Source organism: Candidatus Phycosocius spiralis, assembly GCF_030158815.1.
GTDB lineage: Bacteria > Pseudomonadota > Alphaproteobacteria > Caulobacterales > Aquidulcibacteraceae > Aquidulcibacter > Aquidulcibacter spiralis.
This window is the reverse complement of the sequence record NZ_BPFZ01000008.1, coordinates 1-57,671: the sequence shown is the minus strand read 5'-3', so window position 1 is coordinate 57,671 and position 57,671 is coordinate 1. Positions and strand designations below refer to the sequence as shown.

55 protein-coding genes, 1 pseudogene and 1 riboswitch (1 of these 57 running past the window's edge) are annotated in these 57,671 nt (G+C 50.0%); of the genes and pseudogenes, 24 read left to right on the top strand and 32 right to left on the bottom strand.

What is annotated here, in order from left to right; translation table 11 throughout:
- A protein-coding gene (locus PsB1_RS07380; protein ID WP_284360217.1) for an AEC family transporter crosses the window boundary here: on the top strand, nucleotides 1-312 show its 3' portion. Its footprint begins 147 nt before the window's first position; 312 of the gene's 459 nt are visible here — the last part of the coding sequence; its start codon lies beyond the left edge, outside the window; the stop codon is at nucleotides 310-312.
- A gap of 9 nt (nucleotides 313-321) precedes the next feature.
- On the opposite strand, the gene nuoF is transcribed toward PsB1_RS07380, so the two are convergent.
- The 12 genes from nuoF to PsB1_RS07320 all read right to left on the bottom strand — a co-directional run bounded on the left by nuoF (nucleotide 322) and on the right by PsB1_RS07320 (nucleotide 10,830).
- The gene (gene nuoF, locus PsB1_RS07375; protein WP_284360133.1) at nucleotides 322-1,626 is read right to left on the bottom strand and encodes an NADH-quinone oxidoreductase subunit NuoF; all 1,305 of its coding nucleotides are present in this window, start codon (nucleotides 1,624-1,626) and stop codon (nucleotides 322-324) included.
- A gap of 133 nt (nucleotides 1,627-1,759) precedes the next feature.
- Nucleotides 1,760-2,419 carry an NADH-quinone oxidoreductase subunit NuoE gene (gene nuoE, locus PsB1_RS07370; RefSeq protein ID WP_284360132.1) on the bottom strand — a complete coding sequence of 220 codons (660 nt, stop codon included), beginning with the start codon at nucleotides 2,417-2,419 and terminating at the stop codon, nucleotides 1,760-1,762.
- Between the two features lie 2 nt (nucleotides 2,420-2,421).
- Entirely contained in the window at nucleotides 2,422-2,811 is a 390-nt protein-coding gene (locus PsB1_RS07365; protein WP_284360131.1) for a hypothetical protein, read from the bottom strand.
- Complete coding sequence (locus tag PsB1_RS07360) at nucleotides 2,808-3,485, bottom strand: nuclear transport factor 2 family protein (RefSeq protein ID WP_284360129.1); 678 nt, start codon at nucleotides 3,483-3,485, stop codon at nucleotides 2,808-2,810. The genes PsB1_RS07365 and PsB1_RS07360 overlap by 4 nt, the downstream gene beginning before the upstream one ends.
- The gene (locus PsB1_RS07355; RefSeq protein ID WP_284360126.1) at nucleotides 3,482-3,823 is read right to left on the bottom strand and encodes a hypothetical protein; all 342 of its coding nucleotides are present in this window, start codon (nucleotides 3,821-3,823) and stop codon (nucleotides 3,482-3,484) included. The genes PsB1_RS07360 and PsB1_RS07355 overlap by 4 nt, the downstream gene beginning before the upstream one ends.
- Nucleotides 3,823-5,052: an NADH-quinone oxidoreductase subunit D gene (locus PsB1_RS07350; RefSeq protein ID WP_284360125.1), complete on the bottom strand. Its 1,230-nt coding sequence runs from the start codon at nucleotides 5,050-5,052 to the stop codon at nucleotides 3,823-3,825. Before PsB1_RS07350 ends, PsB1_RS07355 begins: the two co-directional genes overlap by 1 nt.
- A gap of 114 nt (nucleotides 5,053-5,166) precedes the next feature.
- Entirely contained in the window at nucleotides 5,167-5,568 is a 402-nt protein-coding gene (gene vapC / locus PsB1_RS07345) for a type II toxin-antitoxin system VapC family toxin (protein ID WP_284360124.1), read from the bottom strand.
- Entirely contained in the window at nucleotides 5,559-5,774 is a 216-nt protein-coding gene (locus PsB1_RS07340; protein ID WP_284360122.1) for a type II toxin-antitoxin system VapB family antitoxin, read from the bottom strand. Before PsB1_RS07340 ends, vapC begins: the two co-directional genes overlap by 10 nt.
- 61 nt (nucleotides 5,775-5,835) lie before the next feature.
- Complete coding sequence (locus PsB1_RS07335; protein ID WP_284360121.1) at nucleotides 5,836-6,432, bottom strand: GNAT family N-acetyltransferase; 597 nt, start codon at nucleotides 6,430-6,432, stop codon at nucleotides 5,836-5,838.
- A 304-nt stretch (nucleotides 6,433-6,736) separates the two neighbouring features.
- The gene (gene rpmG / locus PsB1_RS07330; protein WP_085339690.1) at nucleotides 6,737-6,904 is read right to left on the bottom strand and encodes a 50S ribosomal protein L33; all 168 of its coding nucleotides are present in this window, start codon (nucleotides 6,902-6,904) and stop codon (nucleotides 6,737-6,739) included.
- A gap of 180 nt (nucleotides 6,905-7,084) precedes the next feature.
- The gene (locus tag PsB1_RS07325; protein ID WP_284360116.1) at nucleotides 7,085-9,643 is read right to left on the bottom strand and encodes a TonB-dependent receptor; all 2,559 of its coding nucleotides are present in this window, start codon (nucleotides 9,641-9,643) and stop codon (nucleotides 7,085-7,087) included.
- A 257-nt stretch (nucleotides 9,644-9,900) separates the two neighbouring features.
- A complete protein-coding gene (locus PsB1_RS07320; RefSeq protein ID WP_284360114.1) occupies nucleotides 9,901-10,830 on the bottom strand; it encodes an isopenicillin N synthase family dioxygenase in 930 nt (309 codons plus the stop codon).
- Between the two features lie 201 nt (nucleotides 10,831-11,031).
- Here PsB1_RS07320 and PsB1_RS07315 point away from each other — a divergent pair, with 201 nt between their 5' ends.
- From PsB1_RS07315 to PsB1_RS07295, 5 genes are all read left to right on the top strand, one after another.
- Nucleotides 11,032-11,487, top strand: coding sequence for a hypothetical protein (locus tag PsB1_RS07315; RefSeq protein ID WP_284360113.1), 456 nt, complete (start codon nucleotides 11,032-11,034; stop codon nucleotides 11,485-11,487).
- On the top strand, nucleotides 11,484-11,720 hold the full coding sequence (locus PsB1_RS07310) for a helix-turn-helix transcriptional regulator (RefSeq protein WP_284360108.1): 237 nt from the start codon (nucleotides 11,484-11,486) through the stop codon (nucleotides 11,718-11,720). The genes PsB1_RS07315 and PsB1_RS07310 overlap by 4 nt, the downstream gene beginning before the upstream one ends.
- Before the next feature lie 117 nt (nucleotides 11,721-11,837).
- Nucleotides 11,838-12,587 carry a glutathione S-transferase family protein gene (locus tag PsB1_RS07305; RefSeq protein WP_284360107.1) on the top strand — a complete coding sequence of 250 codons (750 nt, stop codon included), beginning with the start codon at nucleotides 11,838-11,840 and terminating at the stop codon, nucleotides 12,585-12,587.
- Nucleotides 12,588-12,861: 274 nt separating this feature from the next.
- Nucleotides 12,862-15,516: an aminopeptidase N gene (pepN, locus tag PsB1_RS07300; protein WP_284360100.1), complete on the top strand. Its 2,655-nt coding sequence runs from the start codon at nucleotides 12,862-12,864 to the stop codon at nucleotides 15,514-15,516.
- Nucleotides 15,517-16,158: 642 nt separating this feature from the next.
- Nucleotides 16,159-18,642, top strand: coding sequence for a PAS domain-containing sensor histidine kinase (locus PsB1_RS07295; protein WP_284360098.1), 2,484 nt, complete (start codon nucleotides 16,159-16,161; stop codon nucleotides 18,640-18,642).
- 5 nt (nucleotides 18,643-18,647) lie between these two features.
- On the opposite strand, the gene PsB1_RS07290 is transcribed toward PsB1_RS07295, so the two are convergent.
- The 6 genes from PsB1_RS07290 to thiS form a co-directional block, all read right to left on the bottom strand.
- Entirely contained in the window at nucleotides 18,648-19,148 is a 501-nt protein-coding gene (locus tag PsB1_RS07290) for a hypothetical protein (protein WP_284360095.1), read from the bottom strand.
- Between the two features lie 464 nt (nucleotides 19,149-19,612).
- Complete coding sequence (locus tag PsB1_RS07285; RefSeq protein WP_284360215.1) at nucleotides 19,613-21,415, bottom strand: long-chain-acyl-CoA synthetase; 1,803 nt, start codon at nucleotides 21,413-21,415, stop codon at nucleotides 19,613-19,615.
- 202 nt (nucleotides 21,416-21,617) lie between these two features.
- The gene (tenA, locus tag PsB1_RS07280; protein WP_284360091.1) at nucleotides 21,618-22,280 is read right to left on the bottom strand and encodes a thiaminase II; all 663 of its coding nucleotides are present in this window, start codon (nucleotides 22,278-22,280) and stop codon (nucleotides 21,618-21,620) included.
- 3 nt (nucleotides 22,281-22,283) lie between these two features.
- The gene (locus PsB1_RS07275; RefSeq protein ID WP_284360090.1) at nucleotides 22,284-24,392 is read right to left on the bottom strand and encodes a TonB-dependent receptor; all 2,109 of its coding nucleotides are present in this window, start codon (nucleotides 24,390-24,392) and stop codon (nucleotides 22,284-22,286) included.
- Nucleotides 24,383-24,509, bottom strand: a riboswitch (TPP riboswitch). Its footprint overlaps the gene before it by 10 nt.
- Before the next feature lie 48 nt (nucleotides 24,510-24,557).
- Nucleotides 24,558-25,355, bottom strand: a complete 798-nt coding sequence (locus PsB1_RS07270; protein WP_284360089.1) for a thiazole synthase — start codon at nucleotides 25,353-25,355, stop codon at nucleotides 24,558-24,560.
- 2 nt (nucleotides 25,356-25,357) lie between these two features.
- Entirely contained in the window at nucleotides 25,358-25,561 is a 204-nt protein-coding gene (gene thiS, locus PsB1_RS07265) for a sulfur carrier protein ThiS (protein WP_284360088.1), read from the bottom strand.
- 138 nt (nucleotides 25,562-25,699) lie between these two features.
- On the opposite strand from thiS, the gene PsB1_RS07260 reads away from it, so the two are divergent.
- The 4 genes and pseudogenes from PsB1_RS07260 to aat form a co-directional block, all read left to right on the top strand.
- Complete coding sequence (locus PsB1_RS07260) at nucleotides 25,700-26,146, top strand: type II 3-dehydroquinate dehydratase (protein ID WP_284360087.1); 447 nt, start codon at nucleotides 25,700-25,702, stop codon at nucleotides 26,144-26,146.
- A gap of 52 nt (nucleotides 26,147-26,198) precedes the next feature.
- Entirely contained in the window at nucleotides 26,199-26,696 is a 498-nt protein-coding gene (gene accB / locus PsB1_RS07255) for an acetyl-CoA carboxylase biotin carboxyl carrier protein (protein WP_284360086.1), read from the top strand.
- Between the two features lie 15 nt (nucleotides 26,697-26,711).
- On the top strand, nucleotides 26,712-28,070 hold the full coding sequence (gene accC, locus PsB1_RS07250) for an acetyl-CoA carboxylase biotin carboxylase subunit (protein ID WP_284360084.1): 1,359 nt from the start codon (nucleotides 26,712-26,714) through the stop codon (nucleotides 28,068-28,070).
- Nucleotides 28,067-28,657: pseudogene (gene aat, locus PsB1_RS07245) on the top strand (leucyl/phenylalanyl-tRNA--protein transferase); the annotation flags it as partial. The gene accC and the pseudogene aat, both read left to right, overlap by 4 nt.
- Here the strand turns inward: aat and PsB1_RS11950 are convergent.
- Both PsB1_RS11950 and PsB1_RS07235 read right to left on the bottom strand, forming a co-directional pair.
- Nucleotides 28,638-29,327, bottom strand: a complete 690-nt coding sequence (locus PsB1_RS11950; RefSeq protein ID WP_420887895.1) for a DUF2155 domain-containing protein — start codon at nucleotides 29,325-29,327, stop codon at nucleotides 28,638-28,640. The pseudogene aat and the gene PsB1_RS11950 overlap by 20 nt on opposite strands.
- A 374-nt stretch (nucleotides 29,328-29,701) precedes the next feature.
- Entirely contained in the window at nucleotides 29,702-30,091 is a 390-nt protein-coding gene (locus tag PsB1_RS07235) for an NADH:ubiquinone oxidoreductase subunit NDUFA12 (protein WP_284360080.1), read from the bottom strand.
- A 253-nt stretch (nucleotides 30,092-30,344) separates the two neighbouring features.
- Between PsB1_RS07235 and PsB1_RS07230 the strand changes: the two genes are divergently transcribed.
- From PsB1_RS07230 to PsB1_RS07220, 3 genes are all read left to right on the top strand, one after another.
- Complete coding sequence (locus PsB1_RS07230) at nucleotides 30,345-33,116, top strand: TSCPD domain-containing protein (protein WP_284360078.1); 2,772 nt, start codon at nucleotides 30,345-30,347, stop codon at nucleotides 33,114-33,116.
- Nucleotides 33,117-33,268: 152 nt separating this feature from the next.
- Complete coding sequence (locus tag PsB1_RS07225; protein ID WP_284360076.1) at nucleotides 33,269-34,072, top strand: pentapeptide repeat-containing protein; 804 nt, start codon at nucleotides 33,269-33,271, stop codon at nucleotides 34,070-34,072.
- A 30-nt stretch (nucleotides 34,073-34,102) separates the two neighbouring features.
- The gene (locus PsB1_RS07220; protein WP_284360075.1) at nucleotides 34,103-34,408 is read left to right on the top strand and encodes a TM2 domain-containing protein; all 306 of its coding nucleotides are present in this window, start codon (nucleotides 34,103-34,105) and stop codon (nucleotides 34,406-34,408) included.
- Nucleotides 34,409-34,630: 222 nt separating this feature from the next.
- On the opposite strand, the gene PsB1_RS07215 is transcribed toward PsB1_RS07220, so the two are convergent.
- The 10 genes from PsB1_RS07215 to PsB1_RS07170 form a co-directional block, all read right to left on the bottom strand.
- Nucleotides 34,631-35,230, bottom strand: coding sequence for a hypothetical protein (locus PsB1_RS07215; RefSeq protein WP_284360074.1), 600 nt, complete (start codon nucleotides 35,228-35,230; stop codon nucleotides 34,631-34,633).
- A 426-nt stretch (nucleotides 35,231-35,656) separates the two neighbouring features.
- Nucleotides 35,657-36,304, bottom strand: coding sequence for a guanylate kinase (gmk, locus tag PsB1_RS07210; protein WP_284360073.1), 648 nt, complete (start codon nucleotides 36,302-36,304; stop codon nucleotides 35,657-35,659).
- Complete coding sequence (locus PsB1_RS07205) at nucleotides 36,294-37,169, bottom strand: YicC/YloC family endoribonuclease (protein ID WP_284360213.1); 876 nt, start codon at nucleotides 37,167-37,169, stop codon at nucleotides 36,294-36,296. The genes gmk and PsB1_RS07205 overlap by 11 nt, the downstream gene beginning before the upstream one ends.
- 30 nt (nucleotides 37,170-37,199) lie before the next feature.
- The gene (mltG, locus tag PsB1_RS07200) at nucleotides 37,200-38,267 is read right to left on the bottom strand and encodes an endolytic transglycosylase MltG (protein ID WP_284360072.1); all 1,068 of its coding nucleotides are present in this window, start codon (nucleotides 38,265-38,267) and stop codon (nucleotides 37,200-37,202) included.
- On the bottom strand, nucleotides 38,267-39,547 hold the full coding sequence (gene fabF, locus PsB1_RS07195; protein ID WP_284360071.1) for a beta-ketoacyl-ACP synthase II: 1,281 nt from the start codon (nucleotides 39,545-39,547) through the stop codon (nucleotides 38,267-38,269). The genes mltG and fabF overlap by 1 nt, the downstream gene beginning before the upstream one ends.
- A gap of 7 nt (nucleotides 39,548-39,554) precedes the next feature.
- Nucleotides 39,555-39,791, bottom strand: a complete 237-nt coding sequence (locus PsB1_RS07190; protein ID WP_085339046.1) for an acyl carrier protein — start codon at nucleotides 39,789-39,791, stop codon at nucleotides 39,555-39,557.
- Nucleotides 39,792-39,917: 126 nt separating this feature from the next.
- The gene (gene fabG, locus PsB1_RS07185; protein ID WP_284360068.1) at nucleotides 39,918-40,652 is read right to left on the bottom strand and encodes a 3-oxoacyl-[acyl-carrier-protein] reductase; all 735 of its coding nucleotides are present in this window, start codon (nucleotides 40,650-40,652) and stop codon (nucleotides 39,918-39,920) included.
- Nucleotides 40,653-40,670: 18 nt separating this feature from the next.
- Nucleotides 40,671-41,612 carry an ACP S-malonyltransferase gene (gene fabD, locus PsB1_RS07180; protein ID WP_284360066.1) on the bottom strand — a complete coding sequence of 314 codons (942 nt, stop codon included), beginning with the start codon at nucleotides 41,610-41,612 and terminating at the stop codon, nucleotides 40,671-40,673.
- 52 nt (nucleotides 41,613-41,664) lie between these two features.
- Nucleotides 41,665-42,309 (bottom strand): LysE family translocator, encoded by a 645-nt coding sequence (locus PsB1_RS07175; protein WP_284360065.1) that lies wholly within the window; start codon nucleotides 42,307-42,309, stop codon nucleotides 41,665-41,667.
- Nucleotides 42,310-42,563: 254 nt separating this feature from the next.
- Complete coding sequence (locus PsB1_RS07170) at nucleotides 42,564-43,205, bottom strand: glutathione S-transferase family protein (protein WP_284360064.1); 642 nt, start codon at nucleotides 43,203-43,205, stop codon at nucleotides 42,564-42,566.
- Between the two features lie 246 nt (nucleotides 43,206-43,451).
- On the opposite strand from PsB1_RS07170, the gene rpsF reads away from it, so the two are divergent.
- The 10 genes from rpsF (at nucleotide 43,452) to PsB1_RS07120 (ending at nucleotide 53,794) form a co-directional block, all read left to right on the top strand.
- On the top strand, nucleotides 43,452-43,829 hold the full coding sequence (gene rpsF, locus PsB1_RS07165; protein WP_284360063.1) for a 30S ribosomal protein S6: 378 nt from the start codon (nucleotides 43,452-43,454) through the stop codon (nucleotides 43,827-43,829).
- Nucleotides 43,829-44,089 (top strand): 30S ribosomal protein S18, encoded by a 261-nt coding sequence (rpsR, locus tag PsB1_RS07160; RefSeq protein ID WP_284360062.1) that lies wholly within the window; start codon nucleotides 43,829-43,831, stop codon nucleotides 44,087-44,089. Before rpsF ends, rpsR begins: the two co-directional genes overlap by 1 nt.
- A 12-nt stretch (nucleotides 44,090-44,101) precedes the next feature.
- Nucleotides 44,102-44,677 carry a 50S ribosomal protein L9 gene (rplI, locus tag PsB1_RS07155; RefSeq protein WP_284360061.1) on the top strand — a complete coding sequence of 192 codons (576 nt, stop codon included), beginning with the start codon at nucleotides 44,102-44,104 and terminating at the stop codon, nucleotides 44,675-44,677.
- A 162-nt stretch (nucleotides 44,678-44,839) separates the two neighbouring features.
- Nucleotides 44,840-46,660 carry an ATP-binding protein gene (locus tag PsB1_RS07150; RefSeq protein ID WP_284360060.1) on the top strand — a complete coding sequence of 607 codons (1,821 nt, stop codon included), beginning with the start codon at nucleotides 44,840-44,842 and terminating at the stop codon, nucleotides 46,658-46,660.
- 121 nt (nucleotides 46,661-46,781) lie between these two features.
- A complete protein-coding gene (locus tag PsB1_RS07145; protein WP_284360059.1) occupies nucleotides 46,782-48,272 on the top strand; it encodes a replicative DNA helicase in 1,491 nt (496 codons plus the stop codon).
- Nucleotides 48,273-48,279: 7 nt separating this feature from the next.
- A complete protein-coding gene (alr, locus tag PsB1_RS07140; RefSeq protein WP_284360056.1) occupies nucleotides 48,280-49,356 on the top strand; it encodes an alanine racemase in 1,077 nt (358 codons plus the stop codon).
- A 35-nt stretch (nucleotides 49,357-49,391) separates the two neighbouring features.
- Complete coding sequence (gene radA, locus PsB1_RS07135) at nucleotides 49,392-50,831, top strand: DNA repair protein RadA (RefSeq protein ID WP_284360055.1); 1,440 nt, start codon at nucleotides 49,392-49,394, stop codon at nucleotides 50,829-50,831.
- Between the two features lie 18 nt (nucleotides 50,832-50,849).
- Nucleotides 50,850-51,524, top strand: a complete 675-nt coding sequence (locus tag PsB1_RS07130; RefSeq protein WP_284360054.1) for a CvpA family protein — start codon at nucleotides 50,850-50,852, stop codon at nucleotides 51,522-51,524.
- Nucleotides 51,521-53,023, top strand: coding sequence for an amidophosphoribosyltransferase (purF, locus tag PsB1_RS07125; protein WP_284360052.1), 1,503 nt, complete (start codon nucleotides 51,521-51,523; stop codon nucleotides 53,021-53,023). The genes PsB1_RS07130 and purF overlap by 4 nt, the downstream gene beginning before the upstream one ends.
- Before the next feature lie 21 nt (nucleotides 53,024-53,044).
- A complete protein-coding gene (locus PsB1_RS07120; protein WP_284360051.1) occupies nucleotides 53,045-53,794 on the top strand; it encodes an SDR family NAD(P)-dependent oxidoreductase in 750 nt (249 codons plus the stop codon).
- A gap of 761 nt (nucleotides 53,795-54,555) precedes the next feature.
- On the opposite strand, the gene der is transcribed toward PsB1_RS07120, so the two are convergent.
- Nucleotides 54,556-56,205 (bottom strand): ribosome biogenesis GTPase Der, encoded by a 1,650-nt coding sequence (gene der, locus PsB1_RS07115; RefSeq protein WP_284360050.1) that lies wholly within the window; start codon nucleotides 56,203-56,205, stop codon nucleotides 54,556-54,558.
- A gap of 3 nt (nucleotides 56,206-56,208) precedes the next feature.
- Nucleotides 56,209-57,396 (bottom strand): BamB-related PQQ repeat family beta-propellar protein, encoded by a 1,188-nt coding sequence (locus PsB1_RS07110; RefSeq protein WP_284360049.1) that lies wholly within the window; start codon nucleotides 57,394-57,396, stop codon nucleotides 56,209-56,211.
- Nucleotides 57,397-57,418: 22 nt separating this feature from the next.
- On the opposite strand from PsB1_RS07110, the gene PsB1_RS07105 reads away from it, so the two are divergent.
- A partial coding sequence (locus PsB1_RS07105) for a hypothetical protein (protein ID WP_284360048.1) occupies nucleotides 57,419-57,671 on the top strand: 253 nt, incomplete at its 3' end.

Genomic DNA, 57,671 nt, shown 5'->3' with positions numbered 1-57,671 from the left:
CTGCGGTTAGATGGACTCAAAAACCGCCCACAACCGCTCGCGCTTAGTACGGCGTATAAGCTCGTCATGGCACCCTTGATCATGTTGGGTGTGATCAGCGTTTTTGGCCTCAACCCCTTTGCTAGCGTCTTAGTCGTTGGTGCGGCGACAATGCACAGTACGCCAGCATCATACGTTCTTGCGCGAGAATTGGATGGCGATGCCCCCTTAATGGCAGGCATTGTGACGCTCACAACTCTTTTGGCTTTGGTCACCATCCCACTTTGGCAAACGCTAACCTTGGGTTTAGTTCAGCAGCCCCCTTTAGCCTAGAATCCCGCCTTACTCGGCAGCAATAGCGGCACCCATCACATGGGGCTTGCCCAAGCGATAACGGTCAATTCGCTCTTCAATCTCACCCCGGAAGCGCCAAATCAGGCCTTGGACTGGCCATGCGGCTGCATCACCTAGTGCACAAATGGTGTGGCCTTCTACTTGGCTTGCAACATCTAATAACAGATCAATCTCACGGTGCTCTGCCTGGCCAACAGCCATGCGTTCAAGCACCCGCCACATCCAACCAGTACCTTCGCGGCACGGCGTACATTGGCCACAGCTTTCGTGCTTATAAAAATAAGCAAGCCGTGCGATGGCTTTGATCAGATCGGTGGATTTGTCCATCACGATCACGCCCGCAGTACCAAGCCCAGACTGCAAAGCCGACAAGCTGTCAAAATCCATAAGCGCATCTTCGGCCATTTCTTGGGTGATCATCCGCACCGAAGAGCCACCGGGGATCACCGCTTTCAAGTTCGACCAACCGCCGCGCACGCCACCGCAATGGGTTTCTAGCAAATATTTGAGCGGGATCGACATCGCATCTTCGATATTGCACGGATTATTTACATGGCCAGATACGCAAAAAACCTTGGTGCCCGTATTATTTGGACGACCAAATCCAGCAAACCACTGGGCGCCGCGCCGCAAAATCGTGGGCACAACCGCAATCGACTCGACATTATTGACAGTCGTCGGGCAGCCATAAAGCCCGGTATTTGCGGGGAATGGCGGCTTGAGGCGGGGTTGGCCCTTTTTGCCTTCAAGACTTTCAAGAAGGGCGGTTTCTTCGCCACAAATATAAGCGCCGGCACCGTGGTGGACGTAGAGGTCAAAGTCCCAGCCATGGACGTTATTTTTGCCAATCAGTTTGGCTTCATAAGCTTCTTTGATCGCCGTTTCTAAATGCTCACGCTCCAACACATATTCGCCGCGAATATAGATATAGGCCGTGTGCGCCTGCATGGCATAAGAAGCGATCAAGCAGCCTTCGATCAACAAGTGGGGATCGTGGCGCATCATGTCGCGGTCTTTACAAGTTCCAGGCTCTGACTCGTCGGCATTAACCACCAGATAATGGGGCCGATCTTTGACTTCCTTGGGCATGAAGGACCATTTAAGGCCGGTAGGGAAGCCAGCGCCACCGCGCCCGCGCAACCCCGAATCCTTGACCTGTTGAATGATCCAATCGCGCCCCGCGTCGATCATATCCTTGGTCGCATTCCACGCACCACGCTTTTTCGCCCCCTCCAAGCGCCAATCATTGCGGCCATAGAGATTGAGGAAGATGCGGTCTTTATCGTCAATCATAATACACTCGATCAGCTAAACGGGGTCGTTCGATCATAGACTTCTACAAGGCTTCATCCAGCCTGCCAAATGCAATTACAGGCGCTGGATCAAGAAAATAGGCGACCGGGCCACTAGAGCCCGCCCCGAGGGTTCAAGCCTTGTGCGGAAGATTGGGCAATTTGATCTTTTTGGCCAAACGCCCATCAAACAAGGTCTCATCATTTAGGACATTGGGGCCGCCATCAGGTGCGCTGGTTATGCGGCCGGTGGCAGAACCTGGGGTTACATCTTTGCCAGCGGCAAGGTCATCGATAAGGGCGGTGAAGCTCTGGGCAGTCAAATCCTCATGATAATAATCATGGATGGCGACGATAGGGGCGTTGGCGCAGGCACCCATGCATTCCATTTCCTCCCACGAGAACAAGCCATCCGCTGTCACATGGTGGTGGGGGCCAATCCGGCTCTTACACACTTCAATCAAATCACCAGAGCCGCGCAACATACAAGGCGTCGTGCCACAAACTTGGAGATGGTGTTTGCCTACGGGCGAGAGGTGGAACATCGTGTAAAATGTCGCAACTTCATAGACGCGGATATAGGCCATTCGAAGGTCAAGCGCGATCTTACGTAATGCAGGCTCACTCACCCAACCTTCTTGCTTTTGCGCCAGCCATAAAAGCGGGATAACGGCAGATTGCTTGCGGGCTTCTGGGTACTTGCCCATCCAAAACGCGACCTTTTCGGCGCTATCAGCCGACCAGTCAAACGACTTGGGTTGAACTTCAGGGGGTGCGAGGCGACGTGTGGCCATGATTAACTGCCTTGATTAGAAGAGTGAATTTTATTTGACCTCTTTGCGCTGGTTTCAGCATCCTCTAGCTCAGCAAAGAGCTTATAGAGCGGGCCAGTGTACCGGAGTGCCAATAAACCTGCTGACAAAAAGAGGCATGTGAAGCCGACTACCCAAGACCATATCGAATTGTTAAGTGCTTGCGCCGCTGCCAATCCAAAGAAGGCAACGCCGATAGCAAGGCTGGAGAGCACGCCCTCAAGATACAATATACGTTTCAATGCGACGTCACCGCTCTTGAAATACCCTTTCAGTCGTTTGAAGCGGTTGTTAAACGGGGGCAGAAAACTGGCGACCAATACAACAATCGATATAGTCAACAGTACAGCCATCTTTGCGACCAAGTCCATCATTTCACAAAGTCCACACGCGCGATCTTTCCATCGCGCACGGTGTAAATCGCCAAGACTTCAAACGGTTCGCTATCTGGGCTGCGGCGCACACGCTCATGATCGACAACCACATTGCCGCACGCCAGGCGTTGGTCCAAATGCGCGTGATTGGCGGGAAATTGCTCAAACACACCTTGATAGCGCGCACGATAATCAGTAATGCCATGCAAATTTTCCGCGCCGTTCAAGTCTGCAATTACCACATCTTCGGCGAAGCAGGCCACATGGGCATCAAGGTCTTGGACATTATAGGCATCAAGCTGTGCGGCAATGACGCCGACAGCTGCCTCCTCATCGCCCGCGCGGGTGATGGACTCGCAGCGGGCAATCAAGCCATCGCGAACGGTATAGATCATCATAACATCAACGGTCGGGGCTTTTGAGCCCTCGGCTGGCTCAGAATGCTCCCGCTTGATCGTAACCTTTCCCAAGTCAATCCGGCCCAGAACTTGCGTACGGGCCATCGGATAATCGACTAAATGGCGGGCATAGATTTTGCGCGCACCCTCACGACTGGTCACCCAAGGCGCGCCACCAAATGGCAAAACCGTATAATCCTCGGCCAAAGTCGCCAATATGCCTTCAAGGTCATTGGCGGCATAGGCGGCGTAATTTTTGTCAACGATCGCAGTCATTTCGAGACTATCTTCGTTTTGCCGCCAACCCAGACTGCAATCTTGCCGATGACTGGTATGGTTTGAACGCAGAAAAAACAGACAAGCGCTGTCAAGATCAGTCCACCAAGATCTGCTTTGAAGGTTGCACCAAATCGAGTTACACTCAGAACTGTCCCTAAGCTTGGGAAATATGTCAAAGCTAAATCGTAGGCGGATAAAGCAAGAGCGACTGAGCTGAGAAAGGCAATGGCCGACAACAGCATAAAGACAAAAACCGCTAGACGCGCCCTGGGTAAACCAGTCAGATCGTCAAACATTGAAAGCCAGTCTGACGAGGTTTTCTCTTCCTCCGCCATCACCGATCCACCTCGCCAAACACGATATCGAGTGAGCCCAAGATCGCAGACACGTCGGCCAGCATATGGCCCTTATTCAAATGGCTCATCGCCGCCAAATGGGCAAAGCCCGGGGCGCGGATTTTGGCGCGGTATGGCTTATTGGTACCATCGGCGACCAGATAGACGCCAAACTCACCCTTGGGTGCTTCCACCGCCGCATAAACCTCACCCGCAGGCACATGGAAACCTTCGGTATAAAGCTTGAAGTGGTGGATCAAAGCTTCCATCGAGCCTTTCATATCGGCACGGCGCGGCGGGGTCACTTTGGTGTTCTCGGCCAAAACGGGGCCCTTGGGCATCATCTCAATACATTGCTTGATAATGCTAGCACTTTCGCGCATCTCATCCATGCGGCACAAATAGCGGTCATAGCAATCACCATTCTTGCCCACTGGCACTTTGAACTTCAGTTCCGAATAGACTTCATAGGGCTGGCTGCGGCGCAAATCCCAAGGGATGCCTGAGCCACGGACCATCACGCCCGAAAAGCCCCAGTCCAAAATCGTCTTTTGATCGACGACCCCAATATCGACATTGCGTTGCTTAAAGATGCGATTATCGGTCAACAAAGTCTCGATATCATCGCACAATTTTAAAAACGGGTCGCACCACGCATAGATATCGGCCACCAAAGCGTCGGGCAGGTCTTGGTGTACACCACCGGGGCGGAAAAAAGCCGCATGCATGCGTGAGCCCGACGCACGCTCATAAAACCCCATCAGCTTCTCGCGCTCTTCAAAGCCCCACAGAGGCGGGGTCAGCGCGCCCACATCCATGGCTTGGGTGGTGACATTGAGAAGATGCGATAAAATGCGGCCTATTTCAGAGAAAATTACCCGGATGAATTGCGCGCGGCGCGGCACGTCAATCTTGGCCAAGCGCTCAATCGCCAAACACCACGCGTGTTCTTGGTTCATCGGTGCAACATAATCAAGCCGGTCAAAATAGGGCAAGGCTTGAAGATAGGTCTTATATTCGATCAGCTTTTCAGTACCCCGATGCAACAGGCCGATATGGGGGTCTACCCGCTCCACGATTTCGCCATCTAGCTCCAAGACCAAGCGCAAAACGCCGTGCGCTGCGGGGTGTTGGGGTCCGAAATTGATGTTGAAATTGCGCATGGCGGTCTCGCCTGGCAACAGGTCGGCGGAAGGATTGGTATCGAGGGTTTGGGTGCCGTCTGCCATGGGTTAGATCTTAGCCTGTACTACGCCTGATTTGAAGCCCGAATCACCTAATGCTTGTGGGCCAAGATGGCGCAAGGATCAATAGTTTTACCTGCGGATTTAAGGGGCTTGCCCTTAAGAAAGTGTGGCGCGCGCCAACCCCAAATGCTGCACAAAAGGCTCAAAGTCGCGATCGCTAAAATGTAGCGGTATATCCTCTAAAATGCAGCGGGTTGCAATGAGAGTATCGATGCATTTGCGCGGCGTGATCCCAATTCCGCGCAATTGCCGATTATGGTGTGCGGCTTGGATAGTGCATTCTGGACCGCCAATCGTAATCGTGGGGTAGACACTCAATTCTTGAAGCACCAACCTGACCTGCTCATCGCTACGCACACCTTGGAGAAGCTCCATCAAAACCAAATCGCCAATCAAAATCGAAACGCCAGCGTCTAAAAGCGCATCCAGAAGCGCGGTCTCTTTGGTATCCGCTGCCTTGAAATAATCAATCAGAACACTGGTATCGACTAAGACCATGGCGATTTGGGCGGATCACGCCGCATCGCGTCTAAGTCACCAATCCATTCCACTTTCCCGCGCAACGCCCTTAACCCTCGCCATCGCTTGAGCCGATCCAGCATTTCGCGCAACGGGGACTCTACAGCTTCTTGCTCGGTCGAAAAACCACCCTCAACCATAGCGGCGGCCATCAATTCGTCGTCAATTTCGATATTTGTGCGCATGATGTGTCTCCTCACTGGGAATTATACACATTGCTCGCAGGGTTTCATCAAAGATCATTGATCACGGGCTCTTTGGATCGTCGCGCGGCACGCGTTGCCGATAAGCGTCTAAGGTGAGTGGTTTGAGCGGCTTATACATGACATAGCTTTGATGGGTCTTACCGCTGGGCGCGGTGCCGACCCGTTCTCGGGTTTTTAAATAGCCTTGGCGCGTCCAAAACGCCATACCGCGGGGATTACCTTCAAGGACGCCTAAACGCAAAACATCCATGCCGCGACTGGCCAGCCAATCCTCCAAGGCTTGATAGAGGACATGGGCAAAACCTGAGCCTTGCAAAGCTGTCGCCACTTGAAACAGGCTGATATGTCCCACGCCAGGTGCGATCATGTCCTCTGTCACGTCCAACACTGCGGCGATGGTGTCTGGGTGTTGGTGGGTGCGTGCGATCAATTTATGGGTTTGGGTCCAGTGAAAAAGGGCAGGCGGCTGGCTTGTCAAAAATTCCTCAACCCATAAGGCCACCTTCGGCATCTCCCCGGTCAAAAACAGATCATACTCTGGGTTTAACTGGCAAAACATGGCCAGTGCGGGCCCATCAGACTGGGTTGCGGTCCAGACGTCGGCAGCAGCCATGGTGAAGATCTGATTTTGGTTCATAGGTCATAGTTAGCGATTTAGAGATCAATCGTCACGTAATATCACTTTCTCACGAAGGCCATTGAATCGGAAGCTTGGAGACTGAAGTCTGGTGTTAGGGGTTGGGATTTAATCCGCAGATCGCCTCGCTGCCAACATCCACACAAGTGGCGAGGTTCCAAAATGAGTGTGTTCGATTTGGTTAACCGTTTCAGTCTGACTAAGGTGGTGATGGGTAATAATGCAAAGAAGGTACGACCAAAAGTAATAGCGCGCTTCGGATACCCAAAGCGCGCCATAAGACTGAACTCTCATAAAAAAAGAGCTACTTAATTTTGCCTTCAACAAACTCAACATGTTTACGTACGACTGGATCATACTTATTCATGCGCAGTTTTTCGGTCTTTGTGCGTGCATTCTTCTTGGTAACATAAAAGAAGCCCGTGCCCGCTGAGGAGTTGAGACGGATTTTGATGGAGGCCGGTTTGGCCATAATTATTCTCCCGCACTATGCCCGCACTGGGTATGGGTGAAACTGAGGCGGCGCTTAGACCTCACTCTGAGAAAAAGGTCAAGACTTTCTCTGCTCTAAATGGCTTTGGGCTAATTGGCTTGAGATGGTCAAGGCCCCCAACCATGGCGGGGGCCTCGATGAGAGTGGGAAGGGAAAATCTTACCAGTTATATTTGGCCGAAACACCAAAGGTGCGTGGCTGGCTTGGATAGCCTGACACAGAATCAGCTTGAGCTACACTTGGGAAAATCGTCGTCAAATAGCGATCATTGTTAAGGTTACGGCCCCAAGCGGTTAGTTCCCAGCCATTGTTGAGGCTATAAATGATTCCACCATTCCATGTGTTGATTTCATTGGTATAGGGGATTGCTGCAGCCCGACTACCTTCTAAACCATCCAAGATTTGGGTCTTGTCTTGATAATAAACATCCGTACGGAAAGTCAAACTTTGATCATTGCCTAAAGTCACAACATAAGAGGCCGATGCATTTAAGGTCAATTTTGCAATCCCGGCAGGCTTGACTCCAGACAAATCACCAAAAGCACTTTGTTTAAAGGAATCATATTTAGGATCTAAATAGGTAGTCGCAAAGGTCAAGGTCAAAGGCGTAATCGGCCTATAAGTCGCGTCCAATTCAACCCCTTTGGAGGATTGGGAACCAGCATTGGCCAATTGGAATCCAGTACCAACAAAAATATTAGACTGGAAACCGTCTATTTTCTGATCAAACAAGGTCAGGTTAAAGGCACCATCAGGGAAGCGGGCCTTAAGGCCAATTTCAGACACCGTGGCTTCTTCGGGGCCGGCATAACGGGTGCCTGTGTTGAGATTGATTAAAGCCAAACCAGCGCTACGAATTTTAGAGGGTGGAGGGTTCAAGATTGGATTACCTGGAATAAAATCTGCCGCAAATGGACGAGAATCACGCGACAAATTGAAGGAAGACGCTTTAAAGCCGGTCGCATAGCTCGCATAAGCATTAAAGGTGTCGTTGATTTCCCAAGCCAGACGAAAGGAATATGTGGTCTTAGAATCATGGGTTTTCCCAGACTCCACGGCATTTGGAATATTCAAGAACGGGGGCTGAAATTGGAGAACCGACAAGCCCAAAAACGGATTACAAATCGGCAAGCCCTTAGGTTGTTCTGCTGGACACCGAACTCCTGCCACCTTAACCGCCACGGCATTGGCATTTACAGGTCCAATAAGTGGGGTCAAAAGATTGGTCAAATAACCAGCACCAAATGCATTGAGATCAAGGGCAGAAAAACTATCCGTGCTCACTATATTGATCCGAGCCTTTTTGATGTCGTCGGTATAATTGAATCCGGCAGTCAAGGTCAGACTTTCGGTCAAATGATAATCAATGGTACCAAAAATCGATGTTGCATCATTCTTCATACCCATCGTTTCTGAAGTGCCCGTTCCCTGTTTTTGGAAAGTGGTACCAACGGGCAAGCCTAAAGCCCGTTCAATCAATGCCAAAGCAGATGTAGCGCCACCTGTTAGCGCATTCGTATAGGCGCGGAAGTCTTTTTGATAAACAACACCTTGTTTTTGATCAATTTTCTCATTGAAATAATAACCACCAAGCAAGAAATTAAGTGGGCCGTCATAGTCGGAAGCTAATCGGAACTCTTGGGTCAAGGTATCGATTTTAAAATCATTATAGGCGCTTGCTAAGGCGGCACTTGTAAAATCAATATCCCCATCTGAAAAGTTTTTTGACTGACGAAGCGCTGAGATGGATGTGAATTGCCATAAACCGAAATCATAATCGATTTGTAATGAGGCCCCCTGGTTTGAGATTTTGTTGATTGGGGCTATGTCGGAATATACCTTATCCCCAAACCGGTTGTTGGAAGCAATCTTGCCACCAATGGCACGGATGTAATCACCAGTAAAACCGTCTTTCACGTTAGCGACTGCGCAGCACAACTCGTTTAAATGGTCATAATCAACAATTGCACGGACTTTGAGTTCATCAATTGGATTGATCAAAAGATCGCCACGCACAAAATAACGATCACGATCATTTATCTTTTTATTGATCGCTAAATTTCTAACAAAACCATCGCGTTTATTGATGCCAAACGCCAAAGCGCCTGCAGCTATATCCCCTATCGGACCTGTAATATCGGCCTTGGCAACTAATGCATTGAAATTACCATAGCTGACTTCAGCACTGCCGCCATATTCAAATTTGGGCTCACGCGTGATAATCGAGATCACACCTGCAGATGCATTTTTACCAAACAAAGTGGATTGTGGACCGCGCAACACCTCCACACGCTGCACATTCGGCAAATCGCCAATTCCAGCAGCTGCACGAGAGCGATAGACCCCATCTATAAAGATTGCCACCGAAGGCTCAATACCTGCGTTGTTTGCGCCGTTGCCAAAGCCCCGGATGATGAAGGTTGCGTTGGAAGAGGTTTGATTGGTATTGACCCGCAAAGAAGGGACCAAAGTCTGCAAATCGTTCAAATCGCGAACTTGCGCCTGATTGATGGTATCAGCCGAAGTAACAGAAACGGCTACAGGAATTGATTGTAGGGTGGTTTCACGCTTGGTTGCCGTAACGATAATGACATCACTCTCCTCTTCGGGCTCAGCGGCAGATTGAGCATGCGCTAGAGATGTGGCACTCAAAGCCACAAGACAAACAGAAGTTAGCAAACCGACCTTACCGGTTGTGAAAAAAGAGATTGAACGCATGCATGTTTCCCTAAGATTATTTATGGTTTAAATTAAGTTTATGGCACGTTTAGCTGTTTGTGTCCGAACTTTTGTGTCAAGACTTTCCTAAACCGATCATAATAGGATTAGACCGCGCTGTTTCAACCTGCAATACAGTCAAAACAATTTAGCCACACTTTATGGTATCCCTTGTGCAAAGTTGCACGACAATTTTAAAAATGGCAGGTAGTTATTATTGAATGAATTCACCCAGATCTGGTTTTTAAGCATATATCTCAAGCGAGTTTTATTTCGCGTAAGCGCTCTTCTAAGAAATCTTGTGCACGAATGGGTTTATAATTGGGAGGTCCATTCATCGGCAAAGTTTTAATCAATACATCAGGCGAAAAATGCAAGAAAAATGGCGCTGAATAGCGGGCAATTCCCGCTCGTTCGGGCATTGGGTTGATAACCCGATGAATGGTTGAAGGTAACAGATCATTGGTCAGGCGCGCCAACATATCGCCAATATTGATGACCACGCAGCCTTCAGGTGCTGTAACAGACTGCCAGTTTCCCTCCTTATCCAGCAATTGAAGTCCTGGTTCTTGCGCACCTAACAACAAAGTGATGACGTTGATGTCCCCGTGCGCGCCAGCCCGAATAGCGCCAGGTGTTACGCCAGCTTCTAGTGCAGGATAATGGAGGGTGCGTAAAACCGAATTGCCTAGCGCCACTTTTTCGTCAAAATAATCGATAGGTAAAGCCAAAAACATGGCAATGGCGCGCAAAATCTGTTTGCCTAGAGCATCAAAAGCCTCAAACATGGCTTGTTGGCTTGCATCAAAACCCGGAATTTCAGGCATAGCGACATTGGCTGGCATCATGGCGTTATACCTATGTCCGTCGGGTAAAGTGCGGCCATGGTGCCAGAACTCTTTCAAGTCAGCAAATGTGTGATCCTTGGCGGTCTCAACACCAAGGCCGGTATAACCGCGCTGACCACTCCCGCCTTTGACAGTGTATCTGGCTTTGGTCTCAAGGGGTAGAGCAAAAAAAGCCTTTGCCTGATCTAATGCATGGTCAATTATGGATTTTTCGACACCATGATCGGAGACAATGGCAAAACCAAATCCCACAAACCAGCTACCCAATTCTTGAGAGAATCCTGCAAAATCTTCTTTATAAAGCTTCATTGATACAGGGTTGATCACGGAATTTGACACATGGGACTCCAAGGTGACTTTGGTTTTAAGAGAGGCGAACTCAAACCTCAAGTCGAGAGTGCAAACTCGCATCCTTAGGCAATGTACAATTCATAAAATGTAAAAAATATTTGACTTTACGCGATCCGGACCCTACCTGTCGAAATGTAAAACATCTTTGTCAATTTAAGGCGCTTCAAAAGAACATAAAGGATCTAGGGCATGACGTTAACCGAAAAAAAGGCAATGGCTTCGCTGTTAGTTAGTGCGTTAATATATAGCTACCTTAGTGTGAATTTGGCCGATGCTTGGACCATACCTGATCAGAGCGCACAGCACCTTTGGAGTACATGGATTATTGTCCTAGGTTTTGGAATGATGGGGGAAGTAAGTGTGGGTGCCTGGAGTGCTTGGCAGCGCAAACGGGGCGAATTGGAAGACGATAGAGACGAGGCCATCATCGCCCGTGCCGAACGTTTGGCGCTGGTTTCTGGCTTTTGCGGGATAAACGTATTGATATGGCAAATCTTATGGCAAGCCACATTTTCGCACCCGATCATTACGACTTTAGACGTGCAGCACCTTCCAACTCTATTTTTTGTATTGATGTCGATCTTGTTTCTTTGTCATGGGGTTAAGCAATTTTTTATCCTCCTGTTGAGCCTGTTGTCCACATGAATGTTGGAAAAGGCCGTGTGCTCAATCAACTTCGTATGTTGCGGACACAACATGGTTTGACTCAACAAGAATTTGCAAGCCTGGTTGGGGCCACCCGTCAAACCATTGTCGCGGTAGAAGCTGAGAAATATGCGCCTTCTTTGGAACTTGCGTTTAGGATCGCCCGCGTCTTAGGGGTCCCATTTGAAACCGTTTTCCAGTTTAAAGATGAAGAAGTTAAACCTAGACTTTGAGTCAATCCATTAAAGGTTCAATTTCAGCCTATATGATTTTTATACTTGCCTTTAAGCTGATCACACCCGACTTAAGCATATCTAGGGCGCGTGCCTAGCAGTACATAGGAAACAAGCATGACCACGCCAAATCCAAGACCGATTGAACTTTACTACTGGCCTACCCCTAATGGCTGGAAAATCTCCATAGCGCTTGAAGAAATGGGCCTTCCTTATGAAATGAAGCCGGTTAACATCGGTAAAGGCGAGCAGTTTGAGCCAGGTTTTTTGGCCATCAGCCCAAATAATCGTATGCCAGCGATCATCGATCCTGAGGGGCCTGATGGAAAGCCCATTTCGGTATTTGAAAGTGGAGCTATCCTAATGTACCTGGGTCGTAAGACAGGCCAGTATTACCCACAAGATGAGCGCGCCCGCGTTAAAATAGACGAATGGTTGATGTGGCAAATGGCAGGCCTTGGGCCTATGTCAGGCCAAGCCAGTCACTTCCGACTGTATGCACCCAATCTTGTCGATGACCCCAAACTGATTGAATATGGTCAAACCCGCTATACCAATGAAGTCAACCGGTTATATGGTGTGATGGAGCGTCAACTCCAGCACAATGACTATTTGGCAGGGGATTATTCGATTGCCGATATGGCCTGTTATCCTTGGATACGCGGGGCTAAGTTATTTGGTCAAGATTTATCAGAGTTTCCAAATCTGCTGGTCTGGTTTGATCGTATCGATGCGCGCCCGTGCGTTAAAGCTGGCCTTGGTGTGGGTGAGATGTTGCGCAAACCAGCACAACAACAATCTCAAGCTGACATCAAAGAAGCTGCCAAAGCCCTCTTTGGACAAACCGCCGCCGTAACTAAAACATAAAATGGATTTGTTTCGATTGTAAACGGAGCCTTGAACCATAGTTTTTTCGATCATTGAACTCATGCAAATGGAACATAGGCAATTCTTGCTTCAATCCTGTTCGCTAATCCCACTCTTCTAATGAGATTTGCTTAGATGTTGACTTTTGATTGGGCCCACAAAGTCCAATTCTGAACACTTAGCGTAAGAGACTAACCCATTGTAGATCATGGCTTGTTATTTCAATCCACAAAAGGCTTAGACAAGGGGCCTTATTTGGGGCTAAGCCGTGGTGATGCGCACTATTTCTCAAATCGCCGTCCAACTTATGGACTATTGCCCCTTTCCATTCACCATCACCCACGTTTCCTTGGTTTTTGATTTGAACCAAGAGCATACGGTGGTTACCACTATGATGACGGTTGAGCGGCGCGTATATGATGGAGCAAAAGAAGCGCCATTTCAGCTTGATGGTGTGGGTCTAGAGCTATTGGAATTATCCCTAAACGGTCAGAAGCTTGACCCCAATGACTATCATTTGGACGAGGTCGGATTAATCATTCCAATGGTTCCTGACGCCTTCAAACTTGAAACCAAAGTTGCGATTAATCCGGCGGCCAACACGGCTTTGTCGGGCCTTTACATATCTGCGGGACGTTTTTGTACCCAGTGCGAAGCCGAAGGGTTTCGACACATCACCTTCTGGCCGGATCGACCCGACGTGATGAGCCGTTTCCATGTACGGATTGAAGCCCCACAAGATCAATTTCCAACCCTTTTATCGAATGGGAATTGTGTGGCCATAGGTCAATATGGGGATGGTCGGCATTGGGCATCCTGGGACGACCCCTATCCCAAACCATCCTACTTATTCGCACTGGTGGCGGGAAGCTTTGACACATGGACCGACCATTTTACCACCCGATCAGGGCGCGAAGTCAGTTTGTGCATTTATGTAGACCACGGTGTTTCTCCTCGTGCCAGCTATGCCATGGATGCTCTTAAACGAGCGATGGCATGGGACGAAAAGACTTTCGACCGCGAATATGATCTCGATGTGTTTAATATAGTGGCCGTAGCCGATTTTAACTTTGGTGCCATGGAAAACAAAGGCCTAAACATTTTTAACTCTGCATTAGTGCTCGCCGATGAAACGACGGCCACAGATACAGACTATGAAGCCATTGAAGCAGTTGTGGCGCATGAATATTTTCACAATTGGTCAGGTAACCGCGTCACCTGTCGCGATTGGTTTCAACTCTCGCTTAAAGAGGGCTTGACGGTGTTTCGTGATCAGGAATTTTCGGCCGATCAACGCTCACGTGCTGTTAAGCGTATCCAAGATTCAAAAGCGTTGCGTGGTCGGCAATTTTCCGAAGATTCAGGCCCACTAGCTCACCCCGTTCGTCCAAGCAGCTATGTTAAGATCGAAAACTTCTATACCACAACAATTTACGAAAAAGGGGCGGAAATTGTCCGAATTATCCAGACTTTAATTGGCGAACAAGCCTTTAAAGACGGGTTAAACTTGTATTTTGACGATTACGATGGCACCGCTGCTACGATTGAAGATTGGCTCCATGCCATGCGTATGGCTTCCGACAATCCCCTCACAGGTATCGAGCGCTGGTATGATCAAGCAGGCACTCCCCTCCTGACGGTTAGCTCCAGTTTTGACGAAGGGACCCAGCGCCTTCGCCTGTTTTTCCGCCAAGCCACCCCCGATACGCCTGGTCAGACCACCAAATCTTGGGTGCCGATTCCAATTAAGCTCGCCTTTTTTGATCACAATGGTGCGATGCTGCGCTTGACCCTTGCTGGTACAGAGGCAGCTGCAGATGAATGGCTGATTCCGATGGCAAGTGATCGCTTGGTTATAGAATTTGAAGGGGCCAGTCGGCAACCTGTAGCCTCTTATTTGCGTGGCTTTTCAGCCCCTGTCCGTTTGCGTGCTGACCAAACGAGTGCCGATTTGGCGCTCCTTGCAGCCTGTGATACCGATCCTTTTGTACGCTGGGAATCGGCACAAACGATTTTTCGATCAAGCTTGTTGTTGGTCTCGCGCGCACTGGCCAAGGGGGAAGAGCCAGAGATTCCCGATGATCTTCATCGCGTTTTTCAAGGTTCGCTAGGTGAAGCTGGCCGCGATCCAGCCTTCGCTGCTTTATTGCTACGCCTTCCCGAAGTGCCTGACTTGATGCAGCTGCAAGCCAATTGTAACCCAAGCAATTTGGTGGCGGCGCGCGTTTATGTACGCTCAGTCATAGCCCAACAACTCGATGGCCCGTTAAGCGCCTGCTTTGCGACATATGATCCTGCACAAGAATTTTCGACCGGTGCAGCTGCGGCTGGTCGACGCGCCCTCATGGCAGCTTGTCTTGACCTATTAAGTGCGACCGGCACTGACCGTGCCGCATTGCGCGCAGCCAATCTATTCGCAGCTGCACGCAATATGACCGATACAATGGCCGCTCTTTCTGCCTTATCCCAGTTTGGTGGTCCTCGTTATGATGCTGCCCTCAATGCTTTCAGAAATCACTATCAGGACAATGCTTTGGTCATGGATAAATGGTTTCGTGTTCAAGCCATGGCGCTGTGTGGGGATCCGCTGACTACCTATGCTACGCTGCGTAGCGACCCACTTTTTACCTTAACCAACCCAAACCGAGTACGGGCATTGGGTGGCGCTTTTGCACAGGGCAATCCAGCGGCATTCCACCGCGATGACGGCGAAGGCTACGCTCTTATGGGCACCCTAATCAGCGATGTTGATCGGCTCAACAGCGCCCTAGCAGCCCGATTGGCAACATTTTTTGACTCATGTGTCCGTGTGGATGAGGCGCGTCGATTAGCAGCCTTTAGGACGATTGAAGGATTGCTCGCCAACAACAGCCTCTCTGCCAATACGCGTGAAATCCTTACCAAAATCATCAGCGGCCTTACCGCTTGAACCAAATGGTTTGTAGGGAAGTTCTGGCTCATTCTATCCATTCTTGGGTGATTTGATGGCCTCGTGTATTCAGATGCGCGCATTCAAAAAATCTTTGGAAACTTAATCGTATCGCCAAAACGATGGCGGCCGATAGAACCGATTGTGGGATCCCATGCGGCCTTTGGTGTAAACCCGATGGCCAAAGATTATGATCAAAGCTTATCATCATTGGGACGCATAGGATTGAGACCTTGGCTACCCCATAGGTGTTAACCCTAATGGTGGCAGACTAAAGCTGCAAAACGCCCGGTCATCATTCATGACCAGTTTGTGCCAGAAAGGATAAAAAATGCACTCCCCGACCTTTGAACTTAGAAACAGGCACTTCACCCAATCTGTCCACTGACCCATGCGATCGAAGGGTTGCGATCGATGGGTGATGTGTCCCACGGCTTAAGGGGAGCGGTCATGAGGCATGGATCCAAGCTTCTAGACCTTCCAATGATGCATGATCAAGTTGTGGCAATCTTTATAGGTGCGATTGGCTTTTACCATCCCATCAACTGATATCGACTCTAGTAATCAGCTTAGCCTCCTTTTTATGTACGTGCTGCGGAATATTGTTGAGGTTCGACAAGAAGGTCACATCCAGAGCTAGACGTGTCGTTAATAATTCCTTTACCGTTTTTGGTGTCGAAATTCGCCCATCCTGATTCGGAAACCACAATGGTCGCTAAGCATGCAAAAAACCATGTAATAGATCAGCAATGGCCTACGGTCATCTGTTTATGCCTATGTGGGATTTTTGCGGCTTTAGTCTTGTTATTGGCTAAGCGCGACTATGACGCGATCCGAAACCAAGCCAAGCAAAATGCAGCTCTAGAAGCTAAACTGATTTTGGAAAGGTTGGATACTTCAACCAGCATTGCCCAAGCAAGTCTAAATGCTGTGCAGCAATTAGGCGTGATGAAAGCGATAGAGACGGCAGCGGCAGCACCAGGAATACAAGCCATTGCTGGATTTGATGCCTCTGGGGCATTGATTGCGCAAGGCACGGCGGCTTCAGGTGATATTGGTGCTTTAGCGACAGTATCGCCATTAACCAAGCAAGACTCGTGGCGTGGAGCCCTTGCCAGCGAGGCCTCAGCCTCTGTGAATGCTATAGCGGTCAAAACAGCAGATGGTGGTACTATTGCGGCCTTTGTCACCTTACCCAATCTTGAAGTATTTGGACTTGGCAGCCGTATTGGGATTGGGAATTCTACAGGTGCCCTCCTGCGCGTTCAACCGATGTTTAAATCGCCGCAGACAAAACTCACAGCCAGTGCATTTGGAATCAAGCACCTTCCGCCCAAGGGCTCGAGTCTTGCACTTTTCGGCCAAGATTTAGATGGGCAATCCATTATTTTAGGAATTGCCTCCTCCCAAAGCGGGATGATTTCTTATGTTGCCCGTGATCGTGGTCCCATGGATTTGGCGATATTGCGAAGTGCCATTTTGTTTGGACTTTTATTCCTTGGGCCAGTGATTGCTGGGGCTGGTATCTGGATCATAACCCAAAGACAAGCTTTAAGGTTTGCAACAAACCGCAGCCAATTACGTGAAGTTGAACAACGGCTGCGCGTGGCAATCGAAGGGGCGCGCTGCGGCGTTTGGGATTGGGACATCACGCACGATCAAGTATTTCTTTCCAAGCGTCTCGCCCACATCTTTGGGTTACCAGGTGCGGGGCGGTTTGCCGCCCAATCGATCTTCAACGCCCTCGATAGCAAAGATCAAGCTTGCTTGCGTGCTGCCCTTGCTGCATCGGCTCAAAAAGGTGTGCTAGATGTTGTCCTCCAAGTTAAGTGGGCCAAAGGGGTCAAGCATGTCCAACTCCGCGGGCGTGCAGTCAAGGATCGACAAAACCCGGCGTTGACTCGTGCCATTGGGGTCTCAATCGACGTCTCAGACGCGCGCAGAACCGAAGAAAGACTGATACAAACCGAGCGTAGACTAAACGATACAATTAGTTCTATTTCTGGGCCTTTTGCTCTGTGGTCAAAAGAGCGAAGATTGGTTTTATGGAATGATGGATTTGCAAAAACATTCGGATTGAGTGCCGCGGTTTTACAACAAGGTGCCAGCTATCATCAGGTCTCTGCGGCGGCGGCAAAATGTGTCAAATCACAACGTCCAGATCGCTATGATGAATTAGCCCAAGAAATCGAACTTGATAATGGTGTTTGGATTCAACTTGTAGAGCGTGAAACCTTTGATGGTGGGTTGGTGTCCATAGGTATTGATATCACCCCACTCAAAGAAATCGAAGAAAATATTCGCCGTTCAGAACGCCAAATGCGCTCTGTGGTCGTTGAATTGGAGCGCTCTGAACATAAAGCTTCAGAACTGGCTGAAAAATACAATATTGAACGCCAACGCGCCGAAGAGGCATCCAATGCCAAAAGCGGGTTTTTGGCCAATATGAGCCACGAATTGCGCACTCCGCTCAATGCCATTAATGGATTTTCAGAAATCATGGTGCAGCAGCTTTATGGGCCACTGGGGGATCGACGCTATTTGACTTATGCAACTGATATTCTCAACAGTGGCAAACACTTACTCGAACTGATCAATGATGTACTGGATATGGCAAAGGTTGAAGCGGGCAAGTTCAAAATTTACCCCAAGCCGATGGATCTCCATGAAAGCATTGAGCAGGCGATCCGGCTTGTGCGCGGTCGGGCAGAAGAAAAGCGTATCTCCCTCGTCACCGAACTCAATGAGGATGGGGAAATGATAGGTGATGCACGGGCGATCAAGCAAATCATGATCAATTTGCTCACCAATGCCATCAAATTTACAGCACCCAATGGCAAGATATTGGTGCAGATCAAGAACAATTTAGATGAAGTGATCATCAGAGTGATTGATAATGGCGTGGGCATCAACCAAGAAGATTTGCCCCGTTTAACGCGCCCATTTGAGCAAGTTGAAAATGAACATGCACGTTCCAATCAAGGCAGCGGATTAGGTCTAGCCTTATCTCGTTCATTTGCAGAATTGCACGGTGGCTCTTTATCCATTGCCTCCGAAGTCGGGGTTGGGACCATGGTGATTGTTTCGCTGCCCCGCCTAGCGGTAGCCGAACAAGAAGCCGCTTAATCCTTTCAGCTAAACAATGCGTCTATATCGTCTTGCGCCCCACCTGGATCTCCGCCGTGAACCATTCGATCAAGCAACATGATTTGCGATCGTAAACTACCACTGGTTATCGCAATAAAATCGACTATATCCTCACCCTGAGTGATTGCGATTTCGGCCTGTGCAATCGCCTCTTGCACCATATGGCCCAAATCTGTGCTTAAGGCATCGAACCCAGCTTTGATGGTAGGATCACACCGCAAATAGGACACTATGGCAAGATCCTTGGCCATAAATCCCGACCGCGCAAAATGTTCCTCGTAGGATAGAGGTTCCCAATTCTTCAATTCTTCAAGCATATCTGGCATTTCTGCCAAAAGCCCAAACAACATAACTGCTTCATTGAAAACATTGAGATAGTCTGTAGCAAGTCCCGTTTTAGGGTTAATGTTGGCCGCAGCTAATACACTTGGATCTAAGTCTTTTAGATCGGCATGATTTGAGAGGCAAACTTGCTGGTCGGACATTAGCAGAACCTAAACACAAAAAGTCAATATTTCCTTTTACCTTATAACTCATCATTTTGTGTCAGGATGTTTGGAACTGACTTAGCTTCATCCTTGACCAAGAGTAACCAGATTCATTCACGAGCACAATGACTTAGGCTTACTAGAGCATTGGGCTGTCATTCAGGTGAAGCAAGCACATGCCTTAATCTGTGCTTGGGGTCAAAAAGGAGTGCGCTCAAGTATCCCCCCCTTTTTCACAAGCTGAAACAAACTCACGCCTTTTGATTGCAAGTATAGCGTCAAGGCAAGTTGGCTTGTAGGCCAAGAGATGATGGACCTATTTTTATCCTTGAAAGGCCAATGTGATTAGAGCTGTTTTGGGTTGGGTGGTATCAACTTCTCGAAGTTCACAGCGATGGACATGCTCACGTACGCATTAGGGTCGTTAGAATAAACATCCTGCCTCTTCATCATGATAGGTCCTAAAAGCGTATGTGCCCCGATTGTATGGCGTCGTATACTTGAGCTGTCAGAGGCTCATAAAGCTGGGTGTCCGGGTTCATCCATACGATTGGATCGTGGATTTGAGACGGATTAAAGCCCTCATTCACAAGCTCGAGTTTTCGGTACTTGAACGTACCTGTAATATCCATTTCTGGTTGGAACCGTAAAAAAACCGGTACAGCAAAACCAGGTAATTCCGATCGCACATAAGTGGATAGTGCTTCTAAATCTAACAATTCTGAGGCAAGAATCACAGCCATGCCTGCCCGGCCATCGGTGTGGGGCACATCCACCCCATAGACGTTTGCTTGGTCGATGCCAGGAAACATACAAAGCACCTCACCAACTTCATTGGTTGAGACATTTTCAGATTTCCAACGATATGTGTCACCTATCCGGTCCACAAAATAGAAATATCCCAATTTGTCTTGGCGCAAGAGGTCACCGGTCCGAAACCACAAATCGCCATATTCAAACACATCGCGCAGCAGTTTTTTATCCGACCCTGCCCGATCATTGGCATAGCCATCAAAGCGGGCACGAATATTATCATCATCAATTCTTCCAATAGCTTCACCAACTTCATCCACACCACAGCGTTCGCAAAATCCATCCTCGTTTCGTAAAGGCTTTTCATGTTCAAAATCAAAACGCACAAGCTCAACATTGAATTTCTTTTTTAGATAGGAAGGTATGCGGCCAACAGCACCTAATTTGCCATCTATATTGGCCATCCCAACATTGCCTTCTGTTGAGCCATAAAACTCAACAATTAATGGAATTTTGAAACGTTCCTGGGCGCGAGCCCACACGTCTTGGCGTAACCCATTACCGAAGCAGGATTTGAGTTTATGAGAGCGCTCCTTTGGATGAATTGGTGCGCTGACCAAATAGCGAAACATTTCACCAATATAAGCAAAAATGGTACACTCTTGATCCACGATATCATCCCAAAACTGGGTCGCTGAAAACCTGCGTCGCAAGAGTAAAGTCGCACCTGTATTGAAGGCTAAACCTACTGCACAAATGCCCCCAGTTGCGTGATAGATTGGCAACGGACAATAAACTCGATCATTCGGGCCTGATTTCGTAGCTGCAATGAACGAGCGCGACAGGGCTTGTGTTCGTGCATGCGATAGGCACGCCGCCTTGGGATTGCCAGTCGTACCTGAGGTATAAACATAAAGACATGGATCTTTTGCCAACAGCATTTCACGATAGGCCCGAGAGGGGCGCTTGTTACTTTGCGCATTCAAGGCCCGATCCAAATCATTGGAATGAGGCAAGACGCCGCCAGACGACCAAATAGATACATCCGGCAATTGTCCGTCTACACTGGCCCAAAGATCGGCTAATTCAAAACCAATAATCGCCGCTTTTGATTTAGCGATGGTGATACAATGTAACAAGGAAGGGCCTTGTAAATTGTGATTAATGAGTGCGACAATCACACCCACCTTAGCCAACCCATACCATGCCGCCAAATAATCTGGCCGATTTTGCATGAACAAAGCCACAACATCACCTGTCTTGAGGCCTATGGAGATAGCCCAATGGGCGTAAAGATTAGCGCGACCATCTAATTGGCCATAAGTCCAAGTTTTTCCCTCAAAAATAATTGCAGGTCTGGGATTGTTTTGATCGCAGATTGATTCCCAATGGTCAGGTAGCAAAGTGGTACTTTCGGGTGATAAATCCTTGATCCATTCATTGGTTCGCCGCAAAGTGGATATATAAGTCAATTCACGTTGAATACTGCTAAATAAACCCATCGCTTGAATACCTCTTTGAGCTCTTATGCTCAGTCGTGCGCCTACATCAAGTCAGAACGCTCACTTTTGCGGCGATTCTCACAATCAATTGGTTAACCGGTATGGTTCTGAATAGTTTCACCTAAAATGTCACATAAAATAGGCTTGGTTCCAAGGATTTGAAGTGACACATTACGGTAAAGTCAATTCGTATGTGGGTTAGGTTTGAAGCCTAAATCGGCCAACCCCTTCTATGATACGCGCTGTCCCAAAACATCCATTCATACTGGGCGCAACGCAAAAATGCGGCTTTCATGCTTGCTTGCTCTTTGGGGCCTGCCCGTTTGGCCGCTAAGTCAACGATGTCTTTCATCCGCTGTGTGGCCGCAGCAAAGCTTTCGTCCGCGTAAGTGTTTATCCAGGCTTGATAGAAATTACCAGGCTTGCTTTTGGCCCCTATCGCCCGCCCGACATCTAAATAGAGCCAAAAGCAGGGCAGGATGGCAGCCGCCAAAACCGAAAAACTGTCTGTTATCGCTGTGGCGAGCATGAAATTAACATAGGCTTCACACGCTGGCGTCGGGTTGGCCGCCTCTGCCTCCCGAGCATCAATGCCAAATTGGGTAAGATAGCCAGCATGGAGGGCGCGCTCCACCAAAATGGCGACTTCCGCCGCTTTTGAAAACTCCAAAATCTCATCGGCCGCTGGTGCCTTGGCTGCCCCCAATGCCAGAACACGCGCATAGCCCTGCAAATAGAGACTATCTTGGATCATATAATGGGCAAAAGCATCGCGGCTAAGCGTACCTGCCGCAAGCTCTTTATTGAAAGGATGGGCATGGATCGCACGCCGTAGCTGGGCTGCATCTCGCCAAAGCTGGTTGGTGAAGGCCATGGCTTAATACTCCTTGCGCAAGCTAATGTTCAGTTTGCGGCCACGATTGATTGTAAACGTATCAAACGGGCCATCAGGTCCAAGCCCCGCTAATAGGCCAGTCATACCCTGACCAAAAGCCGAAATCGCCCAACGTTCATCGGTGAGGTTTTGCACATTTACCCAAAGCGTCCAGCTAGCCCATTGTGCCGTCGCTGTGAAATCAGACCACCAGCGCGCTGGCGAATAAAGCACATTGTCGATCTCATAAAAGGTTTTGCCGGCATAGTTTAAGTCTAGCCGCGCGGACACAAAGCTCTCTCCCAATTGATGGCCATAGTGCCCCCAGATCTTGCCCGTATCGCGGGGCGTATTGGGAATGGCCTTGCCGCTATAATCACGGATTGCGGGTGAGCCAAGCAAAGGGTCGGTCGCGATAAAGCGCTTAATCTTAGTTTCGGCCAAAGCGTAAGACGTGCCCAGATCAAGCCCCCGCATCGGTTGGACATTTAAACTAGCCTCAAAGCCACGCACGGTTACTGTATCGACATTAAGCGTCACCGATTGGTTGTCGATGAACGTATAATTTTGATAATGCTCAACTTCGTTAGAAAAAGCAGCCAGCTCAAGACGACTGGCCCAAGGCCCAAATCTCCGTTTTAAACCCGCTTCCAGAGAAGTCGTGATTTCGGGCCGATAGGTCGCTTGCCAGATGGAATTAGCGGCAGGGCTTGGATTGAAGCCGCCCGGGCGAAAGGCTTCGCCGTAGGTCACAAAGGCATTGCTATCGCCTTTGAGCCATTGCGCGGTTAGGCGGGGTTGGAAGTGCTCAAACGTCTCCTGACGCCGCTCGATTTGTGGGCCGCCAACAGAAGCGAGAATGATCTGGGTACGCTCATCTTGGTCAAAGCGACCCTGCACTTCCAGCTTGATGTTAGGGGTTGCCGCATAACCGACGCCGCCAAAAACCGAGGTTTGCAAGGCATGGGTCAAATAACGCGGGGCTGGTACGCCAAACAATAAGGGGCCAAAGTCATCGGTGCGATTCTTGCCTGTCTCTTGGACAAAAGCACCCCATTGATGCGTGAGGCGGGTATCATCTTGCGAAACCCAGCGGATTTGGGAGGTGGTGGCACGAATATCGATGGGCTGGCGGATGGGCTGAATGCCGTTCGGGAAGGCTGGAAATCCAAAAAAAGTTAATGCACCAGGACGATAATCCAGCTCCTCATCAAAGCGCTTGGCATAGGAGTCCCGCGCCACCAATCCCGACAGCGTTCCACCCCAAAGCGGGCGGCTGGCCTTGATAAAACCATGCCCCCAACGCCGCTTGGATGAGCCTGGGTAATCGCCGATCGGATTGATCAGAATTGCACCCGATAGTCGCCCGCCAGCTTTACCCGTCACATTATTGGAACTGGCCCATGCGGCCCCACCTTCTTCTTCAAGCCATTGAAATTTAAAGTCAAAATCCCATCCATATGCCGACCCAGTCAGACGCAGCCGCGCGCTCTTGGTTTCGACTTGATCGACGATTTTGTCCAGTGTGCTATTCTTGATCCAGCCATCTGCTGAAGACCACAGGCCCGAACCACGCAAGGCCCAACCAGACGCCAAATTGATCTCCTTTGCCAGCTCAAGCTCTTTTAAACCGCCGTTACCCACACGCGTGGTGACATAAGAAGGGCCGCTCATCTGCGTGCTAACACCAATCACACCACCAGCCGCATTTTTACCAAAGAGCGCCCCTTGCGGCCCTTTGAGAACTTCGATGCCGCTTAAATCATAAAGCCTTGGCGTAAAAAGCTCTGTATCAGCTAAAGCCACACCATCTAACACCACGGCGACTGAGGCCTGTTGCAGCCGATCGGTGGTCGCACCGCGTATCGAGAGAATATTGGTGCCGGGATCTTGATCATTGACCATCCACACGCCTGGAACTGCATCGGCAACTTCATCCAACGTCGCTCGCGAAGCTGGGTTTAACGTTACCACAGACGCGGGTGCTGAAAATTCCCGCTCTTTACGCCCTCGCACCACAATGATTTCAGCAGGATTTGGAAGACCACCTACGGGCACAGCTGAAATCGAATTAGCATAAGCAGCACTCAACCATGTTAATGCAATCAACATAAATCCCCTCCCTTCGCCGGCATGATCCGGAGCAGGTTATGCGGGTCGCTGCGCAACAACCCTTGGGTCATATGCAGCCTCTCAGCCCCTGCTTGCAGGGCTCCCCGGTGATATTGTGGGCGTAAGGGGGTTACGCACAAGCGTCAAGACGTTGATACAGAGCGATTAAATCAGCCCGGCCAAGGGGCTTGAAGGGTCGGCATAGCGCTTTTTACCCATGCGCCCAGCCAGGTAGGCGTCGCGCCCGGCTTGAACGGCATATTTCATCGCGCGCGCCATGCGCACAGGGTTTTTGGCTTCGGCGATGGCTGTGTTCATCAAAACACCATCACAACCCAACTCCATCGCCACAGCGGCGTCTGAGGCTGTGCCAACCCCTGCATCCACCAAAACAGGCACACGGGCGGCTTCCACGATCAGTCTGATATTGACGGGGTTTTGTATGCCAAGACCTGAGCCAATGGGCGCACCCAAAGGCATAATCGCGCAAGCCCCTGCATCTTCTAAACGCCGCGCGAAAACAGGATCGTCCGAACAATAAACCATAACATCAAAACCCTCTTTCACCAAGACCTGAGTAGCGGCCAAGGTTTCGATCATATCAGGATATAGGGTCTTTTGATCCGAAAGGACTTCAAGCTTGACTAAGCTCCAACCACCTGCTTCTCGTGCCAAGCGCAATGTACGAAGCGCGTCTTCTGCGGTGAAGCACCCGGCAGTATTGGGCAAAAATGTGTAGCGTTTGGGGTCTATAAAGTCAGTTAGGCGCGGTTGGGTGGGATCGGACAGATTGATACGGCGAAGGGCAACGGTGACTATTTCGGCCCCTGCAGCCTCTGCAGCCGCTGCATTTTGCGCATAATCCTTGTATTTGCCAGTCCCGATGATCAATCGTGATGAAAAACGCCTTCCGGCAACTTGCCAGCTATCATCTAGGGCTAAAGTGCTTGTAGGCTCGCCCATGCTCAAAATCCTCCGCCAACAAATTGCACACATTCAAGCCGGTCGCCGTCGGCTAAAATGGTTTGGTCCCACTTCGACTTCATGACGATGGCTAAATTGCGCTCTATGGCCACCCCGCGCGTGTCAACGATCAAGCCCGCAACCAAGTCGGTTAGTGTCACGCCGTCCTCCACATGCATTTCTTCGCCGTTAAAAAAGATTTTCATCAAACCCTCGTTTCATCCCCGATATGGGCGGCCTTAGCCCTGATGATCAAGATCGCGATGCAGGAAATGAATGTGCTCATGCAACCAATTCAGCAGGGCCACCTTCCCCTTTGATGGAAGCGGGGCTACATCTGCGGCATGGAAAAACCGATCTTCGTGCTCAATGGGCCTAATCTGAACCTATCAGGTAGCCGTGAACCTGAAATCTACGGAACTGACACATTGACCGATATTGAGGCCGCTTGTGCTGAGAAAATAGCTCAATTATCTCGTACATTCGTTTTCCGACAAACCAATCATGAAGGCGTTTTGATCGACTGGCTACAAGAAGGCCGCGTGCAAGCATCTGGTATCTTGTTAAATGCTGGCGGTTTGACCCATAGCTCCATTGCGCTCTATGATTGCCTGAAATCGATCATAATTCCCGTGGTTGAAATTCATCTTTCTAATCCCCTACGCAGGGAATCTTTTCGCCATCAAAGCTATGTTGGAATGGCTGCCACTGGAACGATTGCTGGATTCGGCCTGCACTCTTATCTACTTGGAATAGAAGCACTTCATATCAAACTTACCCACAAAAGATGATGCCTAGCGCCTTTTTCATCACAGCGCGCACACTGGTCACAAGGAGACATGCATGACGCAATCAGGATTTGACACCAAATTGGTCAAGGACCTTGCGCGCATTCTACGCGATACGGATCTGAGCGAGATCGAAGTCGAAAACCAAGGGGTACGCGTGCGCGTTGTCCGCCAAGCCAATGTTACGCCCATAGTTCCTGCACCTCAACCAATCCAACTCCCTGTACCGGTGGCAAAGCAGCCCAGCGTGACCCAAATACCACCCTCGCCCCACCTGTCTGCACCCGCCACTGCGTCAAGCACCGGTTTAAACAAACATCAAGGTGCGGTCCCTTCGCCCATGGTCGGTACCGTCTATACCCAGCCAGAGCCTGGTGCGTCTGCCTTTGTCACGGTTGGTGATAGTGTGAAGGAAGGTCAACAATTATTCATTATCGAAGCGATGAAAACCATGAACCCTGTTTTAGCCCCATGTGCCGGCATTGTTACTGCTATCTTGGTACATGATGCCCAACCCGTTGAATATGGTGAAGCACTCTGCGTGATCGAATAAGGGGGTAACACACAGGTGTTTGATAAAGTTCTCATTGCCAATCGGGGTGAAATTGCCCTGCGGATCCATCGCGCTTGCAAAGAGATGGGCATTAACACGGTCGCCGTCCATTCCACAGCCGATGCAGATGCCATGCATGTTCGCCTCGCCGACGAAAGCGTTTGCTTGGGTCCTCCTGCTGCCGCGAAATCTTATCTTAATATCCCAGCTTTGATCGCTGCATGCGAAATCACTGGCGCGCAAGCCATTCACCCAGGTTATGGATTCTTGTCCGAAAATGCTAAGTTTGCAGAAATAATCAACGCGCACGGGCTTGTATTCATCGGGCCGCGCGCTGAACATATACGGATGATGGGCGATAAAATTGCTGCCAAAACTGCAGTGAAGGCTGCTGGTATTCCTGTGGTTCCAGGCTCGGATGGCGGCATTAATGATGATGTGACGGCTTTAGCAATTGCTCAAGAAATTGGCTATCCCGTCTTGGTTAAAGCTTCGGCTGGCGGCGGCGGGCGTGGCATGAAAGTGGCCCATAGCAAGGAAGAGTTGTCCGTTGCTTTATCCACAGCGCGCAGCGAAGCCAAGAACGCATTTGGCGATGATACGGTCTATCTTGAAAAATACTTAGGCCAACCTCGCCATATTGAAATTCAAGTAATTGCAGATGAATATGGCAATGTTGTCCATTTAGGCGAACGCGATTGCTCACTCCAGCGCCGTCACCAGAAAGTCTGGGAAGAGGCCCCCTCCCCAGCACTCAATGCAAGAGAGCGCAGCCAAATAGGCGATGTGGTTGTTAAGGCCATTAAGGCGCTGGGTTATCTGGGCGTTGGTACCATTGAGTTTTTATATGAGGATGGTCAATTCTACTTCATTGAAATGAATACGCGCCTGCAAGTTGAGCATCCTGTCACCGAAATGATCACGGGCGTGGATTTGGTACGCGAACAGATCCGTATTGCCGCGGGTATGCCCTTATCCTTTACCCAAGACGAAGTGATTTTTGAGGGCGTCGCAATTGAATGCCGGGTTAATGCCGAAGATCCTGTTAGCTTTGTACCTTCACCTGGCACCATTACCGACTTCCACGCGCCTGGTGGCCTTGGAGTTCGATTGGATTCGGCTATTTATACGGGCTATAAAATCCCTCCTTATTACGACAGTCTGATCGGCAAGCTTATTGTCCATGGCCGCAACCGGAACGAGTGCTTAATGCGTCTGCGGCGCTCTTTAGCCGAAATGGTGATAGGCGGGGTTAAAACCACTATCCCCTTGTTTTTGCGCTTGGTGCAAGAGCGCGACATTATCGATGGTAATTATAACATCCATTGGCTTGAACAATGGCTCAATGAGCATGGGGAGGATAAGCCTGCATGAGCATGGGCTTTGGCCCCGAAGAGCTTTTGGCATGTTATGCACGCGGGATTTTTCCGATGGCTGATGGGCGTGATGATCCACGCCTTTTCCTTGTCGATCCAGAGCAACGTGGGATCTTAGCGTTTGAGAATATCCACATCCCCCGTCGCCTCAAACGGAGTGTGCGCAACGAACCCTATCGCGTGACGATCAATCGTGCATTTCGCAAGGTCGTGGAGAATTGCGCAGCACCACAAGAATCGCGCGAAGAGACATGGATTAATCAGCCGATTCTTGAGCTTTATGATGGCTTATACCGGCGTGGACATGGCGTTAGCGTAGAAACTTGGCTGGGCGATCAGCTGGTAGGCGGGCTTTATGGGGTCAGACTTGGGGCGGCCTTTTTTGGCGAAAGCATGTTCACACGTGCGCGCGATGCCAGTAAAATAGCCCTTGTTCATTTACTTGGCCATTTGATCAGCGGTGGGTTTAGACTGCTCGACACACAATTTCTAACACAACATCTCAAACAATTTGGTGCAACAGAAGTGGCGCGCGCCGACTATCAAATCTTGCTAAAAGACGCCATTAATTGCGCGTCGACTTTTCCTGCACCTGATTTGATGGTAACGGGGATGGGGCAGCATCTAAGACAGGTTCATCCAGTGGCAAGGGACTGTCACCTTGATTTATCGCACCTTTATCTTGAACCTGCGCCTCTACCGAAGAACGAAGGGCCTCATCTTGAGCCGCAGCCTGTTTGGCCTGTGAGCGTGGGGGAGTTATGTCTGATGCGGATTGAAGCGCACTTGCTGGGGGTAGTTCTGCCCCATCACAAGCAACCAACCACATATCGTAAGTTGGATGATCAATAGGCGTCACAGCAGGACTTGAGGCGATGATCCACCCTTTACGAATAACGCGTAGGGCATTAGCGTCCCTGTTTGAACGACTATTTCTTTGTGGTAATACCGCCAATTGGTTCAGCTTTTGCGGTCCAATATCGGTCACTTCAACATAGGCCCATGATTCCAACCTGTCTTCGGGGTGTGAGGTATAACACGCCATCACCCGCATACGCAGCGAACCATATGTAACCTGACTTCCAACCGAGACCTTAAGGCGAACATTGGTTCCCTTTTCGCGATCTAAAGCACCCAAAACTATGCTTGTTCCACGAAGTTCCCTTACCGGCTTTGGGCCCTGTTCAACGCTTTCAGGTGGAAATAATAATTCCAGAGGAACAAAGGGGATCGTAGGCCCAACCAATCGGGGCATCACATATCCGCTACTTGATAGAGCGCGCTGTTCTTCTGCCGCCCGTTCCTTGGCCTCGCGGCGGATACGTGCGCGCATTTCATCGGTTGGACTGAGCCAACCACCACCCCCATTTTGGCGCATCGCCGGTGGTAGATCGGCTGCTTCAGGTTCCCCAACTGGCCCTAATTCAGGGTCGATACCCCCCGTGGAAACAGGCGGTGCAATGGGGGATGTGGGTTCAGGTTTTTGGGGATCACCCCCTGATTGCGCACCGCTGGCAGAGCGAACATTAGAAGTCTCCGGATTTGCTTGCCTGGCAATAACCCCACCGCCAACCAAGGCAATCAGTATCGAGCCACCGATTAACGCCCCCGTGCGTTTAACAGCTTCCATCACTTTGGCGACCACGCCTCATAATCGCTTGAAGCTCTAGCCCGTCGCGCTAGAGCTCCTAAGCTGCCTTTTGGACGATAAGCAAAAACGGTACCGGTTAAATTGGGCAGATGGGATTTTTCCCATGACTTGAGTAAAAAAGGCTCCACAGTTGGGGGATGCTCAAACGTATGATGCAACCAACCATGCCATTCCACGGGTACACGAGAGGGTTCAGCATAGCCCTTATAGATCACATAGCGCCTTTTGCGCCCCTCTAAAGTCGCTTTACGCTCTTCAAAATAGCGATTGCCCTGATCGTCTTCCCCGATCAAATCAGCCCGCTTTGCAATATCATAAAGGGTACCAAGCGTTGCACCATTCCACCATGTAAAAACTTTTGCAAACACCGCTATTCCTTTTCAAGGCCTGCCCAGCTCCGCCCAGTAAGATAAAGGCACGTCAAGCATAGACCTACTTGGCCGACCAGATGTAAATCGGACCGTTCAATGATGATCTGACTATGCCCTCCTAAGCCCATTCCTTCAAGTGAAAGCGGCAGGCCAAAGAAAAAGCTTTTGGGTGCAGAATTTTTGGTTTCAGGACTAGTCGGTCAGCCTATTCCAGCCGATGATTGAGTTTCTGATTCGCTAGGGTGCAACTTTGACCTTTGATTCGCGATTTTTCAACCATGCTTGTCTTGCATCCCATGCTGATATGCTGCGGGAAGCAGGCTTAGAGGTTGGCCACTTATTTGCTCCACCCAGTTGGACCCTGGATCATGTACTAGCCTTTGGCGAAGTGATGGGTTTGAGCGATCATAGCTCTATCAGGGATGCAATCATTGAAGTGGCGGGTCGGATTGGTAATTTGGCTTGGGCAGCTGGTCTGTTGCTCGATACGCAAGCGCGCACAAGTTTTGAAGCTTTATTAGCCAATAGTTTGCTTGCCAGACAAGTCGCATTGGACCCGTCTTATTTTCGCGGTTTACTCGGAACCCAAACGCATTCACATCAACACAACCAAAGTTTCTATGTCTCTAACACCCATGTTGGATCTTACAAGGATCATGGGGTTGCATCACCTTGGCTTAGCGAACATAGCCAAGAGGATGTGATCGCCTATTGTGATGCGCAAGATAGTATATGTCATCGTCGGCAGCGCCAGTTTGATGCATCGGCGCTGACGGTCGGCAGACAGCATATGAACGATGCTTTATCGGGTGTGCGTGCAGCAGTTGGTCGCGCGCAGGGGGTTGGCCATGACGATCCACACGAAAATCCAGTTTTAGGACGCGCCATCGCTGCAGCCTTTCGGGTTGGTGTTCCTGCTGGGGCAATCGGTGAAGCGATCGCCGATGCCAAGCACGGCTATTTCGGGGACCCCGTGCAGGTCGATTTTAACGACGCGCCAGCCTTAAGGCCTGCAACCATTTTATTGCCTGTGGGGGAAAACTTGGATGGTGATCTTCTATTGCAGGCTGCAAGAACAGGTTGCAAGTTTGATTTCGACACTATTGCCCAGCCCTTTGGTGGTCCAATGGTCACCTTTTGCCTTTCTGCATTCTATCAAGACATGCAGTTTAGAGATTTAGAGACAGTTGCAGCCGCATGGCGGCTTGCACTGGATTGTTTAGGACTTGTCAGTGCATTCCCAAGCAAAAAAAGCGCGCAGGAATGGGCGAAAGACCGTATTGGTGAATTGGGCTATTGTGATGGTGCTGGCCTGATTATGGCGAGAGGGCAAGCCTATGGCAGCCTTGAAGGGCATGAGTTGATCAAATCAGCGTTAAGTGCCCTCTCACGTGGTGCTGAACGGGCATGCGAAGGTTTATACCGAGCAAACCTGCAAGATAATGAGAGGTTTGCTGGCCGTTTTGTAACCAATTTACGCCCAGTTGATCAGCCCACGATCTTGAGCTTATTGGGAGCGGATGCGGGCGGTCTTGAACCTATATCAAGCCCAACCTTTGAAACAGCTTGTGGCGGGGAGGAGACTACATTTGCACTTCGTCCCAATGTGAAGCGGGGCCTTGAAACCCTAGGCCGCGACACTGCCCAAATTGCCAAGCATTTATTAGGTACAAGGACTTTGGCTCAAGCCCCTGGTGTTTCGTTTGAAGCCTTGGCATCGCGGGGTGTTGATGAAGCAGGTCTTCATGCGATTTCTGAAGCCTTGATTGGTGCGCGCTCTTTACGTGCAGCCATCACGCCTTGGATTTTGGGTCCTGAAGAGACGGCTCGATGGTGTGGATGCACATTAGATGCAGTTTTACGGCCAGGTTTTGATGTGCTCACTGCCTTGGGATTTACATCACAAGACATTGCTAGCGCGCAACATTGGGCCTTAGGACAGATGGAACATTGGGAGCCCTTAGGCGATCGAGAAGTGTTTACAGAGGTCAAGCGCGAAGACATCATTCGCCTCGCCGCTGCTCAAGAAGGGCATGTGCGTCGACATATCCGCTTAAACCTTTGTCTCCTGCGCCAAGAAAATGGTCGGGAAGTCGCAGCAGAGCTTGCAAAACATCTGGGCCTGATTGGCTTTGCCGGCTTTCGTTTAGATTTCAAACAAGCAAGATTTGATGCCCCAATTTACGCGTTGAGCGCATTTGAAAATATACCAGAAGATGTGAAATCCGAACGCGTTGAAGTTCAAGTTGAGCGCGTGGTGGAACGTTTGATCCCCCAGCCCACAGCCAGGCGTCGTCTGCCCGATCGTCGCAAAGGTTATATCCAAAAGGCATCAGTTGGGGGCCACAAAGTCTATTTACATACTGGTGAGTTTGATGATGGTGAAATTGGTGAGATTTTTATTGATATGCATAAAGAAGGGGCAGCATTTCGCTCCTTGATGAATAATTTCGCCATCGCAACCTCCATCGGCCTGCAATATGGCGTCCCACTTGAAGAATTCGTCGATGCCTTTGTTGGTACAAGGTTTGAACCTGCTGGCGAGGTTGAGGGCAATGATTCCATCACACGTGCGACATCTATTCTCGATTATTTGTTCCGCGAATTAGCGGTTTCCTATCTTGGACGTGACGACCTAGCCATCGTAGGTGACACGCATAGTGACGAAGATATAACAGACACAGGAAATCCCAGCTTAGGAGACTTGAGTTGCCTTGATCATGATCCCCATGATCCTGTGCGCTTTATTTCTAAAGGCTTCGCACGCGGCAGCTTTATTGATAATTTGGTGCGTTTACCAAGCCCTGCAGAGCGGGTTAGACGTAGAGGCTCATCCTCATCGGAAGGTACGGTTGGTGTGTCATCACCATTGGCCACCTCAAGCCAAATAGGGCCCCAGTATGAAGGCGATCCTTGTCCAGATTGTGGGCACTTTACCCTGATCAATCGCCCGAATGGCTATGCCTGTGATGCATGCGGTTGGGTGGGCCTCAAACAATCAGAGACCGGGGTTGGCCCATGATTAAGTTAGAATGGATGGTCATTAGGTAGATTTCTATCGTAAAGTTAAGAAAATTCGCCTGTTCAAAGGGTAATGTGGTATATAGGTATCTGTGACATGATTGTTACAACCATTTAAGTGGATAATTCCTGCAACTTGCTTAAACTAGACCCATGACTTCAAGAGCATTATCTTTATTATTGGCTTTTGTACTAACCCCAATTGCCCAGCCGGTTTTGGCATTGGCGTGGGACCAGCGGGGCAAGCCAAACACAGTTACCTTTGCCGGACGGTTTTCTGGCCTTTGTACGGGCTGTGATCTCTCCGATCGACGGATGGAGAATGCCCGTATGTCAACTGGTAATTTTGCCGGCGCTAACTTCACAGGGTCAGTTTTGCGTAGCGCCGAAATGACCGCAGGAAATTTTGCAGGATCCCGCTTTGATCGCGGCGATTTGAGCCGTGCGGAAATGAATGGCTCAACTTTTCGTGGTGCTAGTTTTGTTGGCGCGGGTATGCGTTCGATTGAGGCGGCAGGGGCCAATTTTGGCGGTGCAGATTTTGGCGGGGCTGATGTCTCTAATGCTGAGCTTATTGGTGCTAATTTTGTTGGGGCAAAATTTGTAGGCACGCGCGGCACCAACCCTGATTTCAGCGGCGCAAACTTGAGCGGGGCGATGTTGATGGGGGTAAGCTTTGTAAATGCTGATTTTACCGGCGCGACCATGGTCCGCACAACGTTTGAAGGGGCTGATCTATCGCGCGCTGATTTGACCGGCACTGTTTTGCGCGAAGCCCGCGCCAGTCGCACCCGATTTGGTGGCGCAGATTTTACGGGTGCCAACCTTTCTGGTGCCAATTTTGCTTCCGCTCTTGGCCTAACAACCCGTCAATTGGAGGATGCATGCGGTGATGAAGGAACAGTGCTTCCCCCCGGTGTGACCATTCGCGCTTGTAAGGCACGACGTCCGCGCTAAATTCATTTAGCTTCTTAGGAGCCAAGGATCGTGGAAATCACCGAAGCAGAAATGATCGCAATCGATTTACGCGTCGATGAAGAGACCAAATCGCCCTTTCAAGCTTATGTTATGTGGTTCTTTCTTGGCTGGCTTGGAGCCCACCGCTTTTATGTCGGGCGGGGAAAGTCTGGACTAGCCATGGTGGTGTTGACCTGTAGCGTAATAGGCTTACCAATCTCCTTTCTTTGGTGGTTAGCCGATAGCGTGCTGCTTGGGGGCATGTTACAGGAGGACCGTGAACGGGTGCGCGACCGGATCGCGCGTGAGACCTTGGAGCTGCTGCAAGTGGATTAGACGCGTCCACGGGGTGCGCTTGGAGCAGCTCTAAGCCTGTTCAGCGAGCAGCAGAATCTCAAGGTAACCCAATTTTGGTTGGGAGGGACTCCAGTAAAGGTGGGGACTTTCAGGATTTTCGTGGGTGGGGGAGCATGAAGGGAAGAGACCCCTCTTTCAAGACCATTTCAATGCTATCTTAATGTATGCCTAAAACAAAGCGACGAAGTCTATACTAGTCGTTTAACCAGGACAGTCCTTGAGACTTCCAAGTAGTTGCTTCCAGTTACTCGCGCCATCGAAGTCCTCAACTAAACCCCCTTCAGCAGAGGCGCCAAAAAAAGCGCCCATTCCGTGTAAAATCATATACTTGGGATGGTAAGTTGGCATACCAACTTTCTGAAGATCACCGCAAAGCCTCTTTTCAAGCTCCGGCGTTCCCATGATTTTATCTAGCATTTCGGAAAGTCGTGTCTTTTGATCTTCTTGCAACTCTTCATAGGTTTGGATCAACAAGACAGTCCCTGCCTGTCTAGCCGATACATCAGAAACGCGAAGGGAATCAAACGCCGCATAAATGCGTGCGAGATAGTATAAATAGCCAGCAGTCTCATAATCATTTCGCCGCACGCACGCAATCATACCTTTAAGGAGATCTGGTGGTGTAAAATCGCTTTTGGCTTTAGCAATCTTAATGCAACCAATATTTCTAGTTGCCTCTAAACTGCCCTTCGTTACGTAGTTAGTGATAATTCCATTTTTCCGTGCCTCAACATTTTGGGCACTAGCTGCTGGTGCCTCAAAACTAATTGATAACAAAAAAAATAGAGCTAAACGCCTCATCAGCTATCCCCACTTTGTTGTCCACACTCCCTCGGTTGATGCCAACCTTCATATGAGGGGTGGAAGGCTTGCTAGGAAAGCATACCGAGATTACAACCAAAAATTGAAAATTATACCTTCGCAATACACGTCAGTCAATCAAAAAGAAGTATAACACAGTTACGGGCCGCACCAGTAGAGTGCACAGGAAGACCTGAAGCTTCGATGCACCTCCATGATTGCCAATGAAAGATGCTTTGCGTATCATTTGATGTCAACTTCGCCATCCCCCGACGTGCGAAATGGGTGCCGTGACATCCAATCTTCCCCGTACCAATGCTCAGATATTGTATGTGCGGAGTTACATAGTGTTTCAGAATTTTTGCCCTGAATGCACCTCCCTAAAAAGCAAACGATGAAGGGGCAGCCAAATAGGTATGCCGGCGCTCACGTATCTTCACGCAACAGACTCTGTACAAAGACACCAAGCCAGGGCTGTCTAGTTCGGCGCATCCGCTCTGCTTCGAGGATGGTTTTTAAGCGCGCATAACTTAGATCTAAGTCATCATTCACCAAGACATAATCAAAGTTTTCCCAACGACTGATTTCCCCATAAGCATTGGTCATCCGCTTTTTGATCACTGCGGGGCTATCTTGTCCACGTAGGATTAAGCGCCGCTTAAGCTCAGCCATATTGGGCGGCAATATGAAGACTTTAACCACATCCCCGGGGGCCGAGGTACGCAATTGCAGCGCACCTTGCCAATCGACATCAAACATCAAATCGTGGCCCGATCGCAATTGAGCAAACGCACTATCCCTGGGGCTGCCATAATAATGGTCATGAACTTCAGCCCATTCTAAAAAGCCATCGTGGGCCCGGTGGGTACGAAATTGATCCTTATCGACAAAATGATAGTGAATGCCATCTACTTCGCCCGGACGTGGCGACCTTGTGGTCCAAGAAACCGACAAAGTAATATTGGGATCCTCGTCCACCAGTCGGCGCGACAAGGTGGTTTTACCAGCCCCAGAAGGGCTGACCAATGCTAGCATAAGACCACGGCGGTGAGGTTCATTCACATCATTCGACATTGGCGGCTTGCTCTTTCAATTGATCCACGAGTGCTTTGAGCTCTAGCCCGATGTTGGTCAGCGCAATGGTGGCAGCTTTAGTGGTTAAGGTATTTGATTCACGATGAAATTCTTGCGCCAGAAAATCAAGTTTTCGCCCGATATCCCCGCCATGGTTTAACAGAGTACGTGCCGAAGTCAGGTGCGCAGCCAAGCGGTCTAATTCCTCACGCACATCAGATTTGAGCGCTAAAGCTGCTGCTTCTTGGGCTAGGCGCTGGGGATCAAATGGTACTTCGCCCAACAATTCTACAGCGCGCTTGTGCACCCGGTCACGAATGGCCAAAACTTGGGCCTCCGCTGCGGTGTCTGCTTGGCGAATTAACTCATCAATCCGAGAGAAATTTTGGGTAAAAACATCAAAAAGCCCATCTCCTTCGCGTTGCCTTTCGGCTAAAAGCTGATCCAAGGCAGCTTCTAAACCCTCTAGAATGGCTGCGTCACGGCTTGCTTTAACCTCAACAGCTTCACATGTATCCGCCGCTTCAAGGACGCCACGAAGATGCAACAAGCCGTCCAAACGTGGCGGCAACACTTGGCCAGCCGCGATCAGTGCACTTCCTTCGGCCAAGTAAAAGTCAATCATATCCAGATTAATCCGAACACTGGGATTTTGGTTCACGGTATTGCGTTTAACGCTTAAAGACACCTGAAGAGAGCCACGCTTAAATCTCTTGGTGCACGCTTCCCGTATTCGGGGTTCAAAACCATCGTGGCCTGGCGGAAGTTTATGCTTTATGTCGAGATTACGGCCATTGACACTGCGTGCTTCCCAAACCCAGGTCATATCTCCCACTTGACCCTCAGCACGTCCAAAGCCAGTCATGCTTAATAGGGAGGGAGGCCTCACCATGACTCACTTGCCCCCTTGGGTAATGGCCTTATTGCTTTCTTGGTATGCGCGCCATGCCCGCCAGCGCGCAACATTTTTTTGGTGCTCCCCATAGGTTTCAGCAAATGCATGTCCACCTGTACCATCGGCAACAAAAAACAATTCTCGCGTTTTGGGGGGATTTAACACAGCCTTGATCGCATCCTTGCCAGGATTGGCAATCGGCGTCGGGGGCAGACCAGAGATCACATAAGTATTCCATGCATGGGGATTTTCGAGATCGCTTTTAAAGATTTTTCGTCCCAAAGGCGCGCCTTTGGTGATGCCATAAATAATAGTGGGATCAGATTGCAGCTTCATTCCAGCCCGTAATCGATTGACAAAGACGGCAGCAACCCGGGGTCTCTCCTCAGTAAGCCCTGTTTCTTTTTCTACAATAGAAGCAAGTATTAAGGCTTCATTTTTATTATTAAATGGCAAGTCTGGGGCCCGTTGTAGCCACAGGGCATCCAGCAATGTTTTATGGCTTGCCTGCATTTGTTTAACGAGGCTGGCACGGCTATCCCCACGTTGAAACGGATAGGTGCTGGGGTTCAGACTTCCTTCAGGTGGCGGGGGGGGCAGCTCACCTGTCAGATAAGGATTGGCATTAAGCCGCGTATAGATTTGGTTCACGCTCCATCCTTCTGGAAACACAATCATCCGCTTAACGCCTTCACCCCGGATAAGGATTTTGACAATTTGACCCGGAGTTGCCCTTGACGGGATTTCATATTCACCAGTTTTGAGGGTACCAGAAGTGCCACTCAACAGAACTGCAAGTCGAAAACCCACAGCAGAGTTAACAAGCCCTTCTTCTTTTAGGCGCCCCCCGATCCGGCTCATTACATCGCCATCTTCAACCATAAAATACCGCGTTTCACCCGTGTCTGAATTGGGTCCTGGCCCTAATAGAAAGACCATAGCCCAAATCGTGGTTACGAGAACAACAAAAGCTACCCCAAAATGGATCAACTTACGCCGTGATTTTGCTTTAGCCGCTTGATCTTTGGCTGCTTGCTTCGTCCGGGGTTTGGCGACATGGCCCGCCATCAGACCGCTTTCATAACAAGTGCCGCGTTGGTGCCACCAAAGCCAAATGAATTGGATAAGGCAGCTTTAAATGTAAGTTCCTTAGCTACCAGGGGTACCAGATCGATCTTGGTTTCAACCGATGGCGTATGCAGGTTTAAGGTTGGCGGTACGATTTGATCGCGTAGGGCTAGGATTGAAAAAATCGCCTCAACACTACCGGCAGCCCCTAACAAATGGCCGATGGCGGATTTGGTTGATGATAAAGTGAGGTAGGCTGCATCATCGCCAAACAACCGCTCTACTGCGCGCAGTTCAATCTCATCCCCCAACGGCGTCGAAGTACCATGCGCGTTGACATAACCAATGTCTGAAGTTGTCAGGCCTGCGTCTTTGATGGCTGAGCGCATGGCACGGAAACCACCATTGCCGTCCTCCGCCGGTGCCGTAATGTGATAGGCGTCACCTGACATACCATAGCCTGCAATCTCGGCATAAATTTTGGCACCACGCGCCTTGGCATGTTGATAGTCTTCCAGCACCACTATGCCAGCACCTTCACCCAGGACAAACCCATCACGGTCTTTATCATAAGGGCGCGAAGCCGACATTGGATCGTCATTAAATCCGTTAGACAATGCACGCGCAGCAGCAAAACCGGCAATACCAATTTTACACACCGCAGCTTCACACCCCCCCGCGACCATCACATCAGCATCGCCATATTTGATGATACGCGCCGCATCACCAATCGCATGTGCACCAGTCGCACATGCTGTCACCACAGAATGGTTAGGTCCGCGAAAACCATGTTTAATCGATACATGGCCGGAGGTGAGATTAATCAGGGCCGATGGCACAAAGAACGGACTGACTTTTCGGTAGCCCTCTTTTTCCAACAATAGGGCAGTTTCTGCGATGGTGGACAACCCACCAATGCCTGCGCCAATCATAACCCCAGTGCGTTCTTGTTGTTGTTCGGTTTGTGCGACCCAACCAGAATCTTCAATAGCCTCATTGGCGGCTGCGACCCCATAGAGGATAAACTCATCCACCCGACGACGCTCTCGCGACGACATAGCGATTTCAGGATCAAACGACCCTGGTATCGCCTCACCACCTCCCCCGCGTCCCGTGGTCCAGGGGACTTCACAAGCATAACGTACGGGTAGATCGGATGCGTCAAATGCACTGATGGTGCCTGCCCCGGATTTCCCCGCCAGCAAACTCTTCCAAACGAATTCGGCCCCGACCCCAATTGGGGTAACGAGGCCGATGCCCGTCACGACAACGCGACGCATGTTCTGATCAGCCAGCGTTGGCAGAGATGAACTTCACCGCGTCACCGACTGTTTGGATTTTTTCGGCGGCATCATCTGGGATTTCAACGCCAAATTCTTCTTCAAAAGCCATAACGAGTTCCACTGTATCGAGGCTGTCTGCACCCAAATCATCAATGAAACTCGCATTTTCAACAACTTTGTCCGCATCAGCGTCCAAGTGCTCAATGACGATTTTTTTTACGCGGTCGAAAACGTCAGACATATTAGGTCCTCGGGTCCTGCCGAAGTCGCTTCGGCGTTGTTATAATTACCGTTTCGCCACAATAGCTCAACGGAAGCTTATCGAATTAGCATCTTTGCTATTGGGCCGCTAGCGCCAAAGCATCACCTAAATCATCGCCATACCGCCATTCACATGCAAAGTCTGCCCTGTAACATAACTGGCTTGGTCGGATGCAAGATAGACAACTGCGGCGGCAATGTCATCAGGGTGACCGAGTCGCGCCGCAGGAATTGACTTGGTAATCGCCTCTTTTTGGGTGTCATGGAGCGCATCAGTCATCGGCGACACAATAAAACCCGGTGCAATGCAATTGACCGTAATACCGCGTGAGGCAAGCTCTTGCGCGATGGATTTAGTAAAGCCGATCATGCCGGCTTTGGAAGCTGCATAATTGGCCTGGCCTGAATTTCCCGTTACCCCGACAACCGAGGTGATCCCAATAATCCGACCCATACGCTGTTTCATCATGCCTTTGGCGGCTGCTCGCGCGAGGCGAAAGTAGGAGCCAAGATTGACGTCAAGGACGCGTTCAAAATCCTCATCCTTCATGCGTAAGAGTAGGCCGTCCTTGGTGATGCCAGCATTGGCAACCAGAATATCCAAGCCGCCAAGGGCCTGTTCGGCGCGTATCACCAATCCATCGGTTTGTTCAGGGTTGGATAAATCGCATGCCAAGGCGATACTAGTGGGCAATTGCGCACTTAACTTATCGAGTGCATCTTGACGCGTACCCGACAACGCCACATGAGCGCCGGCCCCATGCAATGCGCGTGCAATCGCTCCACCAATTCCACCTGTAGCACCCGTCACAAGTGCTTTGTTACCAGTTAAATCAAACATCGAGTTTTCCTTATTCGCTTATGGCAAGGAAGCCGCAAAAGCTGCAATTTCATCAACACCCGAAAGGGCGATGGAGGACGCCTCAGGCGCGATCCGTTTGGACATGCCGGTTAAGACACTGCCTGCGCCCAATTCAATAAATTGAGTGGCACCTTGGCTTACGAGCCACCCGATCGTTTCACGCCAGCGCACCCGCCCAGTTACTTGTTCTACCAACAGTTTGGCGATCATTACTGGATCTTGGGTTGGCTCAACTGTTACATTGGAGATCACGGGCACACGGGGTGGCAATATCTTGGTCTGTGCCAATGCAGCAGCCATTTCTTCACCAGCAGGTCCCATCAAGGGGCAATGGAAGGGAGCTGAAACTGCTAAAGGGATGGCGCGAGCCCCCATGTCCTTGGCTGCGGCAATGGCAGCGTCTACCCCAGCTTTGGTGCCAGAGATCACGATATTGCCAGCATTATTGTCATTTGCGACAACACAAACGTCAACTTTGGCTCCTTCGGCCGCTATGGCCTCGGCGAGATCTAAATCAACCTTAGGGCCAATCAGAGACGCCATGGCCCCAAGACCCGGGGCAACCGCGCGCTGCATCGCCTGACCGCGCAAGCGCAACAAGCGGGCCGCATCACCAATCGTAAAAGCGCCCGCTGCTGTAAGGGCACTATACTCACCCAAGGAATGGCCAGCAACAAAAGAAGCGCGCTCAACCCCCACTCCAAACTCTGCACGTAAGACCTCTACAACCGCCATACTGACGGCCATCAATGCGGGTTGCGCATTTTCAGTCAAAGTGAGCGTTTCAATCGGGCCATACGCCATCAAGGCGGAAAGCTTTAATTCAAGCGCATCATCAATTTGAGCAAAGACTTGCTTTGCGACCGGAAAAGCGTCGGCAAGGGCTACACCCATGCCAACACTTTGGCTACCTTGGCCAGGAAATTGAAAAATCAGCATGGTTTCGCGTTAGCCCTGTAAACTGCGCAAAGCAAGTGGGGCATGGTTAGGGCTAAAACTGGCCACCTAGTCCATCCCAAGCCAGCCAAACCGCAATCAGTACCAGCGCTACGGTGAAAAAAATCTTCAATTCAGTACCTCTGCGCCCTTCTCCTAACCATGGGCGGAGACGACCAGCGGCAAGGACGATGGCCACATGCACCCCTGTAGCAACCCCAATATGGATGAGGCCTAACCACAAACTCTGCGCCCAAACTAGGCCGCGCTCTTCCACCACAAAACGGGGCAGCAAAGTCACATAAAAAAGGGCGACCTTTGGGTTGAATATATTAAGGGTAAGACCTTGTATTATATAACGTCCAGCTTCTAGCGAACGTTTGGCACCAGCGGAGGTGCCTACCTGCTCATGTTGTTTGGCGCGCTCCCACCAAGGCTCTATCGCCATGTAGAAGAGAAACATAACACCCAACCACCTCAAAACAGCCAATAATCGTGGATTACTGGCCATCAGAACACCCAGACCAGCTAAAGCAGCAGCCAAATAGAGACAAAAACCAAGGGAAATACCCAAAACTGCCTGCAAGCCGACGGACTTGCCTCGATCAAGTGTCAAAGTTGCTAGCCACGCCATATTGGGCCCTGGTGTCAGTTCTAATAAAGCCACAACAAGTAAAAATTCAAACCACATCCATGCCATGCTTAAATATCTTTCTTAATTTTATAATTTAGCTTAATTATTATTCAACCCAACACTAGGAATTAGTATGTTTTACTATTGCTTTAAAGTCATGCTATGCAAATGATATTAGACTGGGGCCAAGAATTATCAGGACCAGGTATCAACAAGAACAGATGAATGCCCCAAGACTAGCCCAATAGAGCCAAAAAAGGAAGCATGAGAAAGGCTTGACCTGACCCTAATAGGGTGGAAACAAAGATGGCTGAAACACATTAAGGGTTCAACCAATCCACCAGCCCTTCGCGGCGGTTCACTTCCAAAAAACTATCCAAGGCACGCATACGTTGCACGTATGGGGCAATGAAAGTCCATGTTGTTGCGGGTTTTGGCATGTTGCGAGACCAACGCATCAACATAGTGGCCAGAAAGTCCACCGCCGTCAATTTTGCCCCGATGAGATAGGGTCGTCCATCATTCAACTGCGCATCTAGCCTATTAAACATGGCTTCGATACGAGGGCGCACAAATTCTTTTAAAGCTTGAGGATCTAAAGCACCACTATCCCGATCCGCGTAAAACCAATCGCGAAATGGCGGCAATAAGCCATTCGCCAAAAGCACCATCCACATGAGGTAATTAGCACGTTCTGGTGCTGTGGGTGCCGGAGAAAGATAAGCGTCTGGATGACGCTCTGCCAATAACATCGTCAAAGCAGTGCATTCGCTATAGGGTTTGCCATCCACCATCAGGGTTGGCACCCTGCCTGCTGGATTAAGGGCCAGATAATCGGCTCCCTTTTGCGCGCCTTTTTCAAAATCAACCAGCACGGTTTCAAACGGAACACCAAGGTGAATGAGCAGCCAGTGAATGACAAAACTGGCAGTAGAAGGAGAGTAAAAAAGTGTATAAGGCATAGTGACACGCTAAAATGAACGCTCCATCAAAGCCACCCAAACTGCACCCCACCCCTTCCCTTTTCCACAGATAAGTGCTTTACGCGCCGCTTCACTGATTGCGGTCCGCCCGCATGAGCGAACTCCTTGTGGCTCACCAGCCGATTGATAGGGGGGAACTGCGACGCGGAACCATCAGGTGGCTTGGTCCCCGCTGAGCCATTTGCCGCAATCGCTATGGGGTGCTTTTATCGGAATTAGGTACTCATGCCGTTCTACGAACATATCATAATTTCTCGACCAGATATCTCGCCCCAACAAGTCGATGAACTGGTTGAGGGCGTCACCACCTTGATCACACAAAAGGGTGGAAAAGTTGGTAAGGTTGAATATTGGGGTTTGCGCAATCTCGCATACCGCATCAATAAAACCCGTAAGGGTCATTATTCTTTGATCAATATCGATGCACCTGCACCGGCCGTTCATGAGATGGAGCGTCTGCAACGCATCAATGAAAATGTCATGCTTTATATGACCATTGCGGTTGATGAGCTTGACGAAAGCCCTTCGCCCATTCTAGCCCGGCGTGAGCGCGATGAGAAGAAACAGCGCGCACGCGCCGAATCCAACGAGATGGAATACTGATGATGACCTCTAAATTCACCATCTCAAACCTACCTTCGCGCCGCCCATTTGCGCGCCGCCGTAAGGTTTGCCCTTTCTCTGGCGATCAACCGCCAAAGATTGACTTTAAAGACGTGAAGCTCTTGCAACGTTATTTATCTGAAAAGGGCAAAATCGTACCATCGCGCATCACCGCCGTCAGCCAAAAGAAGCAACGTGAGCTCGCCAAGGCGATCAAACGTGCGCGGGTATTGGCCCTTCTCCCTTATCACGTCGTCTAAGGAGACGCCGACATGGACATTATCCTGCTCGAACGCGTTGGCCGCTTAGGCGGTATTGGCGACATTGTATCTGTTAAGCCTGGTTATGCGCGTAATTTTTTGTTGCCGCAAAAAAAGGCTCTTCGTGCAACAGAAGCCAACAAGAAATTGTTTGAACTGCAACGCGTAACCTTAGAAACACGTAATGCAGAAGCACGCAGTGCTGCGGAATCTGCTGCTAAAACGCTGACAGGCCAGATATTCCTTTTGATCCGCGCAGCGGGCGAAAGTGGCCAATTATATGGCTCAGTTGCAGCTCGTGACATTGCAGAAGCTGCAGCTGCAGCGGGCTTTACCATTGGGCGCAACCAAGTGCAGTTGGATGCACCGATCAAAACCATAGGATTTCAAGGTATCAAAATCCGCCTGCACCCCGAAGTAGAAGTCGAAGTCTTCGTCAATGTGGCTCGTACACCCGATGAAGCAGAACGCCAAGCTAAGGGCGAAAATGTCATCAATTCCCAATTTGACGAAGACCGTCTTGCCGCTGCCGAACAAGCGGCTGAGATTGCAGAAAATGCCGTCCAATTAGATGGTTATGAGCCCTGATCGTCAAATTGAGGCGTCAAGCTTTATTGGTCTGTTATTTGGTTGCTCAAAGGCCTTGAGAAAGAGTTCTCAAGGCCTTTTATGTGCCAATCCTAAATTTCGAAACAACAATGCCCCAATAACAAGACTTTAAGACACTTGTTGTATAAAAAGACCATGTCCTTGTACCAATCGCCAACCACTTTCACCAAAACATCGGAACGTATCGCGATTTATTCACCCATTGCACGTGGATACTCTTTTGTTTTAATCGTGTATTACACACTCATGATCTTTGCACATTTAGCTGTGTTGAAGGGTAATGAGGCCACCATTATGGCAATCATTGCAGCAATTTCGGCGGCTTTGATCTATTATCTTCGCTTCAACATTTTAGCCCAAGTCAATGAGCTTCATACGCTTGGGTTAAGTGTTGTATTGATTAATGCAATTGTAATGACCAATGTGGTGAGCCATGCGTTTCTGGTTCAAGATCCAAGCCAATTTGTCTATCTTTTGATGGTCGCTTTTGGTTCAGCCATTCTTGGACCTGATCTTCGATTTGTCGGCATAACATTGGCTTTGGTCGCATTTAACGCGATATTTGTGACAATTGCCGGCCCCCCTGGAAACATTGTAACCAACAGTTTTTCTGGTGCAACTGCCGTTTCAACAAGCTTCGCTGCTGCCAGCTTGCTCTATAGGTCGGTTGAAAAGCAAATGAATCTTCGCTGGCATGCCATTGAATTATTGGGTATTGTTGAGGAAGAACGCTTGCGGGTGCAAGATCTTGCAACTGAAGCGAATTTCGCCAATCGAGCAAAGACAGACTTTTTGGCCAATATGAGCCATGAGTTACGTACACCCCTAAATGGGGTTCTTGGTATAGCTCATGCTTTGGCTGCAACGCAGTTAGATCCAAAGCAACGTGAAATGGTCAATCTGATCGATGCCTCAGGCCAGACATTGACAAGCTTGTTATCGGATATTTTAGATTTCACTAAGATTGAAGCAGGCAAAATCGCGCTTGAAAAAAGCGTATTTGATTTACGCAATGAGCTTGATGCTTCTGCGATGTTGTTTCAAACCTATGCCGCAGAAAAAAATCTAAGTTTTTCAGTTATTTATGGGGAAGAAGTGAAGGGTTGGTTCTATGGTGACGCAACCCGGATCAAGCAAGTGATCGCTAATTTGAGTTCCAATGCTGTCAAATTCACAGAAAAAGGGGGCATAGAAATCAGGGTCAATTGGTCAAAAATTAACAACCTCCTTGAAATCAAAGTCAGCGATACCGGGATTGGATTTGATCAAGAAACCGGCGAAAAATTATTTAATCGTTTCGTACAGGCTGATACTTCGATTTCAAGACGTTTTGGCGGGACTGGACTGGGCTTGGCAATATGTCGTGGTCTGATTGAAACGATGGGTGGTGGCCTCCAATGGGCTTCGACTCCAGGCGTTGGTTCTAGCTTTACCGTGAGTATCCCATTGCCCGCTGCGGAAGAACCTGCTTCAAACAAAGTGACCCATCCAAATAATGAGATCACCACTAATGTTCCCACCCCCCACCCAATGGCCGAAACCCCACTCCAAATTCTAGTTGCAGAAGATCATCCAACCAATCAAAAAGTAATCCAACTCATTCTTGAACCACTGGGCGCACAAGTCACAATCTGTGAAAATGGTCAGATTGCATTCGATAGTTTCAAATCTGGTGGATATGATATCATCCTCATGGATATGCAAATGCCCGTGATGGATGGCTTAACCGCAACACAAGCAATCCGATCTCATGAACGTGAGCATAATCTCTACCCTACTCCGATCATCATGGTAACAGCCAACGCCATGCGCCAGCACCGCGACCAGGCCTTAGCGGCCGGTGCTGATTCCCATCTCGCCAAGCCATTTACCCCAACCAGCCTGACCATGGCGATCATGGCTTTGCTCGAAGATAGAGAAGATTTGAGCCAAGATCCACAGCCGATTGCCAGTATGTCATGACAACATAGGACGTAGCAGAAGCATCTACAATCTATCCACAGATGAAAATCATCTGGGGATGTTCTAGCCTCGTTCTGCGTCGCACGGGTGATTCGTGCCGTGACACCTGAGAGAGTGGCTTATGGCTGATGGTAATTTATCCCCAATTGATCCTACCCGCAGTTTGCGCCCGGCACCTCATAATCTTGATGCCGAACAGGCCTTGATTGGGGCAATTTTGGTTGACAACCAAGTCACCAGCCGCATCGGGGATATGCTTAAGCCCGTGCATTTTTACGATCCGGTTCATGGTCGCATCTATGACACAATTTCACGCATGATCCAAAAAGGCACACTCGCAGATGGCATTACATTGCATGCCAAATTCTCCCAAGATGGGGCACTCAAAGACATTGGCGGTGCCGCTTATCTTGCGACTTTAGTGGATGCAGCCGCAGACCCCGCTGCTGCGACCGATTATGCGAAATTGATCTTTGACCTGGCCATTCGACGCGATTTGATCCGGATAGGCTCAGAAATGATGGCCGAAGCCAGTGAGCATGAAGATGGCATGGAGGGCGGGGCTGGCCTGATCGAAGCGACTGAAAAAAAGCTCTATAACCTCGCTGAAACTGGGCAATTGAATCAAGGATTTAAAAGCTTTGCCGCGTCTTTAGCTGCCACCATCGATATCACCGCAGCTGCTTTTAAGCGCGACGGCAAATTGATCGGTGTGCCCACCGGATTACATGAAATTGACCGGATGTTGGGTGGTTTACACAAATCTGACCTTCTGATCCTGGCCGGTCGTCCATCCATGGGCAAAACTGCCTTAGCCACCAATATCGCCTTCAATGCCGCCAAGCGCTTTCGGCGCGAAGCCAAACCCAATGGGTCGTATACCACCGTCGATGGCGCTGTGGTGGCTTTTTATTCCTTGGAAATGTCGGCTGAGCAACTGACTATGCGACTTTTGGCCGATTATACTGGTATTGGGTCAGACCGCATGCGGCGCGGCGATCTTAATAAGCAAGAATACGCGAAACTGCGTGAGGCCGCGATCGATTTACAAAGCTTACCACTTTATATCGATGACACAGGTGGCTTGTCGATTGCCGCTTTGGCGGCTCGGGCCCGAAGGTTGCAACGCCAGCATGGCCTTGATCTTATTGTGGTTGATTATTTGCAATTGGTGACCACAGGCAGCTCATCGCGCCGATCTGAAAATCGGGTGCAAGAAGTCAGCGAAATTACGCAAGGGCTCAAAGCACTCGCCAAAGAATTACAAGTGCCCGTCATCGCGCTGTCGCAATTGTCGCGCCAAGTTGAAAACCGCGAAGACAAACGGCCTCAATTGGCAGATCTGCGTGAATCAGGATCGATTGAGCAAGACTCAGACGTCGTAATGTTTGTATACCGCCATGCCTATTATTTAGAGCGTCAGGAACCAAAGCCCGGCACCACTGAGCATTTTCAATGGCAAGAAGAAGTCAGTGAAATGCGCAATATTGCTGAAATTATCATTGGCAAGCAACGCCATGGCCCGATTGGCAAAATACGCCTAGGCTTCCAAGCTGAGCTAACCAAATTCACCAATTTAGACTCAAGCGGCCGCTTCGAGAGCTTGGATTGATGCGCTTGTGAGCTTGGGGAATTATCAAAGCCAATTACGCATTGATTTGGGGGCGTTGACCAGCAATTGGAGTTTTTTTGCAGGCCAAGCTCATGGTGCGCAGTGTGCAGCGGTCATTAAGGCCAATGCTTATGGTTTAGGTATGAAGCCTGTGGCCACGGCCTTGGCCGAAGCTGGGTGTGAGACATTTTTTGTCGCGCACGGATTGGAAGGGTATCAAGCCCGCCAAGTTTTGGGGCCAAAAGCCCTTATTTTTGTACTCAATGGTGTGGCACCCCAAGAATGTGAGTTATTTCTAGAACACGACCTAACGCCTGTTCTCAATAGTCTTGAACAGATCACCCTGTGGCAGAAGCGTGGTTTATGTTGCCCAGCTGGTGTACATCTTGATACTGGTATGAACCGATTGGGTTTGAGCGAAGAGGAGCTGGATCAAGCCCTTGGGCCGTTAAAGTCAATCCAAATTGCCGTGATCATGAGCCATCTTGCTTGTGCGTCCGATCCTGATCACCCCAAAAATGATATGCAGCGCAAGGCCTTTTTGACCTTGGCTACCCAAATGCCCGAAGCCCCCTTATCCTTAGCAGCGTCAGGGGGTACCTTAATGGGTAGTCAGTATTGCTTGGACATGGTTCGCCCCGGTATTGGACTTTATGGTGGTTCCCCGTTTGATAGGCATAGCGTCGCCTTGGAACCTGTGGTGACGCTTGAATCGCCCATCCTGCAACTTCGCAGCGTTGGACCTGGAGATACAATTGGCTATGGGGCAACTTGGCAAGCCGATCGTCGTCGGATCGTTGCTACAATCGGATTAGGTTATGGCGATGGCTATTTACGATCAGGCTCGAACCGTGGCTTTGCCATCGTGGCGGGTGCGGTGTGCCCGATTTTAGGGCGGGTCTCGATGGATTTGATCAGCTTAGATGTCACTGGGGCAGGATCAGGCGCGAAAATTGGTGCGATGGCACAGTTTTTAGGCCGCGACGCCCCCTTAGATGCTCAAGCCCAAGCCCTTGATACGCTTTCTTATGAAATCTTGACCCGTTTGGGGGATCGATTTGAGCGCACCTATAGCCAAAGTTGATTGGCAAAAGCTTCATAACAAGGTAGCCCGCTAGCATGGCTAAAGTACAATCCCTCTTTGTCTGTCAGTCGTGTGGAACAACACACGCCCGCTGGTTGGGTCGATGCGAAGCCTGTAGCGCGTGGAATACGATTGTCGAAGAAGCCCACGCGGGTCCAAATCCTTCAAGCCCTGGCATGCGGGCGCGTGGAAAAGGCTTGGGCAAAGGATTGGGCTTGACTTTTCAAACCATGGACGGGGTGGAAAGCACCCCGCCACGTTTAGCCACTGGTATCGGAGAGTTTGACCGGGTATGTGGGGGTGGTTTGGTTGCAGCTTCCTCCATTTTGGTTGGAGGGGACCCTGGAATCGGTAAGTCGACTTTGTTACTTCAGGCTGTGGCTGGGGCAGCGCTCTTGGATGTAAAATCAGTCTATGTCTCCGGAGAAGAAGCCGTCGCCCAGATTCAAGAACGTGCAAAACGGATGGGACTGGAAAAAGCCTCGGTTCAATTGGCTGCCGAAACCCATTTAGAAACCATTTTAGACGGCCTCAAACGCGAAAAACCGCACTTGGTGATTATCGATTCGATCCAAACAGTCTGGACCGACACATTAACTGCTGCGCCAGGTACGGTTGCACAAGTTCGCGCCTGCGCGCATGAATTGGTGAGCTTTGCTAAAAAAGCGGGCACCATCATTATCTTGGTCGGCCATGTCACCAAGGATGGCCAAATCGCTGGGCCGCGCGTGGTTGAGCATTTGGTTGATGGGGTGCTGCAATTTGAAGGTGAACGTGGACACCATTTTCGTATCCTGCGCGGCCTGAAGAATCGATTTGGACCAACTGACGAAATCGGCGTGTTTGAAATGGGCGATACAGGCCTACGCGAGGTTAGCAATCCCAGCCAGCTTTTCTTAGACAATCGTGGACACTCTCGTCCGGGTAGTGTGGTGTTTGCAGGTATTGAAGGCACACGCCCTTTATTGGTGGAAATTCAAGCCCTCGCTGCCCCCACGGCTTTTGGGGCACCACGGCGGGCAGTCGTTGGGTGGGACGCCACCCGCTTGGCCATGATCCTGGCGGTCTTAGAAACACGTTGTGGCATTGCTTTTGGCGGACGCGATGTTTATCTCAATGTTGCAGGCGGTTTAAGGATTACCGAACCTGCAGCCGATTTAGCCGTTGCAGCGGCCCTAATCTCTGCACTTTTTGACATCGCTTTGCCTGAGGAATGCGTGGTGTTTGGCGAAATAGCTTTATCAGGCGATGTACGTCCCGTTACTCGCGCAGAGGCACGCCTTAAGGAAGCCCTGAAGCTGGGCTTTAACAAAGTCTATCTTCCCCGGGCAGGCGCTACGGGGATGACAGCAAGTAAATCAACTCAAGTCACCCGACTCGTGTCAGGGCAATTTGGAATGGCCCAACACGTGATCGCAACCGCTGCCGACCTTGTGACTTCCATAACAGGCCAAGTCCAAATACAAGGGCAATAACCTCATCAGGAGTATTGTATGAATGGATTTGACATCGCCATTTTAGCGATTGTGGCGATCTCAGCACTATTGGCATTCGCGCGCGGCTTTGTACGTGAGGCTTTATCCATGGCCGCTATGTTTGTTGCTGTCTTAGCTGTTTTATGGGGATTTCCTTTGTTTCGTGGACCCTTGCGCACCCTGATTACAACTGGATGGTTGGCCGATGCGATCAATGTGGGTGGAATTTTTATCCTTGTTTATATCGCTGTGCGCTTGGCAACAGGGCGCATCCATGAATGGATTCATGATTCAGAACCTTTGGGTATTTTGGACCGCACAGCAGGTCTTTTGTTTGGGGTAGCGCGCGGATTTGCACTGGTTGGTGTAGCTTGCCTGATTGTGACCAGCATTGCACCGCCGAGCATGATGCCAAAAGCCTTTCTGGAAGCCCGATTTTACCCCATGGTTATGCTCACTGCCGATGCGCTCAAGCATTTAGCCCCTCAAGCTGGTCAAGCCGCTACCGACATGGCCAGAGGTGCAGCCGCAGCTGGTGAAGGGCTTGCGCAGACCCAACAAAGGGATAGAGCAGAAACGATGGATTCATCCATAGACGGCGGGCCCTTTAAGGCTCAAAAGACCCCAGACAGCGGGTCTAGAGTGCACTCAGCCACCCCCACCACCAGATCTGAGAGGGAAAGCGAAAAATGACCGTTCCCGCCCCGATGCAAATTCCACCAGATTTGGACGAAATCACAGCTTGGTTTGACCCCGATGAGGATCGCTTACGCGAAGAGTGCGGGGTGTTTGGCATTGTCGGAAATGGTGAAGCTGCGGTCTTGACCGCCCTAGGGCTGCACGCGCTGCAGCATCGGGGTCAGGAAGGCTGTGGCATTGTCACGTTTGACGGCGCTTTGTTCCACCATGAGCGTCACATGGGTCTGGTAGGTGACCATTTTACAGGGCCTGACCTGATGACTCGATTGCCCGGCAAGCATGCCATTGGGCATGTTCGCTATGCTACCCAAGGCGGGACGATCATGCGCAATGTCCAGCCTTTGTTTGCTGATCTGTCTGGGGGGGGTATAGGTGTTGCGCATAATGGCAATCTCACCAATGCCCGTAAACTCCGCGAACAATTGGTTGAAGATGGTGCGATTTTCCAATCGACCTCTGATACTGAAGTCATTTTGCATCTTATCGCACGTTCGCGGGCTCCTCGTATGATGGATCGCTTTGTTGAGGCCTTGCATCAGATTGAAGGCGCTTATGCGCTAGTTGCTTTGACCAATAAAACTTTAATTGGGGTCCGCGATCCGTTAGGTATACGTCCTTTGGTATTGGGTGATCTCAACGGCTGTCCAGTTCTGGCTTCAGAAACCTGTGCATTGGATATGATTGGCGCAACCTTTGTGCGCGAAATCGGTCATGGTGAAGTGGTTATTTGCTCTGAAGATGGGGTCGAAAGTCTGAAACCATTTGTCGATCAACCTTCGCGTCCATGCGTGTTTGAATTTGTCTATTTTTCGCGTCCAGATTCCATAGTTGGCGGCAAGTCCGTTTATGATGTCCGTAAACGCATGGGGATACGCTTAGCACAAGAAACTCAAATCGAGGCTGATGTTGTGGTCCCCGTGCCTGATTCGGGAGTACCCGCTGCACTTGGCTATACTGAAGCTTCGGGCATACCTTATGAACTGGGCATTATCCGCAACCATTATGTGGGGCGAACCTTTATTGAGCCCACCCAATTGATCCGCACCCTAGGCGTCAGGCGCAAGCATTCGGCCAATCGCGGTGTTTTGTATGGCAAACGGGTGGTTTTGGTCGATGATTCCATCGTACGGGGCACAACGTCGCGCAAAATCGTGCAAATGGTCCGAGATGCTGGGGCCCGTGAGGTTCATCTTCGCTCTGCCTCCCCCGCCATTCAATGGCCTGACTTTTACGGCATCGACATGCCTGATCGGGATCAACTCATAGCCGGGCAAATGAGTGTATTGGATATGACCAAAATTTTAGGGGTTGATTCGTTGGGTTTTTTATCGGTTGACGGACTCTATTGGGCCTTAGGTGAAGAAAAGCGTGATCCGCACATGCCGCGCTATTCTGATCATCTTTTCACGGGCGATTATCCAACGCGCTTAATTGATTTGGACCGCGCACAATCGGACAAAGATCACCAACTCTCTTTTCTGGTGGATGCTTAAGTCAAGGTAAAGTTAAACGATATGAAGCAGGAAAAAGTCGTCCTGATCACCGGGGCTAGTCGTGGTATTGGTAAGGCAGCAGCGCTTGCTTGCGCGCGGGCAGGCATGCAGGTGGTTGCAACAGGGCGGGCACAAAAAGCGTTGGAAACCCTAGATGATGAAATCCGAAGCTTCCAGGGGTTGCCTGCGACGATTGTCCCGATGGATCTAACCGATTACGACGCCATTGACCGCTTGGGTGGCGCTTTGTTTCAGCGCTTTGGCCGCTTGGATGGCCTCATTCATGCTGCGGCCCATTTGGGTGAATTGACCCCCGTCGCACATGCCACACCGCGTATGGGAGAACATATGATCGCGACCAATCTTACAGCGAGCTGGCGACTCATCCGGTCTATGGAGCCCTTACTGATCCAAGCACACAGAGCGCGCGTGATCTTCTTTACCTCCGGTGTCGCCCATCATCCGCGCGCCCATTGGGGGCTATATGCGGCGACGAAGGCGGGTGTGGAAACCATGGCCAAATGCTGGGCCGATGAGATTGCATTTAAGCATGTGGTGGTCAGCATCCTTAACCCCGGCCCGGTTGCCACCCTCATGCGCAAAAATGCCTTTCCAGGTGAGGACCAATCCACCCTTCCCAGACCCGAGCACCTCTCAAGTATGATTCTAGAATTGATGAGTGAGGCGCACACCCAAACCGGAACAATTGTGCATTTTCGTGAAACCGCCCATTTCAGAGCTTGGCAAGATGGGCAAGCTAACTCAGGTTAGACCAGTGCTTGAGTTCGCGGACCTTTCCTACCAGAATTCCTGCATGTCGCGTAACGCGGTGACTAATGAAAGTCAAAACGGCACAATCCAGCTTTAATCTTTAGATCACTTTGGTGGCAATGGATGGTTCTTGAATGCATTTTAGCACAGATGAAGCTAGGCAACCAAGCTTAGCAGGCCCGCATCATCCATGCCACCCTCAGACTTCGTGTGAGCGTTCGCCCGTAGCAATGAAAGACAATGCATGGGCGCATAAAGATTATCGCGCAACCTACTTTTTCCCCTAAGCAACACAAGTCATCATCTTTGTAAACCAAATAAATTCCATCAAAGCAGCCAATGGTATAGTATCAATTCGCCTGAACCATCATGAACGCACCTGATATGACACAGTGGCCATAATCTGGACTTGGTTAAAACTTCTCAATGGCTGGCCCTTCAAAAATGGGGCTAACATAGAGCGTGAAGGTGAAAAGAAACAACCATCCAGCTACAAGATAAGCGAGCTTGCTTTACCTGCTTTAGGGTAGGCCGCAACGGCGGTTATGAAGTGAGCGATTGCAAGACCAGCAATAATGCTTCTGACACCTGCGCGGCAAAGGGAAACGCAGGCCTTGATCACCGCTGCACATGGATAGGTCACCATCATGGCAGTAATATGTATTGCGCCTTTAAGCCCGCTTTAAGGGTGGTAATGCCAACCCTAGAATATCTAACAAAGCCGGTAGTCAACTAGAACATAAAATACAATGATTCCAATTCTATCGTGGCTTTTTGTTAACCCTTGATGCATTCTTGCCAAGTCTTTTTCCCGCTCTTGCGATACGAGACTTGGGCGTAAAACGTGCACTATTTGGTTTGGTGGACTTTGAATTAGCGCCCGCTTTTGGTGCCCCTCCGCCGGATTGTTCGAGTTGTGCCACCCCCCCCCGGGTTTTGTGCGACACTTTGGGCCGCCCGCTTTCAACTCCAGCATAGGGATTTTTGGGTGCGCGAACCATAAAGCGTATAGGGACAGCGGGCATATCAAAGGCTTTACGAATGCCATTCACCAAATAGCGCACATAGGTGTCAGGTAATTGCTCTGCACGGCTGGCCAACAAAACAAAAGTCGGCGGTCTCGCTTTAATCTGGGCGATATAACGCGGCTTTACCCGACGACCTTCCACAGCAGGCGGGGGTTGCTTGGTCACGACTTCACGCAGCCAATCATTAAGATCGCGGGTTTTAACCCGTGCGTTCCAATCTTCATGCACCTCAATAACCAAAGGCATGATTTGATCAAGACCACGGCCAGAAAGCGATGAAATCGGAATCAAAGGTGCACCACGTGTTTGAGGCAGCACTTTGTCAGCGCGTTCCTGCAAAAGCGCCAACCGCGCTTGAGTGTCTTTTATGCGATCCCATTTGGCGAGGACGTAGATCAGACCGCGACCTTCACGCGCAACTAAATCTGCGATTTGCAGATCCTGCTTTTCAAAAGCTTCTTCGGCATCCATTACCAAAAGGCAGATTTCGGCAAAACGGATGGCGCGCAAGGTATCGGCAACCGATAGGGATTCGAGCCTTTCTTGAATCTTGGTTTTTCGCCGCATCCCTGCTGTATCTACTAATCGAACGGGCCTACCATCCCAGACCCAATCTACACCAATTGAATCGCGCGTGATCCCCGCCTCAGGGCCAGTGAGTAAACGCTCTTCGCCGATCAAGGCATTAACGAGGGTTGATTTTCCAGCATTGGGTCGCCCAATGACAGCAATGCGCAGCGGTACTGTCAGTTCAGAGCTTAGTGGCTTTAATATACCACATTCACCATGCTCACTATTTTCCTCAATAAATTCATTGATTTGAGTATTTTTTATTTTCTGAGCCCGCCCATCAAACGCATCAAGCGACGGACCGGCGGCCCGATCCCCCATGATAGTGACGATCGCAGAAAAAAGATCGGACATCCCCTCCCCATGCTCACCCGAAATAGGTATTGGCTCCCCCAATCCCAAGGCATAGGCCTCTAAGATCCCAGTGTCACCGCATTGCCCCTCTGCTTTATTGGCCGCAAGAATGACGGGTTTGCCTGAACGGCGCAAAATATCAGCAAAAACCTCATCAATCGGGGTCACACCTGCGCGGGCATCCATCAAAAACAAACACAAATCTGATTCTTGGATGCCCGCTTCAGTCTGGAGCCGCATGCGGGCTTCCAAGCTTTCATCCGCTGCTGTTTCAAAACCTGCGGTATCAATCAAGATGAGATCCAAATCGCCTAGACGGCCGCTGGCTTCACGGCGATCGCGCGTAACACCCGGCGTGTCGTCAACAATGGCCAACTTACGCCCCGCCAAACGGTTAAACAAAGTCGATTTACCAACATTAGGACGACCGACAACCGCAATTTTGATCGGCTCTGTCACGGACTATCTGACTGCCACAACATAACCATCTTGTGTATAATAATAGATGGTCCCGTCTGCTATGGCTGATGGGGCAAAAATAGGCGATTTCACATCGCGCTGAAACAATGTTGCGCCATCTTCTGGCTTGATAACTTCGATCCGACCCAATGAAGATGCTAGTACAAGGCGACCCTCAACCATCACAGGCCCGCTCCAAGAAATCAGATTTTTTTTCTTTTTTTCATTGCGATAGCTGGCCAATTGGCGCGTCCATTTCACACCACCGTTTTTGACATTCATAGCCACCAATTCCCCAGTGGTTGAGACCACATAAACAAACTCACCTGCAACCCAAGGGGTTTGTACGGACGCTATCGGTTTTTCCCAAACACGCGTCCCCGTACGTAACTCGATGGCGGCAAAGGTACCAGACTGGCTGGCTGCAAACACAATCCCGCCCGCCACAACCGGACGACCTGCAATGTCATTGATGGTGGAAAGTGAATTGGATGAACCCGCGCGTGTGAGGGCATCGGCCCATAATCGGCGACCATTAGCGGACAGATAGGCAATCACTTCCCCGGAGGCAAAGGGCGCTACGATAGTCTCTCCAACTAAAGCAGGGCTAGGGCTGGACAATATGCGCGCAGGCTCTGAAATGGCCGATTGGGTCCATTGTACTTTCCCTGTAACAGCATCGACCGCAAACAACTCACTATCATTGTTGGTAACAAAGACCCGTCCACCACCACTCAGTGGCGAGGCATGGATGGGAGAGCCTGCATCCATGCGCCAAATTTCTTGACCCGTTTGCCCATTGAGAGCGATTAGATTGCCAAAGCCTGTTGCCGCATAAACCGTGCCATTCTCCCATGCAATGCCTCCGCCAATGGCAGAAGAAGCAGCAGATCTAAAAAAGCTACCCCGACCCGTCCGCGGCGGTACCAAGGATTTACGCCATATTTCGCGTCCAGTGCTTGGGTTAACAGCATAGACCGTGCTTTTTGCATCAAACACATAAAGCCGCCCATCCGCAATAATCGGCCCAGCCGTAATCGCACCGCGCTTACCTGCACCTTGCCCGACCTTTTTACGCAAAACCACTTTTAAAGGGCCGTTACCCGCTACATTTTGTGGGGCATTATTGGGCATGCCCCCCGGACTTGACCAAGCCGTCATCCTCTGGGGTGGCGGAACGACAATCGCCACATTCTCCAAAGATGGATCCTTGGTGAGGGTCTCTTCTAAGCCAAGTACCGAAATGCGCTCATCGTTTTCAGCAACCGCACTTTTGTCTTTGCTTGAGCCAAATGGCCACAAGCTGACACCGCGATTTTGCGACGACGCACAAGCACCTAAAAGTAAAACTGCACTCAACCCCACCAAGCCTAAGGACGTTTCGCAAGGGGTTGAGTTCGATTATGTGTTGCGTACCCCCTTAGACGGTCTGACCCTGACAGGTGGTGCATCATATTCGATGACTG

Bases quoted from the DNA above. Each gene is read 5' to 3' on its own strand.
- gmk (WP_284360073.1), bottom strand. From the start codon at position 36,304: ATGTCGAATGATGTGAATGAACCTCACCGCCGTGGTCTTATGCTAGCA.
- mltG (WP_284360072.1), bottom strand. From the start codon at position 38,267: ATGGCGGGCCATGTCGCCAAACCCCGGACGAAGCAAGCAGCCAAAGAT.
- rpsR (WP_284360062.1), top strand. From the start codon at position 43,829: ATGATGACCTCTAAATTCACCATCTCAAACCTACCTTCGCGCCGCCCA.
- pepN (WP_284360100.1), top strand. From the start codon at position 12,862: ATGCGCACTATTTCTCAAATCGCCGTCCAACTTATGGACTATTGCCCC.
- PsB1_RS11950 (WP_420887895.1), bottom strand. From the start codon at position 29,327: ATGCCCCGATTGGTTGGGCCTACGATCCCCTTTGTTCCTCTGGAATTA.
- fabF (WP_284360071.1), bottom strand. From the start codon at position 39,547: ATGCGTCGCGTTGTCGTGACGGGCATCGGCCTCGTTACCCCAATTGGG.
- nuoF (WP_284360133.1), bottom strand. From the start codon at position 1,626: ATGATTGACGATAAAGACCGCATCTTCCTCAATCTCTATGGCCGCAAT.
- nuoE (WP_284360132.1), bottom strand. From the start codon at position 2,419: ATGGCCACACGTCGCCTCGCACCCCCTGAAGTTCAACCCAAGTCGTTT.
- PsB1_RS07175 (WP_284360065.1), bottom strand. From the start codon at position 42,309: ATGGCATGGATGTGGTTTGAATTTTTACTTGTTGTGGCTTTATTAGAA.
- PsB1_RS07130 (WP_284360054.1), top strand. From the start codon at position 50,850: ATGAATGGATTTGACATCGCCATTTTAGCGATTGTGGCGATCTCAGCA.
- PsB1_RS07190 (WP_085339046.1), bottom strand. From the start codon at position 39,791: ATGTCTGACGTTTTCGACCGCGTAAAAAAAATCGTCATTGAGCACTTG.
- PsB1_RS07360 (WP_284360129.1), bottom strand. From the start codon at position 3,485: ATGACTGCGATCGTTGACAAAAATTACGCCGCCTATGCCGCCAATGAC.
- PsB1_RS07315 (WP_284360113.1), top strand. From the start codon at position 11,032: ATGACGTTAACCGAAAAAAAGGCAATGGCTTCGCTGTTAGTTAGTGCG.
- PsB1_RS07305 (WP_284360107.1), top strand. From the start codon at position 11,838: ATGACCACGCCAAATCCAAGACCGATTGAACTTTACTACTGGCCTACC.
- fabD (WP_284360066.1), bottom strand. From the start codon at position 41,612: ATGCTGATTTTTCAATTTCCTGGCCAAGGTAGCCAAAGTGTTGGCATG.
- PsB1_RS07355 (WP_284360126.1), bottom strand. From the start codon at position 3,823: ATGGCGGAGGAAGAGAAAACCTCGTCAGACTGGCTTTCAATGTTTGAC.
- fabG (WP_284360068.1), bottom strand. From the start codon at position 40,652: ATGTTTGATTTAACTGGTAACAAAGCACTTGTGACGGGTGCTACAGGT.
- PsB1_RS07275 (WP_284360090.1), bottom strand. From the start codon at position 24,392: ATGTTGATTGCATTAACATGGTTGAGTGCTGCTTATGCTAATTCGATT.
- PsB1_RS07350 (WP_284360125.1), bottom strand. From the start codon at position 5,052: ATGGCAGACGGCACCCAAACCCTCGATACCAATCCTTCCGCCGACCTG.
- purF (WP_284360052.1), top strand. From the start codon at position 51,521: ATGACCGTTCCCGCCCCGATGCAAATTCCACCAGATTTGGACGAAATC.
- PsB1_RS07145 (WP_284360059.1), top strand. From the start codon at position 46,782: ATGGCTGATGGTAATTTATCCCCAATTGATCCTACCCGCAGTTTGCGC.
- PsB1_RS07205 (WP_284360213.1), bottom strand. From the start codon at position 37,169: ATGACTGGCTTTGGACGTGCTGAGGGTCAAGTGGGAGATATGACCTGG.
- PsB1_RS07170 (WP_284360064.1), bottom strand. From the start codon at position 43,205: ATGCCTTATACACTTTTTTACTCTCCTTCTACTGCCAGTTTTGTCATT.
- rplI (WP_284360061.1), top strand. From the start codon at position 44,102: ATGGACATTATCCTGCTCGAACGCGTTGGCCGCTTAGGCGGTATTGGC.
- PsB1_RS07335 (WP_284360121.1), bottom strand. From the start codon at position 6,432: ATGAACCAAAATCAGATCTTCACCATGGCTGCTGCCGACGTCTGGACC.
- PsB1_RS07270 (WP_284360089.1), bottom strand. From the start codon at position 25,355: ATGGGCGAGCCTACAAGCACTTTAGCCCTAGATGATAGCTGGCAAGTT.
- PsB1_RS07325 (WP_284360116.1), bottom strand. From the start codon at position 9,643: ATGCGTTCAATCTCTTTTTTCACAACCGGTAAGGTCGGTTTGCTAACT.
- PsB1_RS07225 (WP_284360076.1), top strand. From the start codon at position 33,269: ATGACTTCAAGAGCATTATCTTTATTATTGGCTTTTGTACTAACCCCA.
- PsB1_RS07340 (WP_284360122.1), bottom strand. From the start codon at position 5,774: ATGCGCACAAATATCGAAATTGACGACGAATTGATGGCCGCCGCTATG.
- PsB1_RS07120 (WP_284360051.1), top strand. From the start codon at position 53,045: ATGAAGCAGGAAAAAGTCGTCCTGATCACCGGGGCTAGTCGTGGTATT.
- radA (WP_284360055.1), top strand. From the start codon at position 49,392: ATGGCTAAAGTACAATCCCTCTTTGTCTGTCAGTCGTGTGGAACAACA.
- vapC (WP_284360124.1), bottom strand. From the start codon at position 5,568: ATGGTCTTAGTCGATACCAGTGTTCTGATTGATTATTTCAAGGCAGCG.
- rpmG (WP_085339690.1), bottom strand. From the start codon at position 6,904: ATGGCCAAACCGGCCTCCATCAAAATCCGTCTCAACTCCTCAGCGGGC.
- accB (WP_284360086.1), top strand. From the start codon at position 26,199: ATGACGCAATCAGGATTTGACACCAAATTGGTCAAGGACCTTGCGCGC.
- PsB1_RS07215 (WP_284360074.1), bottom strand. From the start codon at position 35,230: ATGAGGCGTTTAGCTCTATTTTTTTTGTTATCAATTAGTTTTGAGGCA.
- PsB1_RS07365 (WP_284360131.1), bottom strand. From the start codon at position 2,811: ATGATGGACTTGGTCGCAAAGATGGCTGTACTGTTGACTATATCGATT.
- tenA (WP_284360091.1), bottom strand. From the start codon at position 22,280: ATGGCCTTCACCAACCAGCTTTGGCGAGATGCAGCCCAGCTACGGCGT.
- thiS (WP_284360088.1), bottom strand. From the start codon at position 25,561: ATGAAAATCTTTTTTAACGGCGAAGAAATGCATGTGGAGGACGGCGTG.
- rpsF (WP_284360063.1), top strand. From the start codon at position 43,452: ATGCCGTTCTACGAACATATCATAATTTCTCGACCAGATATCTCGCCC.
- PsB1_RS07310 (WP_284360108.1), top strand. From the start codon at position 11,484: ATGAATGTTGGAAAAGGCCGTGTGCTCAATCAACTTCGTATGTTGCGG.
- PsB1_RS07290 (WP_284360095.1), bottom strand. From the start codon at position 19,148: ATGTCCGACCAGCAAGTTTGCCTCTCAAATCATGCCGATCTAAAAGAC.
- PsB1_RS07260 (WP_284360087.1), top strand. From the start codon at position 25,700: ATGGAAAAACCGATCTTCGTGCTCAATGGGCCTAATCTGAACCTATCA.